Source organism: Exiguobacterium sp. UBA6309 (genome assembly GCF_002439205.1).
Lineage (GTDB): Bacteria > Bacillota > Bacilli > Exiguobacteriales > Exiguobacteriaceae > Exiguobacterium_A.
Genome location: NZ_DJTL01000031.1, coordinates 1 through 57,285 on the forward strand (window position 1 = coordinate 1; position 57,285 = coordinate 57,285).

General features: G+C 49.7%; 60 protein-coding genes, 1 pseudogene and 1 riboswitch (1 of these 62 only partly in view). Of the genes and pseudogenes, 48 read left to right on the forward strand and 13 right to left on the reverse strand.

Annotated elements, in window-relative coordinates:
* The 9 genes and pseudogenes from B3M90_RS10600 to B3M90_RS10640 form a co-directional block, all read left to right on the forward strand.
* A pseudogene (locus tag B3M90_RS10600) lies at positions 1–198 on the forward strand (methionine ABC transporter permease); the annotation flags it as partial.
* 19 nt (positions 199–217) lie between these two features.
* Positions 218–1,036 carry a MetQ/NlpA family ABC transporter substrate-binding protein gene (locus B3M90_RS10605; RefSeq protein WP_029342773.1) on the forward strand — a complete coding sequence of 273 codons (819 nt, stop codon included), beginning with the start codon at positions 218–220 and terminating at the stop codon, positions 1,034–1,036.
* 22 nt (positions 1,037–1,058) lie between these two features.
* A complete protein-coding gene (locus tag B3M90_RS10610) occupies positions 1,059–2,264 on the forward strand; it encodes a M20 family metallopeptidase (RefSeq protein ID WP_290784020.1) in 1,206 nt (401 codons plus the stop codon).
* A gap of 183 nt (positions 2,265–2,447) precedes the next feature.
* A riboswitch (FMN riboswitch) is annotated at positions 2,448–2,592 on the forward strand.
* A 158-nt stretch (positions 2,593–2,750) separates the two neighbouring features.
* The gene (gene ribD / locus B3M90_RS10615; protein ID WP_290784022.1) at positions 2,751–3,791 is read left to right on the forward strand and encodes a bifunctional diaminohydroxyphosphoribosylaminopyrimidine deaminase/5-amino-6-(5-phosphoribosylamino)uracil reductase RibD; all 1,041 of its coding nucleotides are present in this window, start codon (positions 2,751–2,753) and stop codon (positions 3,789–3,791) included.
* Positions 3,776–4,402 (forward strand): riboflavin synthase, encoded by a 627-nt coding sequence (ribE, locus tag B3M90_RS10620; protein WP_290784024.1) that lies wholly within the window; start codon positions 3,776–3,778, stop codon positions 4,400–4,402. Before ribD ends, ribE (B3M90_RS10620) begins: the two co-directional genes overlap by 16 nt.
* Complete coding sequence (gene ribA, locus B3M90_RS10625) at positions 4,402–5,592, forward strand: GTP cyclohydrolase II (RefSeq protein ID WP_290784026.1); 1,191 nt, start codon at positions 4,402–4,404, stop codon at positions 5,590–5,592. Before ribE (B3M90_RS10620) ends, ribA begins: the two co-directional genes overlap by 1 nt.
* Positions 5,589–6,047 (forward strand): 6,7-dimethyl-8-ribityllumazine synthase, encoded by a 459-nt coding sequence (gene ribE / locus B3M90_RS10630; RefSeq protein WP_035395821.1) that lies wholly within the window; start codon positions 5,589–5,591, stop codon positions 6,045–6,047. The genes ribA and ribE (B3M90_RS10630) overlap by 4 nt, the downstream gene beginning before the upstream one ends.
* A 212-nt stretch (positions 6,048–6,259) precedes the next feature.
* On the forward strand, positions 6,260–7,081 hold the full coding sequence (locus B3M90_RS10635) for a DUF6612 family protein (RefSeq protein WP_290784028.1): 822 nt from the start codon (positions 6,260–6,262) through the stop codon (positions 7,079–7,081).
* A gap of 497 nt (positions 7,082–7,578) precedes the next feature.
* Positions 7,579–8,937 (forward strand): alanine/glycine:cation symporter family protein, encoded by a 1,359-nt coding sequence (locus tag B3M90_RS10640; protein WP_290784030.1) that lies wholly within the window; start codon positions 7,579–7,581, stop codon positions 8,935–8,937.
* A 299-nt stretch (positions 8,938–9,236) separates the two neighbouring features.
* Here the strand turns inward: B3M90_RS10640 and B3M90_RS10645 are convergent, their stop codons facing one another.
* The 7 genes from B3M90_RS10645 to B3M90_RS10675 form a co-directional block, all read right to left on the reverse strand.
* The gene (locus B3M90_RS10645) at positions 9,237–10,340 is read right to left on the reverse strand and encodes an alpha-amylase family glycosyl hydrolase (RefSeq protein WP_349679698.1); all 1,104 of its coding nucleotides are present in this window, start codon (positions 10,338–10,340) and stop codon (positions 9,237–9,239) included.
* Positions 10,255–10,860: a trehalose operon repressor gene (gene treR, locus B3M90_RS10650; protein ID WP_290784032.1), complete on the reverse strand. Its 606-nt coding sequence runs from the start codon at positions 10,858–10,860 to the stop codon at positions 10,255–10,257. The genes B3M90_RS10645 and treR overlap by 86 nt, the downstream gene beginning before the upstream one ends.
* A 128-nt stretch (positions 10,861–10,988) precedes the next feature.
* On the reverse strand, positions 10,989–11,636 hold the full coding sequence (locus B3M90_RS10655) for a DUF4352 domain-containing protein (protein ID WP_214728385.1): 648 nt from the start codon (positions 11,634–11,636) through the stop codon (positions 10,989–10,991).
* Positions 11,637–11,647: 11 nt separating this feature from the next.
* Complete coding sequence (locus tag B3M90_RS10660; RefSeq protein ID WP_290784034.1) at positions 11,648–13,006, reverse strand: alkaline phosphatase; 1,359 nt, start codon at positions 13,004–13,006, stop codon at positions 11,648–11,650.
* A gap of 169 nt (positions 13,007–13,175) precedes the next feature.
* Positions 13,176–14,153: a hypothetical protein gene (locus B3M90_RS10665; protein WP_290784036.1), complete on the reverse strand. Its 978-nt coding sequence runs from the start codon at positions 14,151–14,153 to the stop codon at positions 13,176–13,178.
* Complete coding sequence (locus B3M90_RS10670) at positions 14,146–15,012, reverse strand: ATP-binding cassette domain-containing protein (protein ID WP_035410673.1); 867 nt, start codon at positions 15,010–15,012, stop codon at positions 14,146–14,148. The genes B3M90_RS10665 and B3M90_RS10670 overlap by 8 nt, the downstream gene beginning before the upstream one ends.
* Positions 15,006–15,374 (reverse strand): GntR family transcriptional regulator, encoded by a 369-nt coding sequence (locus tag B3M90_RS10675; RefSeq protein ID WP_035410669.1) that lies wholly within the window; start codon positions 15,372–15,374, stop codon positions 15,006–15,008. The genes B3M90_RS10670 and B3M90_RS10675 overlap by 7 nt, the downstream gene beginning before the upstream one ends.
* A gap of 156 nt (positions 15,375–15,530) precedes the next feature.
* On the opposite strand from B3M90_RS10675, the gene prfA reads away from it, so the two are divergent.
* From prfA to mreB, 27 genes are all read left to right on the forward strand, one after another.
* A complete protein-coding gene (gene prfA, locus B3M90_RS10680; RefSeq protein ID WP_056064179.1) occupies positions 15,531–16,589 on the forward strand; it encodes a peptide chain release factor 1 in 1,059 nt (352 codons plus the stop codon).
* Positions 16,589–17,437, forward strand: coding sequence for a peptide chain release factor N(5)-glutamine methyltransferase (gene prmC, locus B3M90_RS10685; protein ID WP_214852094.1), 849 nt, complete (start codon positions 16,589–16,591; stop codon positions 17,435–17,437). The genes prfA and prmC overlap by 1 nt, the downstream gene beginning before the upstream one ends.
* Positions 17,434–18,432: an L-threonylcarbamoyladenylate synthase gene (locus tag B3M90_RS10690; protein WP_035410658.1), complete on the forward strand. Its 999-nt coding sequence runs from the start codon at positions 17,434–17,436 to the stop codon at positions 18,430–18,432. Before prmC ends, B3M90_RS10690 begins: the two co-directional genes overlap by 4 nt.
* 17 nt (positions 18,433–18,449) lie before the next feature.
* Entirely contained in the window at positions 18,450–18,965 is a 516-nt protein-coding gene (locus B3M90_RS10695; RefSeq protein ID WP_023469513.1) for a low molecular weight protein arginine phosphatase, read from the forward strand.
* Between the two features lie 5 nt (positions 18,966–18,970).
* Positions 18,971–19,411 (forward strand): ribose 5-phosphate isomerase B, encoded by a 441-nt coding sequence (gene rpiB / locus B3M90_RS10700; RefSeq protein ID WP_214728375.1) that lies wholly within the window; start codon positions 18,971–18,973, stop codon positions 19,409–19,411.
* Positions 19,411–19,950, forward strand: coding sequence for a TIGR01440 family protein (locus B3M90_RS10705; RefSeq protein ID WP_023469511.1), 540 nt, complete (start codon positions 19,411–19,413; stop codon positions 19,948–19,950). The genes rpiB and B3M90_RS10705 overlap by 1 nt, the downstream gene beginning before the upstream one ends.
* 111 nt (positions 19,951–20,061) lie before the next feature.
* Positions 20,062–21,321: a serine hydroxymethyltransferase gene (gene glyA / locus B3M90_RS10710; RefSeq protein WP_023469510.1), complete on the forward strand. Its 1,260-nt coding sequence runs from the start codon at positions 20,062–20,064 to the stop codon at positions 21,319–21,321.
* Positions 21,322–21,398: 77 nt separating this feature from the next.
* Complete coding sequence (locus tag B3M90_RS10715) at positions 21,399–22,067, forward strand: response regulator transcription factor (RefSeq protein WP_035410642.1); 669 nt, start codon at positions 21,399–21,401, stop codon at positions 22,065–22,067.
* On the forward strand, positions 22,064–23,419 hold the full coding sequence (locus B3M90_RS10720) for a HAMP domain-containing sensor histidine kinase (RefSeq protein ID WP_290784040.1): 1,356 nt from the start codon (positions 22,064–22,066) through the stop codon (positions 23,417–23,419). Before B3M90_RS10715 ends, B3M90_RS10720 begins: the two co-directional genes overlap by 4 nt.
* A gap of 75 nt (positions 23,420–23,494) precedes the next feature.
* Positions 23,495–24,523 (forward strand): ABC transporter permease, encoded by a 1,029-nt coding sequence (locus tag B3M90_RS10725; protein ID WP_290784042.1) that lies wholly within the window; start codon positions 23,495–23,497, stop codon positions 24,521–24,523.
* Complete coding sequence (locus B3M90_RS10730) at positions 24,520–25,188, forward strand: ABC transporter ATP-binding protein (RefSeq protein ID WP_290784044.1); 669 nt, start codon at positions 24,520–24,522, stop codon at positions 25,186–25,188. The genes B3M90_RS10725 and B3M90_RS10730 overlap by 4 nt, the downstream gene beginning before the upstream one ends.
* A 153-nt stretch (positions 25,189–25,341) precedes the next feature.
* Entirely contained in the window at positions 25,342–26,298 is a 957-nt protein-coding gene (locus B3M90_RS10735) for a hypothetical protein (protein ID WP_290784046.1), read from the forward strand.
* Positions 26,299–26,370: 72 nt separating this feature from the next.
* The gene (upp, locus tag B3M90_RS10740) at positions 26,371–27,000 is read left to right on the forward strand and encodes a uracil phosphoribosyltransferase (protein WP_023469504.1); all 630 of its coding nucleotides are present in this window, start codon (positions 26,371–26,373) and stop codon (positions 26,998–27,000) included.
* Positions 27,001–27,126: 126 nt separating this feature from the next.
* Positions 27,127–28,260, forward strand: coding sequence for a non-hydrolyzing UDP-N-acetylglucosamine 2-epimerase (gene wecB, locus B3M90_RS10745; RefSeq protein ID WP_290784048.1), 1,134 nt, complete (start codon positions 27,127–27,129; stop codon positions 28,258–28,260).
* 765 nt (positions 28,261–29,025) lie between these two features.
* The gene (locus B3M90_RS10750) at positions 29,026–29,244 is read left to right on the forward strand and encodes an AtpZ/AtpI family protein (RefSeq protein WP_023469502.1); all 219 of its coding nucleotides are present in this window, start codon (positions 29,026–29,028) and stop codon (positions 29,242–29,244) included.
* Positions 29,241–29,627 (forward strand): ATP synthase subunit I, encoded by a 387-nt coding sequence (locus B3M90_RS10755; RefSeq protein ID WP_290752966.1) that lies wholly within the window; start codon positions 29,241–29,243, stop codon positions 29,625–29,627. Before B3M90_RS10750 ends, B3M90_RS10755 begins: the two co-directional genes overlap by 4 nt.
* Positions 29,628–29,635: 8 nt before the next feature.
* Entirely contained in the window at positions 29,636–30,379 is a 744-nt protein-coding gene (atpB, locus tag B3M90_RS10760) for a F0F1 ATP synthase subunit A (RefSeq protein ID WP_290784050.1), read from the forward strand.
* A gap of 76 nt (positions 30,380–30,455) precedes the next feature.
* Positions 30,456–30,668 carry a F0F1 ATP synthase subunit C gene (gene atpE / locus B3M90_RS10765; RefSeq protein ID WP_023469499.1) on the forward strand — a complete coding sequence of 71 codons (213 nt, stop codon included), beginning with the start codon at positions 30,456–30,458 and terminating at the stop codon, positions 30,666–30,668.
* 127 nt (positions 30,669–30,795) lie between these two features.
* Positions 30,796–31,335 (forward strand): F0F1 ATP synthase subunit B, encoded by a 540-nt coding sequence (gene atpF, locus B3M90_RS10770; protein ID WP_290784052.1) that lies wholly within the window; start codon positions 30,796–30,798, stop codon positions 31,333–31,335.
* Positions 31,335–31,868, forward strand: coding sequence for a F0F1 ATP synthase subunit delta (locus tag B3M90_RS10775; protein WP_023469497.1), 534 nt, complete (start codon positions 31,335–31,337; stop codon positions 31,866–31,868). Before atpF ends, B3M90_RS10775 begins: the two co-directional genes overlap by 1 nt.
* 19 nt (positions 31,869–31,887) lie before the next feature.
* Positions 31,888–33,396 carry a F0F1 ATP synthase subunit alpha gene (gene atpA, locus B3M90_RS10780; RefSeq protein ID WP_035395863.1) on the forward strand — a complete coding sequence of 503 codons (1,509 nt, stop codon included), beginning with the start codon at positions 31,888–31,890 and terminating at the stop codon, positions 33,394–33,396.
* Positions 33,397–33,438: 42 nt separating this feature from the next.
* Positions 33,439–34,290, forward strand: a complete 852-nt coding sequence (gene atpG, locus B3M90_RS10785; RefSeq protein ID WP_058704130.1) for an ATP synthase F1 subunit gamma — start codon at positions 33,439–33,441, stop codon at positions 34,288–34,290.
* Between the two features lie 36 nt (positions 34,291–34,326).
* Entirely contained in the window at positions 34,327–35,745 is a 1,419-nt protein-coding gene (gene atpD, locus B3M90_RS10790) for a F0F1 ATP synthase subunit beta (protein WP_058704129.1), read from the forward strand.
* Between the two features lie 26 nt (positions 35,746–35,771).
* Positions 35,772–36,185: a F0F1 ATP synthase subunit epsilon gene (locus tag B3M90_RS10795; RefSeq protein WP_023469493.1), complete on the forward strand. Its 414-nt coding sequence runs from the start codon at positions 35,772–35,774 to the stop codon at positions 36,183–36,185.
* Between the two features lie 332 nt (positions 36,186–36,517).
* Positions 36,518–36,736, forward strand: coding sequence for a DUF1146 family protein (locus B3M90_RS10800; protein WP_231925663.1), 219 nt, complete (start codon positions 36,518–36,520; stop codon positions 36,734–36,736).
* A 251-nt stretch (positions 36,737–36,987) separates the two neighbouring features.
* On the forward strand, positions 36,988–38,292 hold the full coding sequence (gene murA / locus B3M90_RS10805; RefSeq protein ID WP_214852114.1) for a UDP-N-acetylglucosamine 1-carboxyvinyltransferase: 1,305 nt from the start codon (positions 36,988–36,990) through the stop codon (positions 38,290–38,292).
* A gap of 217 nt (positions 38,293–38,509) precedes the next feature.
* On the forward strand, positions 38,510–39,490 hold the full coding sequence (mreB, locus tag B3M90_RS10810; RefSeq protein ID WP_035410615.1) for a rod shape-determining protein MreB: 981 nt from the start codon (positions 38,510–38,512) through the stop codon (positions 39,488–39,490).
* 475 nt (positions 39,491–39,965) lie between these two features.
* Here mreB and B3M90_RS10815 read toward each other — a convergent pair whose 3' ends face one another.
* Complete coding sequence (locus B3M90_RS10815; protein WP_290756423.1) at positions 39,966–40,835, reverse strand: hypothetical protein; 870 nt, start codon at positions 40,833–40,835, stop codon at positions 39,966–39,968.
* 180 nt (positions 40,836–41,015) lie between these two features.
* On the opposite strand from B3M90_RS10815, the gene B3M90_RS10820 reads away from it, so the two are divergent.
* The 3 genes from B3M90_RS10820 (at position 41,016) to B3M90_RS10830 (ending at position 44,078) form a co-directional block, all read left to right on the forward strand.
* Positions 41,016–42,215, forward strand: coding sequence for a multidrug efflux MFS transporter (locus tag B3M90_RS10820; RefSeq protein WP_290784055.1), 1,200 nt, complete (start codon positions 41,016–41,018; stop codon positions 42,213–42,215).
* Between the two features lie 278 nt (positions 42,216–42,493).
* Positions 42,494–43,282 (forward strand): flagellar hook-basal body protein, encoded by a 789-nt coding sequence (locus B3M90_RS10825; protein WP_290756429.1) that lies wholly within the window; start codon positions 42,494–42,496, stop codon positions 43,280–43,282.
* Between the two features lie 13 nt (positions 43,283–43,295).
* The gene (locus tag B3M90_RS10830; protein WP_290784057.1) at positions 43,296–44,078 is read left to right on the forward strand and encodes a flagellar hook-basal body protein; all 783 of its coding nucleotides are present in this window, start codon (positions 43,296–43,298) and stop codon (positions 44,076–44,078) included.
* A 50-nt stretch (positions 44,079–44,128) separates the two neighbouring features.
* On the opposite strand, the gene B3M90_RS10835 is transcribed toward B3M90_RS10830, so the two are convergent.
* Both B3M90_RS10835 and B3M90_RS10840 read right to left on the reverse strand, forming a co-directional pair.
* Positions 44,129–44,977: an NAD(P)-dependent oxidoreductase gene (locus B3M90_RS10835; protein WP_290784059.1), complete on the reverse strand. Its 849-nt coding sequence runs from the start codon at positions 44,975–44,977 to the stop codon at positions 44,129–44,131.
* Positions 44,978–45,077: 100 nt separating this feature from the next.
* Complete coding sequence (locus B3M90_RS10840; protein WP_290784061.1) at positions 45,078–47,618, reverse strand: ATP-binding protein; 2,541 nt, start codon at positions 47,616–47,618, stop codon at positions 45,078–45,080.
* A gap of 250 nt (positions 47,619–47,868) precedes the next feature.
* Here B3M90_RS10840 and B3M90_RS10845 point away from each other — a divergent pair, with 250 nt between their 5' ends.
* Together B3M90_RS10845 and B3M90_RS10850 are read left to right on the forward strand one after the other, a co-directional pair.
* A complete protein-coding gene (locus B3M90_RS10845) occupies positions 47,869–49,026 on the forward strand; it encodes an AI-2E family transporter (RefSeq protein ID WP_290756442.1) in 1,158 nt (385 codons plus the stop codon).
* Between the two features lie 65 nt (positions 49,027–49,091).
* Positions 49,092–49,415 (forward strand): winged helix-turn-helix transcriptional regulator, encoded by a 324-nt coding sequence (locus B3M90_RS10850; RefSeq protein WP_035410591.1) that lies wholly within the window; start codon positions 49,092–49,094, stop codon positions 49,413–49,415.
* 206 nt (positions 49,416–49,621) lie between these two features.
* Here the strand turns inward: B3M90_RS10850 and B3M90_RS10855 are convergent, their stop codons facing one another.
* Positions 49,622–50,554, reverse strand: a complete 933-nt coding sequence (locus B3M90_RS10855; protein ID WP_290784063.1) for a class F sortase — start codon at positions 50,552–50,554, stop codon at positions 49,622–49,624.
* Between the two features lie 94 nt (positions 50,555–50,648).
* Complete coding sequence (locus tag B3M90_RS10860) at positions 50,649–52,019, reverse strand: copper amine oxidase (RefSeq protein WP_290784065.1); 1,371 nt, start codon at positions 52,017–52,019, stop codon at positions 50,649–50,651.
* A 402-nt stretch (positions 52,020–52,421) separates the two neighbouring features.
* Between B3M90_RS10860 and B3M90_RS10865 the strand changes: the two genes are divergently transcribed.
* From B3M90_RS10865 to B3M90_RS10890, 6 genes are all read left to right on the forward strand, one after another.
* Positions 52,422–52,718 (forward strand): DNA-directed RNA polymerase subunit beta, encoded by a 297-nt coding sequence (locus tag B3M90_RS10865; protein WP_214852135.1) that lies wholly within the window; start codon positions 52,422–52,424, stop codon positions 52,716–52,718.
* A 28-nt stretch (positions 52,719–52,746) separates the two neighbouring features.
* On the forward strand, positions 52,747–53,169 hold the full coding sequence (gene fabZ / locus B3M90_RS10870; RefSeq protein ID WP_029342716.1) for a 3-hydroxyacyl-ACP dehydratase FabZ: 423 nt from the start codon (positions 52,747–52,749) through the stop codon (positions 53,167–53,169).
* Between the two features lie 7 nt (positions 53,170–53,176).
* Positions 53,177–53,599 (forward strand): hypothetical protein, encoded by a 423-nt coding sequence (locus tag B3M90_RS10875; RefSeq protein WP_035410579.1) that lies wholly within the window; start codon positions 53,177–53,179, stop codon positions 53,597–53,599.
* A gap of 96 nt (positions 53,600–53,695) precedes the next feature.
* Complete coding sequence (locus B3M90_RS10880; protein WP_290784067.1) at positions 53,696–54,010, forward strand: four-helix bundle copper-binding protein; 315 nt, start codon at positions 53,696–53,698, stop codon at positions 54,008–54,010.
* Between the two features lie 355 nt (positions 54,011–54,365).
* Complete coding sequence (locus tag B3M90_RS10885; protein WP_290784069.1) at positions 54,366–55,946, forward strand: SdrD B-like domain-containing protein; 1,581 nt, start codon at positions 54,366–54,368, stop codon at positions 55,944–55,946.
* Between the two features lie 115 nt (positions 55,947–56,061).
* Positions 56,062–56,487: a helix-turn-helix domain-containing protein gene (locus B3M90_RS10890; RefSeq protein ID WP_214852147.1), complete on the forward strand. Its 426-nt coding sequence runs from the start codon at positions 56,062–56,064 to the stop codon at positions 56,485–56,487.
* Positions 56,488–56,554: 67 nt separating this feature from the next.
* Here B3M90_RS10890 and B3M90_RS10895 read toward each other — a convergent pair whose 3' ends face one another.
* Complete coding sequence (locus B3M90_RS10895) at positions 56,555–56,806, reverse strand: hypothetical protein (protein WP_251137776.1); 252 nt, start codon at positions 56,804–56,806, stop codon at positions 56,555–56,557.
* A gap of 111 nt (positions 56,807–56,917) precedes the next feature.
* On the opposite strand from B3M90_RS10895, the gene B3M90_RS10900 reads away from it, so the two are divergent.
* Positions 56,918–57,285: the beginning of a UDP-glucose dehydrogenase family protein gene (locus B3M90_RS10900; protein ID WP_290784072.1), read on the forward strand. 874 nt of this gene lie beyond the right edge of the window; the window shows 368 of its 1,242 coding nt (coding positions 1–368); it begins with the start codon at positions 56,918–56,920; the stop codon falls past the right edge of the window.

The window sequence follows — 57,285 nt, forward strand, 5'->3', positions numbered from 1 at the left end:
GCAACAGTCGGCTTGATCGGGGCGTCGGCGATGGCAGGTGCCATCGGTGGTGGTGGTTTGGGTGACTTAGCAATTACTTACGGCTATCAACGGTTTGATACGAAAGTCATGATCATCACGGTCGGGATTCTCGTTATCTTAGTCCAAGGCTTACAGACGACAGGCAACATCGTCGCACGAAAAATCAGAAGACATTAATCAAGGGAGCGATTCAGCCATGAAAAAAGCAGTAGCAATTGGAGCAACACTCACGACGATTTTATTTGCCGGGTGCGCAGCATCAGGAGAAGACGAAAAGACGATCAAGCTCGGTGTCAGCGGTTCAGACACACAAGTTTGGGATTATGTCGCGAAAAAAGCAGAGAAGGAAGGCATCAAAATCGAACTCGTCAAGTTCTCCGATTATGTCCAGCCGAACATGGCACTGGCTGAGGGTGAGATCGACGCCAATGCCTTCCAGACGATTTCCTACTTCAACGCTTTCAAGAAAGAACATAACTTGAAGCTATCGCCGATTGCGACGACTGTCATCGCACCGATGGGGATCTACTCGGATAAATACAAGGATGTCAAAGACATTCCAACTGGCGGAAAAATCGCTGTTCCGAACGAAGCGACGAACATGGGACGCGCCCTCTTGTTACTGCAAGAAGCAGGTCTGATCAAGCTACCGGACGACTTCGATGGCAACGGTTCGGTCGATAAGATCGTCGAGAATCCGAAAAAGCTGAAAATCGTTCCGATCGTCGCTGGACAAACGCCACGCGTCTTACCGGACGTCGCGGCATCAATCATCAACAATGGCATCGCCGTTGACGCTGGCTTCAACCCGATCAAGGACTCAATCGTCCATGAGAACGAGACAGCAAAACCATACATCAACATCATCGCAACACGAACAGAAGACAAGAACAAAAAAGAACTGAAAAAAATCGCATCGCTGTATCAACAAAAAGATGTCGCGGCCTTCATCAAAAAAGAATACAAAGGCAGTACGATCCCGACGTTCGTTCCACTGAGCGATATCGGCGAATAATTTCAAAAGGAGAGTGGACAGTATGACGACACCAGTACGCACGACATGGGTAGAGACGATTGAACAGGACATCGAACAAAAACGAGAATCGTATCTTGAGACAAGTCACCGAATTCATGCAACGCCGGAAATCGGTAACGAGGAATTCTTTGCTTCGCGACTCCATGCGGAGCGTCTAACGGCGGAAGGTTTTACGGTAGAACTCGGTGTCGCGGGGCACGATACCGCGTTCTTCGCGAAGAAGTCGAGCGACCGACCAGGCGCGACGATTGCCTTTCTTGCTGAGTATGATGCGTTGCCAGGCATCGGTCACGCGTGCGGACATAACATCATCGGCACGACGAGTGTTGCGGCAGCAATCGCGCTCAGCAAAGTGCTTGATGAAGTCGGCGGGAGTGTCGTCGTGCTTGGAACGCCAGCCGAAGAAGGTGGGCCGAACGGAAGTGCGAAAGGCAGTTTCGTCAAACACCAGTTGCTTGAAGGAATCGATGCGGCCTTAATGGTCCATCCGTCGGGACAAACGCGGATCACGGGTTCTTCGCTTGCGGTCGATCCGCTCGACTTTGCCTTTACGGGTCGTCCCGCGCACGCAGCGGCGACACCGGAAGAAGGCATCAACGCTCTCGACGCTGTCATTCAGCTCTTCAATGGGATCAACGCCTTACGTCAGCAGTTACCGGACGATGTCCGGATCCACGGGATCATCACGCATGGTGGTGATGCGCCGAACATCATTCCGGAATACGCAAAAGCACGTTTCTTCATCCGGGCGACGACACGGGAACGACTGAATGCCGTCACGGAGAAAGTCAAAGCGGTCGCGCAAGGTGCGGCACTTGCGACCGGGGCGACGCTTGACGTCATCGCTTTCCAAAATGAAGTCGACAATCTCGTCTTCAACCGGACGTTTGATCGTCTCTTCCAAGAAGAAGCAGAGGCGCTTGGGCAAATCGTGCACCTCGACGAACGACCGAGGCTTGGATCGACGGACGCGGGTAACATCAGTCAAGTCATCCCGACAATCCATCCGTATATCAAGATTGGTCCGGACGATCTCGTCGCCCATACAGAAGCATTCAAAGAAGCAGCCCGTTCGGAAGCGGGGGATGAAGCGTTGATCGCAGGCGCTAAAATCCTCGCACGGACAGCACTTCGCGTCCTCGCTGATGAACGGACACGCGGAGCGATTGCCCAAGAATTCCACGACCGGAAGAACGGGTATTTGTAACCGGAACACAATGACTGGACGCACTGATATCAGGTGCTCCAGTCGTTTTTAGTATCCAGTCGATCACGAATTGGGGAGGGGTAACAAAAGTGGGACGAAATCATAAAAGAGCCAAGACCGAAACATTTGCGCTTTGTTTTCTTGAAAAAGATATGCTAGGCTAAAGTTGTATAACTCAATAATCCAGTTCTTCGGGGTAGGGTGAAAATCCCAACCGGCGGTGATGCGATCGATCGATCGACGAGCCCGCGACCCGTGATGTACGCATCATGGCTGACTTGGTGAGATTCCAGGGCCGACGGTAAAGTCCGGATGGGAGAAGAACGAAACGACGCGATTCAAGCTGTTTTCTGAAAAAATGTTTTCAGGAGATGGTCTCTTTCTGCATGCAAAAAAGCAGAAGGCGAACCGTGTATTTCGTGAACCCTTCTATACAGACGCCCCTTTTTCAAGGGGCGTCTTTTTTATTTGAAAGGAGCGAACGCGATGTCACAGATGATGAGTTATGCCATGCAATTAGCACATATGTTAAACGGACAAACAAGTCCGAATCCAAGTGTCGGCTGTGTCATCGTCAAACAAGGACGCATCATCGGTTTTGGTGCGCACCGGTTTGCCGGTGGTCCGCACGCGGAAGTCGAAGCCTTGCGAATGGCAGGAGAGGCCGCCCGTGGTGCTGATCTCTACGTGACGCTCGAGCCATGCAACCATCATGGTAAGACACCACCATGTACGGAAGCGATTCTACAAGCCGGGATCAAACGGGTTTTCGTCGCAACGGAAGACAAACATGCGATTGTCGCTGGTTCAGGGATCAAACGGCTTCAAGACGCGGGAATCGAAGTCGAAGTCGGCTTGTTACGGCATGAAGCGGAAGTCCTCTACGAGACATTTTGGAAAACGATCGAACGGAAACGTCCGACCGTGACCGTCAAAATCGCTCAGACGATGAACGGGATCGCGGCAACGGGGGAACAGCGCTGGATCACGTCAGAAGAAGCACGCGCGAATGGTCGCGCCCTGCGTGGTCGCCATGATGCGATCCTCGTCGGAAGTGAAACGGTGCTCGTCGATGATCCAGCACTGACTTTACGCGCAGTGTCAGGCATCGAGCCGATTCGAGTAATCGTCGATCGCCGTGGTCGGGTGCCAGAGACCGCGCAAGTCTTTTGCGATGGAAAAAATCCAACGTACTGGCTGACGAGTGTTCCTCGGATAAGTCATGATCAAGTGACGGTGCTCGTCGGTGAATATGAGACGCCGGAAGCGATTCTTAAACGCTTATACGAACAAGACATCCGCAGCGTTTTGATTGAAGGTGGACCGACGATTCAATCCGCATTCTTTGAAGCAGATCTCGTCGATCGGATTGAAGTCTACCAAGCCCCGTCGATTTTTGAAGGGACTGCCTGGAACGGACGACATGATATCGAAGAACGTTTTCAAATCGATCAGATTGAAATGGTCGGACCGGATCTCCATCTGACGTACATCCGAAAGGAGGAGACGATATGTTCACCGGATTGATTGAAGAAGTCGGGACCTTAAAACGAAAGATTCCGCGACCGAATGGATTAGCACTTGAAATCGAAGCGCACCGGGTGCTCGAAGGAACGAAGATTGGTGACAGCATCGCCGTCGACGGGATTTGTTTGACGGTCACGTCAATGAGCCCAACCGGTTTTACGGCGGATGCTGTCCATGACACGATCCGTTCGACAGCACTCGGCACGTACCGGGTCGGAAACCCGCTGCAACTAGAACGGGCGATGCCGGCAGACGGTCGGTTCGGCGGACATTTCGTCAGTGGGCACATCGACGGGACGGCACGACTAATCAGTCGGCGACCGGACGGAGAAGCGATGGTGTACACGTTTGATGTCGGATCGTGGCAAAAGTATTGCATTCCAAAAGGATCAATCGCGATCAACGGCACGAGCCTGACCTTGCAACGCGTCACGCCGGAAACGATCTCGATTTCATTGATTCCGCACTCCCGTCAAGTGACGACGTTTGATCGATTGGCAAGTGGTGCAGTCGTCAATATCGAGTGTGACATGATGGCGAAACATCTCTATCATTTCACGCAGCATGAGAAGCAGACGGACTGGGCAGCATTCTTAGGAGGCGACATGTAATGAACGGATTCGACTTGATTGAAGACGCAATAGAAGATTTGAAAAACGGACGACCGATCATCGTCTGTGATGACGAGGATCGTGAGAATGAAGGCGATCTCGTCATGCTCGCAGAACACGCGACAGCAGAAAACATCAACTTCATGATCACATACGGAAAAGGACTCGTCTGTGTACCAGTCAGTCCGCGGATCGCACAGCGACTCGAACTTGCTCCGATGACAGCGAATAATACGGATCCGCATGGAACGGCATTCACACTCAGCATCGATCATGAAGAGGCGAAGACCGGTATCAGTGCAGAGGAACGGTCGCTAACGATTCAGCGGATGCTGACGGATGGACCGGAGCGCTTCAAACGACCGGGTCACATCTTCCCGTTGATCGCAAAAGAGGGCGGTGTTCGGGAACGACGCGGACATACGGAAGCAGGTGTTGACCTTGCCCGTCTTGCCGGTAGCGATGAGATTGCCGTCATTTGTGAAATCATCAAGGAAGATGGCACGATGGCACGGGTGGATGATTTGCTTCTCTATAAGGAAGAACACGACTTAAAACTGATCACGATCGAGGCACTCGTCGCGTATCTCGAGCGTCCATTGACGCGGGAAGCGGACGTGTTGCTTCCGACGACATTCGGAGCTTTCCGGATGGTCGGCTATACGACGCAAGATAAGAAAGAACATGTCGCCGTCTTATCCGGTGAAGCGCACGATGGGATGCTCGTCCGTCTGCACTCGGAATGTCTGACAGGGGATGTCTTCGGTTCGAAACGTTGCGATTGTGGTCCACAACTCGATTCGGCACTTGAGCGAATCGAACGAGAAGGTGGAGCCGTCTTGTATCTGCGTCAGGAAGGACGCGGCATCGGTCTGATGGCGAAGTTGAAAGCGTACGAGTTGCAGGAACAAGGACTTGATACAGTCGAAGCGAACCATGCACTCGGTTATCCGACGGACATGCGTGATTATACGGTCGCGGCCAACATGTTGCGTGATCTTGGCGTGACGAAGATTCGCTTGATGACGAACAATCCAGACAAACAACGGGTGCTCGAGCAAGAGGGGATTGAAGTCATCGAACGTGTTCCCCATCAAGTACCCGTTGAACCGGAAAATCAACGTTATCTGAAAACAAAACAAACGAAACTCGGGCACTGGCTCGATATCCAAGGAGGACACACATCATGATTTACGAAGGTTTCTTAACAGGAGAAGGACTACGCGTCGCAATCGTCGCAGCACGTTTTAATGAATTGATCACATCAAAACTCGTCGGAGGAGCAAACGACGCGTTCCGTCGTCACGGTGTTGCGGCGGATGCTGTGGATACAGCATGGGTTCCTGGAGCATTTGAAATTCCACTCGTTGCGGAAAAGTTAGCGAAAAGCGGTAAGTATGATGCGGTCATCACACTCGGAGCCGTCATCCGCGGAGCAACATCACATTATGACTATGTCTGTAACGAAGTCGCGAAAGGTGTCGCGAGTGCGTCGCGTGATACAGGCGTACCCATCATCTTCGGTGTCCTGACGACGGATTCGATCGAGCAAGCGGTCGAACGTGCCGGTACGAAAGCTGGAAATAAAGGCTACGAAGCTGCCGTTTCCGCGATTGAGATGGCGAATCTTTTACGCACGATCTAACGAAATAAGGATAGGGTGACGGAAGTTTCCGTCATCCTATTTTTTTGTGGACATTTTGCAGGTGATAAATCAAATTTCAAAAAAAGAATAGTAGATTTGAAATATGAGGATTTGTTTTGAAGAAGAACGGTAATGAGGTAATAAAGAAACTTTGAAACATTTTCCAATGTTTTTCGTAAATCAGGGTAACGCGTATAAAGGAGGAAATGAATATGAAGAAAACAAGGTGGGTAGCAGCTGGGATCGTCGCAGCATCGATTGGATTAGCTGGATGTCAAGATGGGCAGACAGATTCGGGTAGTGGCAGTGGGTCTGGTTCGACGAAGTCGGGGGAACTCTCGAATACGGAATTACTGAATAAAGCGACAGCCGCTCAAAAAGATATTAAATCGTTCCACATGGAAGGGACAGTCAATTCAAAAGCAGGTGAGATGGCAGTAGATCAGAAGGTATCAGCCGATATCATCCAGAAGCCGCTTACGATGCACCAGACGATGACGATGAAAAATCCACAAAACGGTAAGGACATGTCGATCGAGAGCTATATCGTCGACGATAAGATGTATCTATCGCAAAACGGACAATGGCTCGTTCAAGATGTCTCGGAGCTAGGTGATATGGTCGAGGCGATGGAGTCATCGGCATCGACGGATCAAAATCTCAAGCTATTGAAAAAGTACAAAGACAACTGGACCGCCAAAAAAGAGGGTGACGTTTATCAAATCGACGTCAAACTAAAAGGGGACGACCTCAAAGCATTCATGAAGGATTCGCTCGAGCAGACAGGACAGATGGCACAGATGAAAGATGCGATGGACAGCATCGATTACAAGAAAATGAATTACACGATGACGTATGATGCCAAAACATTCTATCCGAAATCACTCGATATGGACATGGTGTTTGCGATTGAAAAAGATACCGAGTTCAATATGAAGAACGAGTCGACGTTCTCGAAATTCAATGAGATCAACGAAATCAAATTACCTGCGGAAGCAAAAGATGCACAACCGCTCACAGGTGCAGCACAATAAACATCGAAGTCCCCTCTCTTCCATGAAGATGAGGGGACTTTTTTGAGACTTGGAACTGACGAAGAACTTCTTTTAGTGCTTCCGTCTGTTTTTGACTGACGGAAATCTGTTCGTGCATATCGCGGAATGCTTGAGCGTCATCCTAGTATTGAATCGAGATAGCTTTGAATAAATCATTGTCATTGACGACTTTCGTATCGATGAAGGACAGTACCTCACCGGACGCGGCATTCAAATGTTCGATCGTAGTGAACAGGAGGATGTGTGCTGTGTTAACGGTATCCGTGATCGTTGCTCCGTTATTCTTAGCCTATTGATTATTAAATGTCACGATTTCGTCAGTTGTTCCGAGACGGTGAAGTATGAATCACAACTATTTGCATATTATTGAAATGAAGAAGTATCAAAATAGTTTCATAAAAAATAGTTTGACAATTATCAGTAAATTCTGAAAAAATGGTAAAGAACTACATATTTCATAAAGGGAGGTAACACGAATGGGGAATTCATTTAGTGACTGGATCAGTATGGTGTCCAATCTTGTTTGGGGACCACCGTTACTTATTCTGTTGGTCGGTACGGGGATTTATTTGACGATTCGCTTAGGATTCATTCAAATTATCAAACTACCGTATGCGCTGAAGCTCGCGTTTTCAAAGCATCAGGACGATAAGTCGGAAGGCGACATCAGTCACTTTCAAGCATTGATGACGGCACTGGCTGCGACCGTCGGTACGGGGAATATCGTTGGTGTCGCAACCGCCGTCGTCCTCGGCGGACCGGGTGCGATCGTTTGGATGTGGTTGTCCGGTCTATTCGGGATGGCGACGAAGTATGCGGAAGCAATCCTTGCCGTCAAGTACCGTGTCGTTGATGAAAATGGACAGATGGCAGGGGGGCCAATGTATTATCTCGAGCGTGGGCTGAAGCAGAAATGGCTGGGTGTCTTGTTTGCCGCATTCGCTTCAATCGCTGCGTTCGGGATCGGGAACGGGGTCCAGACGAACTCGGTCGCCCTCGCAATGAAATCAACGTTCGATGTGCCACTTTATGTGACGGGGATCGTATTGATGGTACTGACAGGCGTCGTCATTCTTGGTGGGGTCAAATCAATCGGAAAAGTTGTCAGTTTGTTTGTTCCGTTTATGATTTTCTTCTATGTTGGAAGTGGATTACTGATTCTCGTCATGAACTATGACTTGATTCCAGGTGCGATTTCGACGATCTTCAGCAGCACGTTCTCAAGCGAAGCAATTACGGGTGGCGCGATCGGGGCGGCGATTCGTTATGGTGTCGCGCGTGGTGTCTTCTCAAATGAAGCGGGTCTTGGTTCAGCACCGATTGCAGCCGCTGCAGCGAAAACGGACTTCCCAGGACGTCAAGCGCTCGTTTCGATGACGCAGGTGTTTTTAGATACATTGGTCGTCTGTTCGATCACAGGTTTGACGCTCGTCATGGGAGGACAACTTGATACGAAGTTACAAGGCGTTGAATTGACGACAGCAAGCTTCGAGGTCTTCCTCGGTCCTGCCGGAAAATACATCGTCACGATTGGACTCGTCATGTTTGCTTATTCGACTGTTCTTGGCTGGTCGTATTATGGCGAAAAATCAATCTATTATCTATTCGGTCAAAAATCGATTCTCCCATACCGTATCCTGTTCGTCTTAGTCGCCGGAGCGGGTGCGATGACGACGAACTTGAACATGGTCTGGGCGATTTCCGATGTCTTCAATGGATTGATGGCGATTCCGAACTTAATCGGTTTGATTGGATTGTCCGGCGTCGTCATTGCTGAGACACGACTGTTCCGCGAACAGTTGAGACGAGAAGAAGCGAATCGGAAAGTTTCGTAGAACATGCGAAAATGAAAGACTCGAAAGGAACTAGTTCTTAAAAATCATTTTTGAAAACGAATGATTCTGCCATCCTCGCTTTCCACAGGCGGGAGGTAAGCCACAGCAATCTGCATTCCATGCGGTTCGCCGGGTCTTTCCTTTCCCTGACGAAAGCATGTACCCTGCTTTCTTTTCCTGTAGGAGTCGAGGGATAGGCATTCACATTCTATATCTATTCAGCAAAAGAGAAGGTTGGTTTCTAGGGTATCCCTTGGAAACCAACCTTCTCTTTTTTGCATGTGCTCCGTCTCATTCAATCACTTTTTACGATAAAGCATCAGTGATTCATAAGGTCGTAACGTTAAAGTGTACCCTTCTGTCTGCATCTGCTGATAATTATGAAGCAACACCGTATAGTCCGATCCGTCATGAGGTAACGTGAACGTCGTGTCCGTTCCGTAGAAATTCGAGACGACGAGTAATTCTTCTTCACTCGTTGCGCGTTCGTACGCCCAGAGTGATGGATCGTCCGGTGTCAACAGCCGGTATGAACCGTCCGTGAGCACGTCATACTGTTTGCGGAGTTGAATCAACCGCTTGTAATGATGATAGACTGAATCAGGTTCTGCGACAGCAGCCTCGACATTGATTTGATCATACGTCGGCGAGACCGGAATCCATGGCTCACTTGTACTAAAGCCACCGTTGACGGCGTCCGACCAAGGCATCGGTGTCCGCGCGTTATCGCGCGATTTTTGACGGATCGCAGCGAGAATTGCTTCTTCCGATACGCCGTTGGTCCGTGCTTCTTGATAGGCATTCAATGTCTCGACATCACGGTAGTCGGACAGATTCGTGAAGTCCGGATTCGGCATTCCGATCTCTTCTCCTTGGTAAATATACGGTGTACCTTGCAAGCCATGAAGCGTTGTCGCGAGCATCTTTGCACTCTCGACACGATACGCGACGTCGTCACCAAATCGGCTGACGACGCGGGGTTGGTCATGGTTACACCAAAAAATCGCGTTCCATGCTTGTCCGTTCATGCCAGTTTGCCAGTCGGAGAAAATTTGTTTCAACTGCTTGAAGTCAAACGGTGCAGCCGTCCATTTCTCACCGTTCGGGTAATCGACCTTCAAGTGATGGAAGTTGAACGTCATCTTCAGTTCTTGATTTTCGAGCGAAGAATATTGAAGACAATGTTCAAGCGATGTCGACGACATCTCACCGACCGTCAAGAGATCGTGTCCGGCAAAAACGGCTGCGTTCATCTCTTGCAAGTAGTCATGAACGTTTGGTCCGTCCGTATAGTACGCACGTCCGTCTCCCTCGGGATCATTGGGAAGCCCTGGCGTCTTCGAGATCAAGTCGTTCTTGGTCTTCCCGTGTCGCAGGGCGCGCTTCAATCTTTCGTTTCGCATAGCTGATCTGCCGGCCGAGTGTCTCTTCGATGTAATGATAGATGGACCCTTTAGCAATGTCAGCGGTTAGGCCGGGCACAAGTGCGGTTACGAAATGATTAATGTCACGGATGACGCGTTCGCCATCAATCTGACGAATCCGCTCAATACGGGTTACGTCTGTTCCTTGTGCCACATGCAATAACGAAGCGAGCTCAGGAGAGGCGGAGAGCACTTCGCACGATAGCACATCCGTCTCGACAGCATGTCGACCCATCCGGCGATGCGCTTCCGAAAAGCTGACGATTCCGTTGAATTGGAACTCGATCGCTTCTTGCGACAGGACGAAGACACCTTTCCCCTGGTGTTTACGGACGAAGCCTTTTTCTTGCAGGGCATCAATCGCTTTTCGAACCGTTCCGCGGCTCGCCTCGAATTCATGCATCAATTCCGTTTCAGAAGGTAATTTCGTTTCGGCCGGGAGCGTTCCTTCCTGAATCCGCTGTGCGAGCTCGTGATAGATGTTTAAATACTTCGGCATATGATCCGTCCTTTACACTCAAATAATGTCTTTAGTGTAGCATGGAACGATTACAGGCATCAAAATAGCTCCACCTATGATCCGGATATGACCGGAAAATAGATAGAGCGTAGAAGTGTGAATGTCAGTCAACGAAGAGACGTCGAAAACGTCGTTCCTTTTTTGAGGACATCTTGTTTTTCATCGAGAACATCACTCGTCAAGAGTTCAATCGAGTCAACCGGATGTTCCAAGATGAAGCCGAAGTTACCACTCCGTGACTCGGACGGGGCATAAGTCTTCGCAAGCGACTCCAAATAGACGTCGTCCTCGAGCGTCTTTTCTGCCGCAGCATCGAGTTTGAAGTGGGCGACAGGATTGAACGTGACCGGTTCATTACTTGTGTTCTTGATCGTGACCCGTGTCTTGATCAAATCAAAGGATTCATCGTGCGTAAAGCCATGGAAGAAATCAATCATGCCATAGCTTGGACGAGCATGGAATACTTTGATCTCTTCGATCGTCATCTCGATCGGACCAATCTTCCGTGTTTCGTTCACTCGTTTGAATTGTTTAAGCGTCAGGTCGCCCTTATCATCCGTCACGGTCTGATCGATTTTTGTCAAATCGCGATCGTCTGGAATTTGCGGGTTTGGAACGTAGGCGCTTGTTTTTTCAAGCGATACCGGCTGCTCCTGTTTCGCAGACGCTGGTTCTTTTGGTGTGTCTTGTGATGCTGAAGTGCCACAACCAGCGAGCACCGTCCCGAGCATCAAAGTAGCAAGTATCTGTCTCATGAACATTCTCCTTATTTCTTCGATTTCAAGAGATCGAAGATGATTTTCGCGTGATCCGTGTTGTCGACTTGTCCCGCGAAACGTTCTTTAGCAGGACCGAACGCATAGACCGGTACGTCTTCACCTGTATGTCCACCTGTAGTCCAGCCTGTATGCGAGCGTTCGTTGAAGATTTCTTCAATCGCATTATCGATCTCGAGTAATTTCTTCGATTCAGCAGCGCGAGAGACGCTGTCGATTTCTTGATCCGTCAAGGCGAGTTTGTCTTGGTCGATGTACTTCATTAACGTTTTCCGTACGTCCGCGCCTTCGACGATTTGCTGCGCCATGAAGTCAGGTGTCTTCTTCGCTGCTTTGATTGGCTCAGCGAACCAGTTGTAAATGCCATCCGCACCAATCGAGTAACCGCCAGTCGAGTGGTCGGCTGTTGCGACGACGAGTGTATGCTTATCCTTCTTCGCGAAAGCGATCGCGGCTTTAAAAGCACGTTCGAAATCTTCCATCTCACTCATCGCACCGACGATATCATTGTCGTGTCCAGCCCAGTCAATTTGACTGCCTTCGACCATCAGGAAGAATCCTTTTTTATTCGAATCAAGTCGCTTGATTGCGGCGTTCGTCATTTGAGCAAGTGACGGGACTGAGTTTTCGCGATCGATTCGTTTAGGTAATCCACCGTCTGCGAACAATCCGAGCACTTGTTTATTTTTATCCGCTTGCAGCTGATTGAGGTCAGTGACATAGCTATAGCCATCTTTCTTGAACGCTTTCGTCAAATCGACGTCTGGACGGACAAAATTCGATTTCCCACCCCCGAGCATGACATCAATCTTATGTTTGCCGTTCACACGTTCTTTGAAATAGTCATCTGCAATCGCATTCATGTTTTTACGACTTTCGTCATGCGCACCGAATGAGGCAGGTGTTGCATGCGTGATTTCCGATGTCGCGACGAGTCCCGTTGACTTGCCACGTTCTTTGGCTGCTTCAAGGACGGTCTTGACTTCCGATTTATCATTATCGACCGCAATCGCTGCATTGTACGTCTTCACACCAGAGGACATCGCTGTCGCGGCAGAGGCGGAATCGGTGATATTCTCCTTCGCATCTTCCGGATATGTCATCTGTTGACCGACGAGATAGGGATCAAAGGCTGTTTTTTCAGCCGTCGTCGTCGAAGGATCGTTCTTTAAGTAACGGTGTGCAGACGTGTATGAGACACCCATGCCGTCACCAATCAGGAAGATGACGTTCCGGATTTCGGGTGAGTGAGTATGTTTGGCTTTCGCTTCGGCTTCCGGCATCGAAATCATCGTACTCAGGGAAAGGGTCGATAAGGCAAAAATCGGGATCAGACGTTTTAGTTTCATAGGGATTCCTCCTCGAAAGGTAATGGGTTATGGCGCTACGACCTACAAACACAACTTTACGCAGAAAATATGAAATCCATATGGACCGTCTGTAAAGGTTTGTGAAGAAACGATGACAAACGAATAGCCCTTCTGAAAAATCATCTCAGAAGGGCTACTTGTGTATAGATTAGCGACTCCATCCGATCATCCGACGGTAGGAACTGAACGTCGGCCATGCGAGAATGACGATCGCGAGCCAATACAGGAACTGGTTCTCGGACGAAATCAGACCAATGATTCCTGCGAGCAGAATCGTCGTGTAGATCGAGAACGTGATGATCAGTGCTGGATGTAGTTTCGGGAAAATAGTGAACCGACCGAGTCGTTCGTTCGCTCCGCGGATATATAGGCGGCTACCAAAGAAGAGTAAGGCAATCGTCAAAGCGAAAAAGAACAAGACGGGATACGTTAGATTCAGATCGACATTACTTTCAAAAAAGAGTGCGAAGGGTGTCGTGATCGTCATCAGGAAATTTGTTGGCTTGTCTAACTCCTCGTAGGTCACACCAAAACCGAGCAGGGCGACGGCGTAGATGCTGAAATACGTGAAGTAGTTCAAGAACAAGAAGAACGTACCAAGCAACAGTTGTCCGATGATATCACCAGCGATTGTTCCGGCGAATAAGAAGATCGTCAAAATCGTCACATCAAATAGAAGGAAAAGACCAAAATCTTGGAAGAGTGACGACCACGTGACGTAATCAAACGGATTGATACCGCCGAACGCCTGTAGCAACAACCAGCTGACGAAGAAGCCGATGATCGGAAACACGATCAGTGTTACGACGCCAATCGACCATTTGATCCAGAACAACCAGACCTTCGGAAACGGTAACGCGTGCAAAATCAGGCTGCGACCACTCCCGCGCTCGGAACCGAGCATCAGGATCGCGAAGACAGCAATGAGAATCGCTGCGAATCCGGCGAAAAAGGGACTGACGAGTACGGTGTTGAGTAGAGCAGGTTGCTGAGAGGCCTCGTAATTCTCGAACTCATTGATGACGGTATAACTGCCGAACCCATAGCTGAAGATCGCAAGCAGAATGAAACAAGCGAGCGGCCAGATGCCTTGTTTGATATGATAACGGATCAATTGCTTAACCATGTCGTTTCCCTCCAAATGTCCCTAAGAAGTAATCTTCCATCTGCACTGGCAAAGCATCTTTTAACAAGGGGTTCGTCGTTTCAAGATACTGCGCGCCTGCATCGGATAAGACGAGCAATGTCACGACCCGACCTGTTTGGGATAAGACGTGAAGATCAGCGTGTGACAATTCCGGAACGTCCTCATAGACGACTTGCCATTTCTGCATGCTGGCTTTGGCGTCGTCGAGTGCCTTTGGTTCGCGGACGAGATGTTTTTCAATCGTCATGACACGGTCAGCGAGTGAATCGAGCTCTTCGAGTTGGTGTGAGGCGATCAAGACGGCAGTTTGGCGCTCTGCAAGCAATGAGACGAGCTGTTTCAGATAATCTCGTTTGTTGATTCGATCGAGTCCGTCTGTTGGTTCATCCAGTAAGAGGACCGGAGCATTCGTCGCGAACGCAAGTTGAAGAAGGAACAACTGAGCTTGTCCTTTGGATAATGACGTCACGCGACGTCCGCGATCGAGGTTTGACGAACGACAATAGTTTTCGATGTATGTTTTCTCGAAGTTCGGATAGAACGCATTGTAGAAGTTGATCAGTTCGCCGAGTGTCATTTGGCGATAGACGGAAACAGAATCCGGAACGAGGAAAAGGTGCTCGCGTGTCTTCGGGACGTGGTGGATCGACTCGCCATTCCATTCAACTTTTCCGCGCGTTGGCTCAAGAGCACCGACAAGCGTTTTCAGTAATGTCGTTTTTCCGGCACCATTACGCCCGATCAACGCAGTAATCGTTCCTGCTGGTAGAGTAAAGGATGCATTTTCATAAATCATGGTACGGTCAATTTGTTTCGTTAGATGAGAAACGGTCAACATGAGGAATCCTCCCTAATGTGTAAGATGAGTTGATAGAGTTCTTCGTTTGAAATGGAGAGTTCGTCGGCGACGGAACAAAGACGAATGAGTGGATCTTGAATGGCGGCTTTCTTGACTTCATGAAGTGGAATATCTGAGATGAAGGATCCTTTGCCGCGCATCGTGACGATGAAGTTGCGGCTCTCGAGTTCCTGATAGGCGCGGGAGACAGTGTTCGGATTGACAAGGAGTGTACCAGCAAGTTCACGGACGGATGGCATCTGTTCGCCAGAGCGGAGTAGACCACGGGCAATCGAGCGGATGATTTGAGCAACCAGTTGCTCATAGATCGGTAACGGACTTTTCGGATCGACGGTGAACATTTCTCCACCTCCTTAAGTGTACTAATTCAATTAATACACCAATTATAGGAATTCAAAACCTGTCTGTCAATGTCTCTTTTCAAGAAGACGATGACGCCATCGATCGCAATATTTGCTATACTGACGACAGAAGAATCGCAGGAAGGATGACCCGAGATGTTGGATCGATTGAGTGCCTTAGAGGACCGTTATGAAAAACTGAATGATATGTTGGCTGATCCAGCCATCATTAATGATACGAATCAATTGCGCGAGGTCTCAAAAGAGCAGTCGCAACTTGCACCGACCGTCGAGACCTATCGCGTCTATCGCGAGAAGATGGAAGCCTATCAAGAGGCACGCCAAATGTTGACGGATCCGGAGATGCGCGACCTTGCGAAGGAAGAAGTCGCGATGCTTGAGCCGGAGATCAAAGAGCTCGAAGCGAAACTGAAAGCCTTACTGCTACCGAAGGACCCGAATGACGACAAGAACGTCATCGTCGAGATTCGCGGCGCAGCGGGAGGAGACGAGGCAGCGTTATTTGCTGGTGATCTCTTTAAGATGTACTCGAAGTTCGCTGAGAAACAGAACTGGAAGATCGAAATCATCGACGCGAGCTATACGGAGCTTGGCGGTTATAAGGAAATTATCTTCATCGTTAAAGGAACAGGTGCCTACTCGAAACTGAAATATGAGAATGGGGCACACCGTGTCCAACGCGTTCCGTCAACGGAATCCGGTGGACGGATCCACACATCGACGGCAACCGTCGCCGTGTTGCCGGAAGCAGAAGACGTTGAAGTCGAAATCCACGATAAGGATGTCCGGGTTGATACGTTCACATCGAGTGGACCGGGCGGACAGTCCGTCAATACGACACAGTCGGCTGTCCGTGTGACGCACGTGCCGACCGGAATCGTCGCCAGCTGTCAGGATGAGAAATCGCAGATCAAGAACAAGGAAAAAGCGATGAAGGTCTTGCGCGCACGTGTCTACGATAAGATTCAACGCGAGCAGCAGGCGGAGTATGATGAAAAACGGAAGTCGGCTGTCGGTACAGGTGACCGTTCAGAACGGATCCGGACATATAATTTCGCACAAAACCGAGTGACGGACCACCGAATCGGTTTGACGATCCAGAAGCTCGACCGGATCCTCCAAGGAGAGATGGATGAGGTCATCGATACGCTCGTCATGGAGTATCAAGCACGGGCATCGGAGGCGGCAAACTGATGCGGATCGCAAAACGTCTAAATGAAGCAAAAACGATGATGGAACAAGCAGGACGCGAGGGTTCGAGTGCCGAATGGTTACTCATGCACGTCTTAGATGTCGACCGGACAGGACTTCTCGTTCGCTTGTCCGATGAATTGACGCCGGAGCAGGATTTACGATTCAGTGAATACTTGCTCGCCCATGTTCACGGCGTACCCGTGCAACATTTAATCGGCTATCAGCCGTTTTACGGACGGGACTTCAGCGTCACACCGGATGTCTTGATTCCACGACCGGAAACGGAAGAGCTGATCGTCTTCGTGACGGAGCGCCTCGAACGTGAGTCGTTCACCGCGGGACAGATCGTCGACATCGGAACTGGTAGTGGGGCGATCGGAATCACACTCGCGCTCGAACTCGAGCAACCGGTCACGACCGTCGATATTTCACCAGCCGCGATCGCGGTCGCGAAGCGAAATCAAGCGACGCTTGGTGGAGACGTGACGTTCCTCGAAGGAGATTTACTGGCACCACTCGCGGACGATTCCGTGCGGGTGCTCGTCTCGAACCCGCCTTATATCGAGGAAGAAGAATTACTCAGTGAGGTCGTATTCGACCATGAACCGCATCTCGCCCTGTTTGGTGGAAAAGACGGTCTCGTCTTTTACCGACGACTCGTCGAGGAGAGCGGACGGGTCCTACGCGACGATTTCCGACTGATTGCGTTTGAAATTGGACACAATCAAGGACCGGAAGTGCAAATGATGTTAAAAGAACGTTATCCAAATGCGGAAACGGGTATTTTAAAAGATATAAACGGTAAAGACCGTATCGTGTATGCGGAACGAAAGGATTGTACAGCGTGAAGACGGAAATGATTGACTTACAGACGATGGATGAAGCAGTTCGGTTATTGCAGGAAGGAGAGGTCGTGGCGATGCCGACCGAGACCGTCTATGGTCTCGCGGGGGACGCGACGAACGAAGCGGCTGTTCGGCGAATTTTCGCCGCGAAGGGTCGACCTTCCGACAATCCACTGATTGTCCATGTCGCATCCGTAGAACAGGCACATCAGTTCGTCACGCACATTCCAGATGTTGCAACACGTTTGATGGAGGCGTTTTGGCCAGGAGCCTTGACGATCATCCTCGAATCGAACGGCACCGCATCCACACTCGTCACAGCAGGACTAGATACGATCGGATTACGGATGCCAGATCATCCGCTCGCGCTTCAATTGATTGAAGCGACAGGGCTGGGTCTCGCAGCACCGAGTGCCAACCGTTCCGGAAAACCTTCACCGACGTCATCTGCGCACGTCGCACATGACCTCTCGGGACGCATCGCTGCGATCGTCGATGGAGGGGAGACGGGCATCGGGGTCGAATCGACTGTCATCGATTGTACGATGACGCCACCGGCGATTTTACGACCGGGCGGCGTGACACGCGAACAAGTCGAGGCAATCATCGGTCCTGTCACACTCGATCCTGCCTTATCGATGAAAGATGTTACACCGAAGGCACCCGGAATGAAATATACCCATTATGCGCCGGAAGCAACACTGTCCGTAGTCGAAGGGGATCTTTCATTCTTACAGCAACTCATCGATGATGCACGACAAACCGGACACAAGACGGGCGTTCTCCTGTTCGACGGGGAGGATGTCGACGCAGATGTTCGCTGCTCCCTTGGTAATTCGATGGAGACAGCGGCACAACGTCTTTACGATTGTTTACGGCGATTTGATCAGACGACGGTGGATCAGATTTTTGTACGAGACCTATCAGAAGAAGGGGTGGGGCTTGCGGTCCGCAACCGCCTCCATAAAGCAGCAGGTGGTCGGGTCATTCGCCCTTGAAGAAGGAGGATACGGAGATGAGCACACGTCGCGTTTTATTCATCTGTACAGGAAATACATGCCGTAGCCCGATGGCGATGGCGTTACTACGCTCGAAAGTCGCTGATCAGGAATTTGACGTCCGTTCAGCAGGACTACGTTCGATGCAAGGATTCGATGCGTCAGAGAACGCACTGCAAGTGTTACGCGAACGCGGCATCGAACTCGAGCACTATACGCAAGTCTTCGATGATGTACTCGGACGCTGGTCTGACATCATCTTGACGATGACGCGTCAGCACAAGCAGGAAGTCGGTGAACGGTACCCGGAACTGAAGGAACGGACGTTCACTCTATATGAATACGTGACAGGGCTTGAACGGGACATCAACGATCCGTACGGCGGATCGATGAACGTCTATCGCCAAGTACGCAATGAACTCGAACCCCTCGTCAATCGTCTTGTGTTAAAATTGACGCAGAACGGAAACGGAAGAAAAGCTCCGGATACACGGAAACTTCCGAAAAAACAACCTAAACAAACGGGGGAATAGTAAAGATGAAAGTAGCAATCGGCGCGGATCATGGCGGTTTTAAGTTAAAGGCAGAAATCAACGATCTCTTACAAGAGCTCGGCATCGACTATACGGACTTCGGTACGCATTCGTCCGACTCGATCGATTATCCGGATGTCGCGATTCCGGTCGCGGAGGCCGTAGCGAACGGAGAATTTGACCGTGGCATCTTGATTTGTGGCACAGGCATTGGGATCGGTATCGCAGCGAACAAGGTCAAGGGCATCCGAGCAGCGCTCGTCCATGATACGTTCAGCGCGAAAGCGACGCGGCAGCACAACGACTCGAACATCTTGACGATGGGCGAACGCGTCATCGGTCCAGGACTGGCTCGTGAGATCGCGCAGCTTTGGCTTGAGACGGAATTCGAAGGCGGCCGTCATGAGAACCGCGTTTGTAAAATCTCGGATTATGAGGTGAAGTAATGGATTTGACACGCATCCAGCACGATTTAGAAGAAGCGCTGAACGCTCTGGATGAACGATTTTCCTTAAAAGGAAAATTGCTCGTGATCGGCTGTTCGACGAGTGAAGTCATCGGTAAACAAATCGGCAAGGCAGGTTCACCGGAAGTGGCGGACGCCTTGTTCGATGTCTTCGATGCCTTTCGCCGATCGCATCAAGTCGATCTCGCCTTCCAAGGCTGTGAGCATATCAACCGAGCGCTGACACTTGAGCGGCAAACGGCCGAACGTCTCGGGCTTGATCCGGTGACGGTCGTTCCCGTTCCAGAAGCGGGTGGATCGATGGCGAGTGCTGCGTACCAGCGCTTCTCGGCACCTGTCGTCGTCGAAGCGATTCAGGCTGATGCCGGAATCGATATCGGTGATACATTCATCGGGATGCACTTGAAAGCTGTCGCGATTCCAGTGCGCTTGCCGCATAAGGAAATTGGTGAGGCACATGTGACGGCAGCCGTGACACGACCGAAATTAATCGGTGGAGCACGTGCTAAATACGAATGATTGATGCAAGGGGTTGCGCACCCCTTGCTTTTTTGATGTTGTTTTTAGGGATGCCGGGAACGAAACATTCGTGTTAAGATAGGTCTATCGAAATGAAATGGGGGAATTCAGATGGAACAAACACCGCTTACGTATCTGAAACAACAAGATGAGGCACTCTTTTCGGCAATGCGCCAGGAACTAGGTCGTCAACGCGATAACATCGAATTGATCGCATCCGAGAACTTCGTCTCGCAAGCTGTCATGGAAGCACAAGGCAGCGTCTTGACGAACAAGTACGCAGAAGGTTATCCAGGTCGTCGTTATTATGGTGGCTGTGAGTATGTCGATCTCGCTGAGAACTTAGCACGCGACCGCGCGAAGGAAATCTTCGGGGCGGAGCATGCGAACGTGCAACCACACTCGGGTGCACAAGCGAACATGGCGGTCTACTTCACGATTCTCGAACAGGGCGATACGGTCCTCGGGATGAATCTGTCACACGGTGGCCATCTGACGCACGGTAGCCCCGTCAATTTCTCCGGTGTCCAGTACAACTTCGTGGAATACGGTGTCGATCAAGAGACAGAGATGATTGATTACGACGTCGTCGCACAATTAGCTGAAGAGCACAAACCAAAATTGATCGTAGCGGGCGCATCGGCGTATCCGCGCGTCATCGACTTCAAACGTTTCCGTGAAATCGCAGACAGCGTCGGTGCTTACTTGATGGTCGACATGGCGCACATCGCTGGACTCGTCGCAGCAGGTCAACATCCGAACCCAGTCGAGCATGCACACTTCGTCACGACGACGACGCATAAGACGTTGCGTGGTCCACGTGGTGGGATGATCCTCTGTAAAGAAGAGCATGCGAAAGCGATCGATAAAGCCATCTTCCCAGGGATCCAAGGTGGTCCACTCATGCACGTCATCGCCGCGAAAGCTGTCGCGTTCGGTGAAGCCCTTGCACCAGAGTTCAAGGACTACATCGGTCAAGTCGTCACGAATGCCAAAGTCCTCGGTGAGGAATTGACGAATCGTGGACTCCGGATCGTTTCAGGCGGAACAGACAATCACTTGCTCCTCGTTGACTTGCAACCACTCGGTATCACAGGTAAACTCGCCGAGCATGCGCTTGACGAAGCTGGCATTACGGTCAACAAGAACACGATTCCGTTCGACCCAGCGAGCCCGTTCGTCACGAGCGGTATCCGGATCGGAACGGCAGCGATGACATCTCGCGGATTCAAGGAAGCTGAGATGAAAGAAATCGCCGAGTTGATCGAACTCGTCTTGAACCACCCGGAAGAAGCAGACGTTCTCGCACAAGCACGTGAGCGTGTCGTTGCGTTGACAGGTCGTTTCCCACTCTACCCAGAGCGCGGATGACTGTCATCCCCTTCATCCTTTTCATTTTGAGAAGGGGGAAGGGGATTTTTTTGTTTGTCTAAAAAAGGAGGCGTACGATGTATATTCTAGTCGCAGAAGATGATCCCCATATCCAAGCCCTTGTCGTGTCAACGTTACAAGCCGACGGGCATTCCATCCGAGCGACAGCAGACGGAAACGAAGCGCTTGCTTGGATCGAGAAGATGACGTTCGAAGCAGCCGTACTTGATGTCCTGCTCCCCGGACAGACCGGTCTCGTCTTATGCGAGCGATTACGGCAACATGGGGACATCCCGATCTTGATGCTGACGGCACTCGGGGAGCTGACAGATAAACGGGACGGTTTCGCAGCAGGTGCCGATGATTACATCACAAAACCGTTTGATCCGGAAGAATTAGTATTTCGCCTCCACGCTGTGGCTCGGCGCTATCAAAAAGCGGCGCAACCTGTTTTGCATCTTGGAGATGTCACGATCGATAAACGTAGTCAGCTCGTGACGATTCAGTCGACCGAGTGGACACTCCCGCGACGTGAATTCGAATTGTTGCATCAGTTGGCGAGTTTCCCGGGACGGGTCTTCAGCCGCGAGGAATTGATCGAACACGTCTGGGGACTCGATTTCATGGGGGATGACCGGACGATTGATGTTCACATTAAACGCCTCCGTGGACGCTTAAAGGAAACGAATCAGGTGAAGATTGAGACGGTCCGCGGACTCGGATACCGGTTGGAGGTCGACGCATGAGATCCCTCTATACGAAAATCGTCGGACTCGTCTGCGTTGTCTTACTCGTGTCGGCACTACTGGCGCTCCTGATTAGTAATATTGCCTATTATTCCTTTTGGCAGGACAGCTACAGCCAAAAAGTCGAGGAAGCGGTCGAGACAGCGATCGATTATTATGAAACGCACGGGGACGGCAAGACGGAGTCGTTTTACCGGATGTTACAAGCGACCGGCTTTCAACTGTATGTGCGCACGGACGACGCAATCGAGCGTTACGGAAACCCGTTTCGTGATGAAGCGCTCTCGAATCGGGTCGTCGAGCAAGTGAAGAGTGGTCAACCGTATTACGGAATGCGTGAATATCCGTTCCATCTCTTCTTGCTCGGTCTGTTCGATAACGAAGTCATCAATACGTACGGCACGTCGGTCAAGACGGCGCAAGGCACGGACGCGATCTTCGTCCGACCGGACTTGAGTCGTCAGATCCGTGAGTTGCATCTGTTCGTCGGTCTGTTCCTTGGACTGCTTGTCGTGATCAGTTTCCTTTTGCTTGTCTTTTCAATCCGCTATCTCGTTCGTCCGATCCGGCGCCTGACAAAAGCGACGGAACAGATGGCAGACGGTGACTACGGAATCCGCGTCGGAACGAAGGCACGCGATGAAATTGGTGAGCTGTCCCGGCGGTTTGACGAAATGGCAACGGCAGTCGAAGCGTCTGATACGGAACGGCGCCGATTCGTTGCGAACGTCTCGCATGAATTCCAGTCGCCGCTGACGACGATTGCTGGTTACGCGGGACAACTCGATGTGACGGGAGAAGACGTCAGGAAACGGACGGTCATCCGTCAAGAGGCGGAGCGAATGTCGGAGCTGACCCGTCAACTGTTGATCTTAGCGAAGCTCGATGAAGGACGACGCTTCAAACGACAAGCACTTAATCTGCGGACGACTCTTGAGACGACACTCACGACACTTGCCTTCCAGCTGGATGAGCAAGGGATTGCGGTTGCACTCGACGTCTCGACAGCACTACAGATTCAAGCAGATGCCAGTGCGTTGGAACATGTCTTCCAAAATGTCATCCGAAACGCTGTCTCGGTCTCAAAAGATGGAGCGACGATCCAGATTCAAGCGCAGGAACAAGCGGATCAGATCATCGTCCGAATCAAGGATGAAGGACCAGGTATGACTGATGAACAGAAGAAACATGCCTTTGAACGCTTTTATCAAGGCGATGCATCCCGGACGACGCGCGGAACGGGTCTTGGTCTAGCGATTGTCAAAGAGACGATGCGTCAACTCGGTGGGGATGCGAGTTTGTCGTCCGCTTCATCGGGTTTAACCGTAATGTTAACTTTTTTACGCGCGTGACACCTGCGTTCATGTTCCGTTCATATTGTGGCTGTATCATCAATCCTGTAGCGAACATACAGGAGGGATCACACAATGAAACTAGGATGGAAAGAACTCGTCCGGATGAAAGGGCGATTCAGTTGGATGACGATTGTGACGATGTTGATCGTCTTATTGATCTTGATGATCACCGGTCTTGCAGATGGACTAGCTTATGACAATGGGGCAGCCGTCCGTAATCTGCCGGTCGAACAGTTTGCGCTAAGTAAAGATGCAGAAGGGCAGCTGACCCGTTCATTCTTACAGGCGGATGAGACACCAAAGGGCGCGGAAGCACTCGGTGTCCAGAACATGGTGCTTGAGAAGAAGAATAAAACGAAGGACGACGTGACGGTCTTTGCGTTACCACAGACTACGAAATATGGTCCAAAACAATTACGATCGTTGCAAAAAGGGGAGGTACTTGTTGATGCTGCGTATGCGGAGCAACGCGGAACGCGCGTCGGCGATACGATCACGGATTTTCGAACGAAGGAGACGTTCCAGATTGCCGGTACAGTGACGGACGGTCGTTATAGTCATGCACCCGTTCTCTGGATGACGGATGAATCGTGGCAAGCGTGGCAATCGAAAATGGGCACGTCATACGTATCAGCGTACATCGGTCAGTCGTTGCAAACGGATCAAGCGCTCTTTTCGAAACAAGCGGTGGTCGAGAACGTTCCGGGTTATGCGGCAGAACAAAACTCCTTTCAGATGATGCGGGTCGCGCTCGTCGTCATCGGAGCATTGATCCTGACAGCCTTCTTCTATATTTTAACGATGCAGAAGATGAAACAGCTTGGTGTCTTAAAGGCAATCGGTATCCGGACACGGACGATGGGTGCGAGTCTGCTCGTTCAAGTCGTCATACTGACGAGTCTTGCCTTTGGTGTCAGCGTCGCCATCACCTATCTGACGAGTCGTTTCCTGCCGCCGGATCTTCCCTTCCGATTTGAATGGTCGACGAGTCTGATGTACGGCGGCATTCTACTCGCAACGGCGATCCTCGGTGCGCTTGTTCCGCTACGGATGGTCAAGAAACTTGAGGCGGCAGATGCGATGGGAGGAATGAACGGATGATTCGATTAGAACAGATTGAACAAAGTTATGGTGAGATGACGGTGCTGCATGACATTAACTTACAGGCAGAAGCGGGTGAGTTGATTGCTCTCGTCGGACCGAGCGGTAGTGGGAAAAGTACACTGCTCCAGTTGCTTGGATTGTTACAGACCCCAACGAATGGTGCCGTCTACTTTGATCATACGTGCGTCAGTGAAGCAGCGGACGAAGAACGTCGTCGTTTGCGTCTCGAGGAAGTCGGGTTCATCTTTCAAGAATCGCATCTCGTACCGTTTTTGACAGCAGGAGAGCAACTCGAGCTAGTTGCAAAAGAAGCGGGGCGAACCGTTGACGTGACATCGGCTCTCGCCGTGTTCGGACTCGAGCACCGGAAAGACCATTTGCCGCACGCCTTATCAGGTGGCGAACGACAACGTGTCGCGATTGCCCGGGCTTTCGTTAATGAACCACGACTTGTACTTGCGGATGAACCGACGGCAAGTCTCGATTACCCAAATGGACGCCGAGTGATGGAGTTGTTACAACAACAAGCGCATGGTGCGAACAAGACCGTCATCGTCATCACCCATGACGAACGGATGCTAGATGTCTGTGACCGGATTTGGCGAATCGAAGACGGACGGATTACGGAAGCGACAGCATCCCGGTCCTATTCTCATAGTTGAACGAGTTTCCCTTTTGTTTTCGTGCCTCAGTGCATGTGAAACAAAAGGTTTTTTTGCTGATTCATCACGAAGATAGGGGAAACGGACCATTTGCGGAAGCGTTATCTTTGTTATACTTAACCGTAGTAAAAAAAGATAAGGGTGGAAATAAATGTGAATTTAACAACCTTGATTCAAAGCGAATTACAAGCCATTCAGACCGAACGACTAACGGAATGGTTTACACATAAAAGCCACGAACGCCGGGAATATCAACGGATGCTCGAAGATTTCAAAGCAATCGTCATCATGCAACAGGCAGGATTTTATGAGCAAGCGGATGCTCGTTTCGAGCAGTGGAAGACATTACCGATGCCGGCGGAGGTCTATCGGTATCGTTTGGCGATTGCTGCAAAATCAGGCGGAAAACGTCTTGCTCAAAAGCGATTCGCATCCTTTCCCGTCACGGTCCAGAATCATCCGCAATTGAAAGACTGGAAGCGACTCGGAAAACTGAATCCATGGTGGATTGGTGGAGCCGTTGCTGTCGTCTCTCTCGTTCTCGTCTGGACACAGTTGGATAGCGAACCCGCAACACCAGTCACAACGAAACAGACAGAGGTCGAGCAACAACTCGCAGCGCTACAAACAGAAGTCGAACAGTTAAAAGAAAAAAACGAACAATTGGCAAGGGAGCAAGAGAGGGCGAAAGCGATCAAGCCAGAGAAGAAGGAAACAAAAACGGAAACACAGGAGCCGAAAGTGTCTGCGAAAGAAGCGCTCGAGCAAGGGGTCGCTGCCGTTCAGGCGAAGGACTACAAACGAGCAGACAGTGTCTTGAACGGATCCGTCTTGACGAACAAAGAGACAGCAGGCATGGCACGCTTTTATAAGTTGATTGCGGCCGGAAAGTTGAAGAACACGACACAAGCGGATTACATCGCCTATCGGGAAGATTTTCCGAAGTCCGGTTACATAAGTGATGTCCTCTGGATGCAAGCCGTTTATGAACAAAAATATAAAAAAGGCGACTATCGAGCGACCTTACAAGAACTCGCGAAACAACCGGAAAATGAATGGTCTTATGCGGCAAAAGCGATTCTATCGGGTAAGAGTACGCTCGGGAACTGACGAAAAAACAGTTCCCAAGCAGTACGCTTATAGAGTACAATGCGAAAAGAGAATGGAGAGGAGATGCAAACAATGAGTAAAGTACATGTATTTGATCACCCATTGATTCAGCACAAGATGACGATCATGCGTAAAGTCGAAACAGGAACGAAACAATTCCGGGAACTTGTCGACGAGGTGGCTTCATTGATGGCATATGAAATCACACGTGACCTTCCACTCACAGATGTCGCGATCGAGACACCGGTCACGAAGACGACGCAGAAGATGATCGAAGGCAAGAAACTCGGGATCGTCCCGATTCTCCGCGCCGGTCTCGGTATGGTCGACGGCATGCTCCGCATGATGCCGAACGTCAAAGTCGGTCACATCGGTTTGTACCGTGATCCGGAGACACTCGAGCCAACGGAATACTACCTCAAGCTCCCAACAGACGTCGCAGAACGTGATTTCGTCGTCGTTGACCCGATGCTTGCGACAGGTGGTTCGGCGGCAGACGCCATCTCCTCCTTAAAGAAACAAGGGGCGAAGAGCATCAAGCTCGCATGTCTCTGTGCAGCACCTGAAGGCGTTAAACGCGTTCAAGAAGAACACCCAGACGTCGACATCTATCTCGCGGCACTCGACGAGAAGTTGAACGACCACGGATACATCGTCCCAGGACTCGGTGATGCAGGAGACCGTCTCTTCGGAACGAAGTAAAAAAACAGCAAGATATACGAAAAGACCGCAGACGATGATCTGCGGTCTTTTCGTTGCTATTTCGTAAACTGCGCAAGATTGCTGAAATATGCTTTAATGAAAAAAGGAAAAAAGGAGGAAGTCACCATGCCGATTACAGTCATGCCGATTTTCGGGACACGACCGGAAGCCATCAAGATGGCACCGCTCGTCAACGCCCTAAAGCAACACCCTGCTTTTGATGTTCATGTTACGATCACTGCCCAGCACCGGGAGATGCTTGATCAAGTGCTCGATCTGTTTGAGATCGAACCGGATCATGATTTAAATATCATGAAACAACGTCAAACACTCGTCGACATCACGACGCGTGGTCTTGAAGGACTTGATGCCATCATGAAGGACATCAAACCGGATCTCGTCCTCGTCCATGGGGATACGACGACGACGTTCGTCGGAAGCCTAGCTGCCTATTACAATCAGATCGCGGTCGGTCACGTCGAGGCGGGACTGCGGACCTATAATAAGTACTCTCCGTTCCCGGAAGAGGTCAATCGTCAGTTGACGTCGACGCTCGCGGACTTACATTTCGCTCCGACAGCGCAAGCGGCAGCGAATCTCGCATCCGAAAATCGTCACGCCGGTGTTTACATCACAGGAAACACGGCGATCGATGCTCTGCAAACGACCGTCCAATCGGATTACGTCCATCCGATGCTCGAGACGGTCGGGGACCGGAAGTTGATCTTGATGACAGCGCACCGCCGTGAGAACCAAGGCGAGAAGATGCACCAAATGTTCCGGGCGATTCGTCGCCTCGTCGATGCGTTCCCGGAGACACACGTCGTCTATCCGGTCCACCTCAATCCAGTCGTTCAAGAAGCGGCGAAGACGGTTTTTAAAGGGCATGATCGGATTTCGTTGATCGCCCCACTCGACGTCTTCGATTTCCATAACTTTGCGAGCCGTGCCCATTTGATCTTAACTGACTCGGGTGGCGTACAAGAAGAAGCACCATCACTCGGTGTTCCTGTTCTTGTCTTACGCGATACGACGGAACGTCCGGAAGGGATTACTGCCGGAACGTTGAAGCTTGCCGGAACGGAAGAAGAGACGATCTATCAGATGGCAACAGAACTCTTGACGAACAAAACACTTTATCAAGAGATGGCGCATGCCTCGAACCCGTACGGAGATGGTCATGCCTCAGAACGCATCGTCCAAGCGATCTTGCATCACTTCGGTCAAGGGGAAGCTCCGACACCGTTACTCACGCAATGAAGTAGGACAGCATGCGTCATCACCCGACTCCTACAGGAGAAAGCGCGACAAGTCGCGCTGTCAGAGACGAACAAGACCCGAATTCACGGACCACAAGGAACGTGAATCCTGGCTTGTGTCTCGCCTGAGGAAAGCGGGTGAAGGAAGCGTGGAAAATTCAAAGCAAGATAAAATACTAGTATATGTAGCTTCTTACACGAAGGAGCTATATTATTTTTGTCATTTCCGCTAAAATCAGCCCATTTGTTTAGAAAATGTAAAACCAGATGACCTTGAAACTGGAAAGGAAACGATGACGATTCAAGCTGTGACGTACCGCACGATTGAAAAAATGGAAATCGCTGAAATGTATTGTTACAAACAGATGTCAGAGCTGTTTTTATGTCCTGATTAGGAAGCGTTTTCAATTGTGAACAAAAAATGTTTTTTCACAAAATCGACACAAATCAATTTTAGAGGTCTTGTTTCGGTTTAACGGGCACGATATAACGTTACTGTTCAACGGTTTTGTTCACCATATGAACAATCTCTTTAACCGTTGATAGCACTACATATTTTCTTCACATCTTCGTGAAATGACTTGCATGTAAGACATCTGTGAAAACCTTATCAATCGTTGATATGTATAGGTTTTTCGGCTCTGTTTTTATTGTGAATTCATTTGACTATGAAAGCTGCTTCATTGTATTCTTGACTAGTATGAAAATCCGCAAATTGTGGGAAAGAAAAAGAACTCTCAATTGGGAAAAAAGGGGGTCGTCTCTAGTGCGCCAAAGTGGGCTCGCGAAGAGTATGGTCATGGCCTCGCAAATTTCGACGGCACTGGCTGCACCGATCGTCATTGGCTTTTTGGTTGGGAACTATGGGGAACAACAACAATGGTGGGAAAAAATGGGTGCGACGTTCGCCGTGTTCATCGGGATTTTCATCGGCATTCTTTGCATGATCGCCATGATCAGGCACTTGTTAGGGGAGAAGACATGAACATCATCCTTCAAGATGCGTTGTATCGTGCGTACTTACGATGGTTTGGACTCTTTTACGGGATCCTGGCTGTCCTGCTGCTCATCGGACGCCCGAGTGAACCGGTCATTTATGGACTGGCGCTTGGTGGAACTGGCAGCTTTCTGATCTTGACGCTTCAACGACTCAGCGTCGATCGGATGTATCGTGTAATCGAGACGGGGCGTAAGCCGATGTCTCGTGGGACCGTTTCACGCATGGCGGTCGCGGTACTTTGTGTGATGATCGGTTTGAAATATCAAACTGAATTGTCATTAACTGCGGTGGTAATAGGCCTTCTCGCCGGCCACGTCATACAATTTTGTGAGTTCTTGACTCACGAACTCAAGCGGGAAAAGAGGTGAATAGTCAAATGAACCACGAAATGCCACTTTACGAAATCCCACTCTGGGGTGACTTCGTTCTGTACGGTAGCTGGACGAACTTGATCACAGTATTGATTGCTGCTGCTCTCGTCTTCTTGATTGCCGTGGCCGGTACGCGACGTCTTGTGATGAAGCCAACCGGTGCTCAAAACGTGATGGAGATGTTCCTCGAATTCGTTCGCGGTATCATCAGCAGCACGATGGACTGGAAAACAGGGGGTCGCTTCCTTACGTTCGGAATGACATTATTCCTGTTCATCCTTGTATCCAACATCATGGGTCTTCCATTCAACGTCGTGACGGGACACTACATTTGGTTCAACTCACCAACTGCAGATCCTTACGTGACACTGGCACTTTCATCTATGGTAGTGGTCATGAGCCATTACTACGGTGTGAAGATGCGAGGCTTCGGCTCTTATGCGAAAACATTCATGACGCCGATGTTTATCATTACCATCATCGAGGAGTTTGCAAACACGTTGACACTCGGTCTTCGTCTTTACGGAAACATCTTCGCTGGTGAAATCATGATCGGAATCATTCTTTCGATCGGTATCGTCTCTGGTACGAACGATTTCCAATTCGCCGGACCACTAGGCGCGATCATCTCGGGTATCCCGATGTTGATCTGGCAAGGATTCTCACTCTTCATCGGTGGTATCCAAGCGTACATCTTCCTTATCCTGACGATGGTTTACATCGGACATAAGGCAGCGCACGACCATTAATTCGAAGGTAAAGCATCCGCTTTTCCGATAACAGCACGACCAAATCAATGAACACACTCTAGGGAGGCAATTTATCATGAATCTTATTGCAACAGCGATCATCATCGGACTCGGCGCACTCGGCGCAGGTATCGGTAACGGTCTTATCGTAAACGGTACAGTATTAGGTCAAGCACGTCAGCCAGAACTCAAAAACGAACTTCGTCAAACAATGTTCATCGGTATCGGTCTCGTCGAGGCACTTCCAATCATCGGTGTAGCGGTCGGTTTCCTTCTTCTCAACTCTTAATCCACGATTAACGAGAACGGACTACATAGGGCGCTATTCGTTCAACGTTTGAGTGAACCGTCACGGGAGCTTAGGCTCCCTTATGTAGATATTGAAGTTGAACCAACCACGAGGGGAGTGTAATCGAATGAATCTAGCGTATCTTGCTGCTGAAAAAACAGAGACTGCAAACACGCATGAACTCTTGATCGGCAATATGATCGTCACGATCGTCGTTTTCCTCTTGCTCCTCATCCTCTTGAAGAAATTCGCATGGGGCCCGCTCGTCAACATGATGAAAGCGCGGGAAGAGCATGTGGCTAGCGAGATCAACTCGGCTGAAAAGAGCCGTAAAGACGCTGAAGTCTACGTAGAACAACAACGCGAAGAATTAAACAAGGCGCGTACGGAAGCACGCGACCTTTTAGAAGCATCACGCCGTCAGGCAGAAGCAGAGCAAGCACGTGCGATGGAGCAGGCACGTCTTGAATCCGAAATGAGTAAGGAAGAAGCTCGCCGTGCGATCGAACGTGAACGCGCTGAAGCACAAGTTGCTTTGAAGAACGATGTCGCTCTTCAAGCAATCGCTGCAGCACGCCACGTCATGAAAACACAGCTTGCGACGGACGAAGCCGCTCAAAAGGCACTCGTCGATCAATTCCTTGCTGATACTAAGGGCACGAACTAATGCGTGATCACGTAGCGGGACGCTACGCAAAAGCGCTCTTCGATCTTGCGCTTGAGCACCATGTGCTCGAGCAAGCAGAAGCTGATGTGCGGACGCTCGGCGAAGTGCTCCACGCAACACCAGAGCTCGCTTCGGTTTTAGATAACCCATCGATTTCTGCTGAAGAGCTCAAGCAAGTTCTTCAAACAAGCTTCACTGGCTTCAACTCGATCGTCTTGAACACGTTGCTCGTCATGGTCGAAAACGACCGGGCAGCAGAAATCGTCACGTTACCGGAACACTTCATTGCATTGTTGAATGAACACCGCAATGTCGCGACGGCAATCGTCACGAGTGCATACAAATTGTCAGACGAGGAACTCACGAAAGTGAAAGAGACGTTTGGCCAAAAATCAGGTAAAACGCTTGAAGTCGAGAACGTCGTCGACACGAGTGTCATCGGAGGACTTCGCGTTCAAATCGGTTACACGACATATGACGGTACGATCGAAACTAAACTAACGCGCCTTGAGCGTGAGCTGTTAAAAGCGTAAGAAAATAGGGGTGAAACGCATGAGCATTAGAGCTGAAGAAATCAGCGCCCTGCTTAAAGCGCGTATCGCGCAGTACGGTTCTACGATGGAAGTGAACGAGACAGGTACGGTCATCCAAATCGGTGATGGTATCGCTCGTGCACACGGACTCGACAACGTCATGTCGGGAGAGCTCGTAGAATTCGCTAACGGCACAATGGGCTTGGCGCAAAACTTAGAAGAAGGCAACGTCGGTATCATCATCCTCGGTGACTACCTTGAAATCAAAGAAGGCGACTCTGTTCGCCGTACGGGCCGCATCATGGAAGTACCAACTGGAGACGCACTCCTCGGACGTGTCGTCAACCCACTCGGTATGCCAATCGATGGTCTTGGTCCAATCGAAACAGAACACTACAACCCGATCGAGCGTAAGGCGTCTGGCGTCATGGCGCGTAAATCGGTACACGAACCACTTCAGACAGGAATCAAGGCGATCGATGCCCTCGTTCCAATCGGTCGTGGACAGCGTGAGTTGATCATCGGTGACCGTCAGACGGGTAAGACGTCGATCGCGATCGATACGATCATCAATCAAAAAGAAGAAAACATGATCTGTATCTACGTCGCAATCGGACAAAAAGAATCAACAGTCCGTGGCGTCGTCGAGACGCTCCGTAAAAACGGTGCCCTCGATTACACGATCGTCGTTTCGGCAGCGGCTTCACAGCCGGCTCCACTTCTTTACCTCGCACCATTCGCAGGTGTCGCGATGGGTGAACACTTCATGGACCAAGGCAAACACGTTCTTGTCATCTATGATGATCTTTCAAAACAAGCAGCTGCTTATCGTGAGCTTTCACTTCTCTTGAAACGCCCACCAGGCCGCGAAGCTTACCCAGGGGATGTCTTCTACCTCCACTCACGCCTTCTTGAGCGTGCGGCGAAGTTGAACGACGAGCTTGGCGCAGGTAGCTTGACTGCCCTTCCGTTCATCGAGACGCAAGCGTCGGATATCTCAGCTTATATCCCGACGAACGTTATCTCGATCACGGATGGTCAAATCTTCCTTCAATCGGATCTCTTCTTCTCAGGTGTCCGTCCCGCGATCAACCCGGGTCTCTCGGTATCGCGTGTAGGTGGTTCGGCTCAAGTAAAAGCGATGAAGAAGGTAGCGGGTACGCTCCGTCTTGACCTCGCATCTTACCGTGAGCTTGAAGCATTCGCTCAGTTCGGATCTGACCTTGATAAAGCGACTCAGTCGAAGCTTAACCGTGGTGAGCGGACAGTTGAAGTCTTGAAACAAGACTTGAACCAACCCCTTACTGTCGATAAGCAAGTCATCATCATCTATGCCTTGACTCGTGGTCACCTTGATGATGTTGCTGTAACGGATATTCGTCGTTTTGAAAAGGAACTCAACCTCTGGCTCGATCAAAACCGCAAACAACTTTGCGATGAGATCCGTAAGACAGGTAACCTTCCAGCAGACGAAGAGCTCGTAGCAGCAATCTCAGAATTTAAGAAAACGTTCCAAGCGACGGTCTAATCCGGCGGAACGCTCTTGATACTAACAAGGTGGTGAATCGAAATGGCATCGTTGCGCGAGATACAAACGCGGATCAACTCGACGAAAAGTACGAAACAGATCACGAAAGCGATGAACATGGTTTCGGCGTCGAAACTGAACCGCGCTCAAGCACATAGCGCGAAGTTCCAACCTTACATGCTGAAAATGCAAGAGGTACTCGGAACCATTGCGAATGGCACGACAGGTGCGAGCCATCCGATGCTCGAGAAACGTCCCGTCAAAAAGACAGGATATATCGTCATCACATCGGATCGCGGCTTAGCTGGTGCATATAACGCCAACGTGCTGCGTGAAGTCTACCGGGAAATCAAAGAAAAGCATACTACGGACAGTTACGTTCTCTTCGTGGTCGGTAAAGTCGGTGTCCAGTTCTTCCGTTCGCGCGGAATCACGGTCACGGATGCGATCACAGGCTTGAACGATTCTCCTTCGTATGTCGACGTCGCTGAGATCGTGAAGCGCACAGTGAGTGCGTTCACGATCGGCGAAATCGACGAGCTCAAGCTGTGCTACAACCACTTCTTATCTGTCATCAGCCAGGAAGTGAAAGTCGAAACCCTTCTCCCACTCGGAGAAATCGAAGCTTCATCTTCGACGACTTATGAGTACGAGCCAAGCGAGGAACAAATCCTTGCAGAACTCCTCCCGCGTTATGCGGAGAGCTTGATCTTCGGTGCGCTTCTTGACGCGAAAGTAGCAGAACATGCGTCACGTATGACAGCAATGCAAAGTGCGACAGATAACGCAGATGACTTGATCGGTCGATTGACTCTCGTCTACAACCGAGCTCGACAAGCTGCGATCACGCAAGAAATCACAGAGATCGTCAGTGGGGCTGCTGCGCAGCAGTAATCCCGACTGGCGTAACGATAGGTAGGAGGAAACACGATGAACGAACTCGGTTTAAAAGGCCGCGTCGTCGCGGTCATGGGACCTGTCATCGACGTTAAGTTCGAAGGACACTTACCGAACATCTACAACGCGCTCCGTATTCAATATACGCCGCAAACTGTAGAAGAAGTGGCTATCGACTTGACGCTTGAGGTCGCCCTGCACCTTGGTGACGACGTCGTCCGTACCATTGCGATGGACTCTACGGATGGAGTACGCCGTGGAATGGAAGTACTCGATACGAATGCTCCAATCTCGGTACCCGTTGGAGAAGCGACACTTGGTCGCGTCTTCAACGTACTCGGTAACCCAATTGATGAAAAAGAAATCGCTGCTGACGTGGAACGTCTTCCAATCCACAAAAAAGCACCGACTTTCGATAACCTTTCAACGAAAGTTGAAATCCTCGAGACTGGAATTAAAGTCGTCGACTTGCTCGCTCCTTACATCAAGGGTGGTAAGATCGGTCTCTTCGGTGGTGCCGGTGTAGGTAAGACCGTCCTCATCCAGGAATTGATCAACAACATCGCCCAAGAGCACAGCGGTATCTCGGTATTCGCAGGTGTTGGTGAGCGGACGCGTGAAGGAAATGACTTGTTCCACGAGATGACGGATTCAGGCGTTATCAAACAAACAGCGATGGTCTTCGGTCAGATGAACGAACCACCGGGTGCACGTCTTCGTGTTGCCTTGACTGGTTTGACGATGGCGGAATACTTCCGTGATGAGCAAGGACAAGACGTTCTTCTCTTCGTTGATAACATCTTCCGTTACACACAAGCGGGTTCTGAGGTATCGGCCCTTCTCGGTCGTATGCCATCTGCCGTTGGTTACCAACCGACACTCGCAACAGAGATGGGTATGCTCCAAGAGCGAATCACATCAACAAACAAAGGTTCGGTTACATCGATCCAAGCGGTTTATGTACCAGCCGATGACTATACTGACCCGGCTCCTGCAACGACGTTTGCTCACTTAGATGCAACGACGAACCTTGAGCGCCGTCTCTCTGAGATGGGGATCTATCCTGCCGTGGATCCACTTGCTTCGACATCACGTGCCCTTTCACCGGAAATCGTCGGCGAAGAGCACTACAGTGTCGCTCGTCAAGTTCAGGAAACACTTCAGCGTTATAAAGAACTTCAAGATATCATCGCGATCCTCGGTATGGACGAGTTGTCAGAAGACGACAAATTGACTGTACACCGTGCGCGTCGTATCCAGTTCTTCTTGTCGCAGAACTTCCACGTAGCTGAGCAGTTCACAGGACAAAAAGGATCGTACGTCCCAGTTAAGGATACGATCCGCGGCTTCAAAGAAATCCTCGAAGGTAAACACGATGACTTAACGGAAGAAGCATTCCGTCTCGTCGGTCCGATCGAAGATGCGATTGAAAAAGCGAAGGCGCTTGTCTAAGTGACAAAGCATAAGGGGGACTTGAGATGAACACACTTCATGTCAATATCGTCACCCCGGATGGCGAAGTGTATGATGGCGATATCCGTATGGTCGTTGCGAAGACGATTTCTGGTGAGATCGGGGTTCTCCCGCACCACGTCCCACTCGTGACACCACTCGATATCAGCATCTTGAAGTTGCGCCACGAAGATGGCGGACGCACGTTGATCGCTATCAGCGGTGGCTTTATGGAAGTGCGCCAGGATACTGTAACGGTTCTTGCGGAAACTGCGGAGCAAGCAGACAAGGTCGATTACGACCGGGCTGCAGCTGCGAAGGTTCGCGCAGAACGTCGTCTCCAGGACACGAAACTATCAGAACTCGAATTCAAACGCGCTGAACTTTCACTGAAACGAGCAGTTAACCGTCTCAGCTTGAAAGACTACGGTCGCGATTGATTCGACCAAAGACCCGAATTCCTTTGCGGAATCGGGTCTTTTTTTGTACGATACGCCAATGATTTTTCTAAAAGCAAACGTTTTCGCAAGAGGGAGGACGATACAGGTTTAAAACACCGTAAAAATGTAAAAGTACATTATATGCCTCGTCTTCACAATTTCTTCAACATTTTTTCTTTAGAAGACTAAATTTATCTTCAATAAATATATTTTATACGCTAAAATTAATTCAGCGTGTTCTTTTTTGTTTGCGCAATCATTCATTTTATGAAATCATAGTAAAGTTGGAGAAACTATGAAAAAGAGGTGCAACGAAAGTGACATCTATTGGTGTGAGTGCGTTAGTTAGTATGCTGGTCTACATCGTAGCGATTCTACTCGCTTGGTGGTCCTTATTACCAGTCAAATGGGAGAAAATCCTGCAACATCCTAAAGGACCGCATGCGGTAGCCCTGCGAACGATTCTAGCCATTGCACTTGGATCGATCGTCGCTCGCTTTTTATTGGATTATGCCGGTTTTGCACAGCGTCTTCAGTTTTTAATTGGGTGAACTTGTAACTGCATTGTAAACCCTGAAATGGTAATTTGTTTTAACATGGAACAGGACACTGCTCTTTCAATGAAGGAACACAGTCATTTAGCAATCATCTAACACTATAATCGAAACGTCGTATTGGCTTTGGAGTAAGAGATCAACTATAGGGAAGTTTCTTTTCTAACATTCGTTGAATTCCAACTATGATCCTCACCAATCACGAATTGAACATACTAGAACAGAAACGAAGCAGAGGAGTAGGGAGAATGGAAAAAATCGTTGTCCGTGGCGGACGTAAATTAGCTGGAACAGTCAAAGTAGAAGGTGCAAAGAACGCGGTCTTAAAAACACTCGTCGCGACATTGCTTGCATCAGAGGGCCAATCGGTTCTTCAAAACGTACCACGTCTAGCAGACGTCTATACAATCAATAACGTCTTACGCAACTTGAATGCGGAAGTCGAGTTCGACGCTGAAGCAAACACGGTGACAGTCAATGCCGAACCGAATCTTAAAGATGAAGCGCCACTCGAATACGTCCGTAAGATGCGGGCTTCGATCCTCGTCATGGGTCCATTACTTGCACGTCTCGGTCGCGCACGTGTCGCGATGCCAGGTGGCTGTGCGATTGGTTCACGTCCAATCGATCTTCACCTAAAAGGCTTCGAAGCGATGGGCGCGAAGACGATCATCGGAAACGGATTCGTCGAAGCACATGTCGACGGTCGTCTCAAAGGTGCGAAAATTTACCTCGACTTCCCATCAGTCGGTGCGACAGAAAACATCATGATGGCTGCGACACTCGCAGAAGGAACGACAATCATTGAAAACGTCGCAAAAGAACCAGAAATCGTTGATCTTGCGAACTTCTTGAACGCAATGGGCGCAAAAGTCCGCGGTGCAGGTACAGAAACGATCCGCATCGAAGGCGTCGAGAAATTACATGGTGCGACACACTACGTCATTCCGGACCGGATCGAAGCAGGTACGTTCATGATCGCAGCAGCAATCACAGAAGGTGACGTCGAAGTCATCGGTGCAGAGCGTGAACACCTTCGTCCACTCATCTCGAAGATGGAAGAGATGGGCGTTAAGATCACGGATACAGAAGAAGGTCTCCGTGTCGTCGGTCCAGAAAAACTCGAAGCAGTCGACGTCAAGACGATGCCACACCCAGGCTTCCCGACAGACGTTCAGGCACAAATGATGGCACTTGTTCTCAAGGCAGGCGGCACATCGGTCATCACGGAAACAGTCTTCGAGAACCGCTTCATGCACGTCGAAGAATTCCGTCGCATGAACGCGGATATCAAAATCGAAGGTCGTTCATCGATCATCAATGGCGGCGTGCAATTACAAGGCGCAGAAGTGCTTTCAACAGACCTTCGCTCAGGTGCGGCACTCGTCACAGCAGGATTGATTGCTGAAGGCGAAACGCGCGTTGGCGCACTTCACCACATCGACCGTGGATACGTCGACTTCCACTTGAAGTTACAAGCACTTGGTGCAGACGTAGAACGTGTGACAGAAGAAGCGGCAGTCGTTGAAGAAACAGCTGCAACAAAACTTTAAGCACTCATTCAAGAGCATTCTCTCGTTTCCGGGAGGATGCTTTTTTTGTCGTCTTTTCAAAAAGATGACAATGAAATCAGAAAAGCCGAAAAAGAAAGTCGTTTCACGATGGGGCATATGCTAGAATTGAAAGGTATGTATACATAAATGGGTTAGACGTCCAAACGACGTTCTATATTTTGGAAGAATAGCCAGTGGGTAAAGGAGAGCACACGAGATGTTTTCAAGAGATATCGGAATCGACTTAGGGACGGCGAATGTCGTCATTCATGTAAAAGGTAGAGGTATTGTCCTCGATGAGCCATCGGTCGTCGCGATCGATAAGGCGACAGGCAAGATTCACGCGGTAGGGACAGAAGCACACTTGATGGTGGGCCGGACACCGGGAAACATCGTGGCCATTCGACCGCTTCAAGACGGCGTCATTGCTGATTTCGAAATGACAGAAGCGATGCTACGCCATTTCATCGATAAGATTGAGGTCCGTAAGATGTTCGGTGGAGTCCGCATGTTGATTTGTACACCAGCAAGCATCACGACGGTCGAAGCAAAAGCGATTCGCCAAGCTGGTGAAAAATCAGGTGCGAAGACGGTCTTCCTTGAAGTCGAGCCGAAGGTCGCAGCAGTTGGTGCCGGTATGGACATTTGGATGCCAGCAGGGCACATGGTCATTGATATCGGTGGTGGAACGACGGATGTTGCCGTCCTTTCAATGGGTGATATCGTTTGCGGTGAAACGATCAAAGTCGCAGGCGACCGGTTTGATCACGACATCATCCGCTCGATCAAGGATACGCATAAGTTGATCATCGGGGAGCGAACAGCGCAAGCCGTCAAGACGACGGTCGCGACGGTCTCAGAAGACGGACGTCGTGAACAGATGGATATTCGCGGACGTAATCTCGTGACGGGTTTACCGCATAACATCACGGTGACATCAGAAGAGATGCATGAGGCACTCGCAGAGGCAGCGATGGAGATCGTCGAAGCAACGAAGCGCGTGCTCGAGAAGACACCACCAGAGCTTGCAGCGGACATCATCGATCGTGGCATCATCCTGACGGGTGGGGGCGCACTTCTTGACGGAATCGACCAGTTGCTTGCAAAAGAACTCGGTCTACCGGTTCTGATCGCAGAAGATCCGATGTTATGTGTCGCACGCGGTACAGGGATCATGCTCGACAATCTTGGGAAGTAAGAGCGTGTCAGCGTAAAGGATATGATTTTTCGTAAAAATTCATTCCTATAACGACCGTCTTGTCCTTCTCGCTTTCCACAGGCGGGAGGTAAGCCGCGACAGCGCGCATTTCATGCGAGTTGTCGGGTCTTACCTATCCCTGACGAAAGTGCTGCTTGCACTTTCTTTTCCTGCAGGAGTCGAGAATAGACAAGTTCGTTCGATACGAATCAAACCAATAGGGAGTCCGGTTTCCAAAGTACGTATCGGAAACTGGACTCCCCTTGTTTTAAACATAATGCTTAGTCCATAATGTCATGGTACTAAATGATTATGTGCCTCCTTGTGCTTCATCCGACTCCTACAGGAAAAAGCGCAAATTTTTGCGCTGTCAGAGACAAACAAGACCTGGGTTCACTGTTATACGAACAGTGAACCCAGGTCTTGTGTCTCGCCTGGGGAAAGCGGATGAAAAGTAAAGGGGCATAAAGATGACTTACTGCGTACTACGCATGAAAGCCTGGTACGCTTCAAAATCATGATAGACGATGGCACTTGGTGGCAACGAACTTGCCATCGTCTGATTAACGAGCTGATTCAGCTGCGTCCGTGTTTTGCCGTAGAACGTAATGTCTGGTGTTTCCGGAAGCTCCGTGAATTCGATCGCATACGATAAACGATATCCGTTACTCGCCGCATACAGTGCATCCGACATCGTGATGGCGCCAAGTCCGTTACCACCACCATAAACGGTCCGGTAACTCATCAACGTGACTTCGTCAGCGAGGTCCATCGCCCACTCGCTAAGGGAACGCCCGCTTGCATCCTGTATGGTATGGAACCAGAACGGGAGGAACAGTTGCAGCGGTAATCCTTCAGCAGATGATTTCTCACGGAAGGCGAGTAAGATCCGTTCATAAGAGGCGATGACTCCTGGCTGGTCCGTCTCCCATTCCGGTAAGGCGTACGGTTCGAGATCGACACTGATACCGTCCGGATGACTGATCGTCTCCTGCTGATAGGTCGAGATCCAGGCTAGCGGATCCTCGACGTTCGGTCGAGCTGTCGTTCCTTCGTTTGTAATCCAGCGTGGCTGTCCGAACAGAAAGTAGACTTCGATTCCGACAGCATGCGCTTTTTCAACGAACGTTCGGTAGAGAGTACGGTCACCCTCGACAGCGACATGCAGATAGACACGTTTCATCTGTCTGTTTGCCAGCTGATTGATCTTCGTTGAAATGGATTTGGCCTCTGGGATGGACCAGATGACCGTGTGACGAGTGACGGAAACGGCAGCTGAACTCTTGAGTGGTAGTCCGAATTGAAGCAACGACAGGCAGACTACGCCAATCAAAAAGCGTTTCATTTCAATTTCACTCCTTCGTGTGGATTACCTTACTATCGGTCGTTACGCATTGACTTATATGCATCAAAGGTCCTGTTCTACACTTTGACAGTTCAAATCCTAGACATTTCATAATGTGAAGTGTATATTAAAAGTTGTTGTTTTGAAATGAATTGTCAAATAAAAGGAAGTGATGCCACAATGCCATTGTGGAAAAGAAATTTAGTAGTCGTCTGGTTCGGTAGTTTTTTAACTTCCGCCGCCCTTAGTCTCGTTTTACCGTTTTTGCCCTTATTCATTGAAGAGCTCGGTGTCGACCGCCGACAAGATATTACGACGTGGTCCGGGATTGCCTTTGGTGCCACCTTCCTCATCGCTGCGATCGTCTCACCGATTTGGGGACGTCTTGCCGATCGAAAAGGGCGTAAGCTCATGCTACTCCGAGCAAGTCTTGGTATGTCGATCGTCATGTTCTTGATCAGTTTCGTTCAAGACGTGTATCAACTCGTATTCTTACGTCTTGTCATGGGAGCCGTATCCGGATTCATCTCAGCCGGGATTACAATGGTTGCTTCCCAAACCCCAAAAGAGAAAAGTGGCTGGGCGCTCGGCACCCTGTCGACCGGTGGGATTGCCGGTGGATTGCTAGGACCTCTTATTGGAGGATTCCTCGCCGACGTTGTTGGGCTTCGACCCGTTTTTCTCTTTACGAGCGTTCCGCTCTTCATTACCTTCCTCGTGACCTACTTCTTCGTCAAAGAAGAATTCGTCCCACTGGAAGTCAAAAAGATGGCGTCTGGGAAAGAAATCATCCAGTCACTTCGCCATCCGGAACTCATTTTAAGCCTTTTCTTGACGACGTTCCTGATTCAGTTCGCGGCACAATCGATTAGTCCAATTCTGTCGCTGTATGTCCGGGAACTCAGTCCAGGTACCGAACGACTCGCCTTGTTATCTGGGATTGTTGCCTCGGCACCAGGGATTGCGGCACTGATCGCTGCACAACGGCTGGGTCGTCTATCTGATAAGATTGGCGCTGAGCGTGTCTTATTCTTTGCATTACTCGTCTTTGCAGCTTTCTTGATTCCGCAAGCATTCGTCACGGATACAAGTCAATTGATCGTCTTACGGATGGGAATCGGTTTTGCGACAGCAGCACTGCTGCCATCTGTTCAAACCTTGTTACGGAAGAATACGCCAGCGCATGCATCGGGACGGATCTTTGGATACAACCAGTCTGCGCAGTTCATGGGGAACTTCATGGGACCACTCGCAGGTGGACAGATTGCCGGTCACTTTGGTTTTGAAGCGCTGTTCCTCTTTACTGGCTTGATCGTCATCACGAATGCGGTGCTAGAACGATCACAAACGGCTGTCTTAAAGAAAAATCCGAATAACTAATGAGAAGCTTCCATTTCCTAGACTGTGTTTGGGGAACGGAAGCTTTTTTTCATAGGATTCACCTTAAGTATCTTTAAATTAGTATCTAAAGTATAACAATATTTGTCAATTTTTAATATACAAGCTATGGAAAAGCGGATTATGGAATTGAGGTAGGTCTTTCGATGCATCTCTAATGGATATTACCGTTTTGTTCAAAAAAGCTCATAATTCCTCTTCGGTCGACCGATATACTGAAAGGAAAGAATTGAACATGAAGTCAATGAGGAGATGAATGCATGCTACGAGGAATGTATACGGCGTCGAATGCGATGCAGGCATTACAACGTCAACAGGAAATGCTCAGTAACAACTTGGCGAATGCGCGGACGCCGGGCTTCCGCGCTGATCAAGCGTCACTCCGGACGTTTCCGGAGATGCTGATCCAGCAGACAGCAAACAATGAACGGACCGGGGTGCGGGGAGTCGCGACGGTCGGGAAACTCGCGACCGGTGTCTTCATGCAGGCAGCGACCCCGAACTTCACGCAAGGTTCGATCACGGAGACAGGCAATGCGACCGATCTGCAAATCAGTTCACTTGAAGGAGCGCCGCTTTTCACGATTCGTCACCGGGATCCGTTGACAGGAGAGGAAGAGACGCTTTACACGACGAACGGACAGTTTGCCGTCGGACAAGACGGCCTACTCCGGACGACAGAAAATGATCTCGTTCTTGATACGAATGGGCAACCACTCGATGTCGTCAATGAGGACTTCAAAGTCGACGCGGACGGAACCGTCACGGATGGAAATGGTCAAGCGATCGGAAACCTTGGTCTCGTCGTAACGGATCAACCGGAGACGCTCGAACGGACCGGAAATGGTCTATTCCGGTCAGCCAATCCATTGAATGCCGGAAACGTCCGAGTCGATCAAGGTGTACTCGAACTCGGAAATGTCGAGATCGAACAGACGATGGCGGAGATGAATGCTGGTCTGCGTCAGTTCGAAGCCAATCAAAAAGTCATTCAAGCGTACGACCGGACAGCAGAAAAAGCTGTTTCCGAAATCGGACGCGTTCGCTAAATAGGAGGATACGATGCAATCAATCTATACATCCGCAAGTACGATGGGACAACTGCAAAAACAGCTTGATACGACCGGGCAAAACCTTGCCAATGTGGATACGAACGGCTATAAACGGCGGGATGCTCAGTTCAATGAACTACTCGTCCGTAACATTAATAACCAAGCGACAGGCTTCACGCCAGGTCCCTTGACGACGCCAGAGGGTCTTCGACTCGGCGTCGGTGGTTATGTCGCGAACGAAGCGACACGTTTTGGCGTCGGAACATTCCGGACGACGGATCGAAAACTCGATGCGGCACTCGGAAACCCGCACCATTTCTTCGGTGTCATCGATACGGATGGCGTGACGAAGTTTACGCGGGACGGAAACTTCCAGTTGTCGCCGCAAGCGAACGGACAAGTCCTGTTGACGGACGATGCCGGGCGCTCCGTCATCAACCAGGCGAATGATCCAATCGTCTTACCGGCGAACGCGACCGAGATTGAACTGAACAAGGACGGCAACATCACCGGCATCCTAAACGGGGATCGTCGAGTCCTCGCTCGAGTGGGTGTCACGAACATCCCGAACTACGGAGAGCTGACGGAAGTCGGGAGTGGCTTGTTCACAGCAACCGGACAATACCAGAATGCGACGGGGAATCCGTTGACGGTCGGTCGGCTTGAGACCTCGAACGTCGATATGGCGCTTGAGATGACGAACTTGACGCAGCTCCAGCGAGCGTATCAGTTTAACTCGAAAGCGTTGATGACGAGTGATCAGATGATGGGGATCGTCACGTCACTGAAATAAAACATCACAAAAGGGTGATGCTTCTCACAAGAGAGGTATCACCCTTTTCATTATTTTTCCTGTAACGCGAGATAGATCGCGGCCATGTCCGCGTCGCCGTAAGCGGGTTTCGCATCAGTGTAGCTAGCGTCTGTTGCTTGCGCAAGGGGCAGCTCAAGCTGTTGTCGTCTCGCTTCTGCCATGATCAGTCCGAGATCCTTTGCCATCAGACGGAGCGGGAAAGCAGACGGGAAGTCGTTCTTCCGGTACATGTCACGTTTACCGCTGAAGAGGGGAGTGTTCATCCCGGAAGCACTGATCATCTGGATCAGCTTCTCTTTCTCGAGCCCGGCACCTTCTCCAAGTAGTAATGTTTCCGCGACCCCTTGACCGACGACTGCGAGCAATAAATTGATGGCGAGCTTCGCCGCACTGCCTGAGCCATGTGGTCCAAAATGAATCGTTTCCTTGCCAAGTAGATCAAAATACGGCTGACAAGTCGCGACGACGTTCGCGTCACCACCGGCAAGCAGGACGAGCTGACCGTTTTCTGCGACCGGAACGGAGCCTGAGACAGGCGATTCCAGATACGTTCCGCCATTCTTTTCGACGAGACGAGCCATCTCCTTCGTTTCTTCTGGTGAGATTGTACTTAAGTTAACGATCGTCTTACCGGTGAGGTTCTCTTGGATACTTTCGAGAACGGATGCGACGGCAGGTCCGTCCGCTAACATGACGAAGAGAATGTCGCTCTGACGTACTACGTCCTGTACTTCTTTGACAGCTGTTGCTCCTAATTCTGTCAACGGAGCAGTCTTTTCATACGTCCGGTTATAGACGATCAGATCATGACCGCCGTCGAGTAGCCGTTTTGCCATCGGTACACCCATATGTCCTAAACCGATCCATCCGAGTTTCATGTCGATTCCTCCTTAAAATAATGCGCTTTTGACTATACCCCGCGCTTCGCCGAATCTAACGACAAAACAGACCGTCCACATGATGTGAACGGTCGTGTGATTAATCTTCATAGGTGAGGATGGTCGAAATAACGGCGATGGGGAAACGAATCGTAAAGGTCGATCCGACACCGACGACGGATTCGACATCAATCGTTCCGTTGTGGTGCTTGACGATCTCCTTACAAATCGACAGACCAAGACCGGTTCCGCCAATTTTGCGTGTCTCGGAGTTATCGACACGATAGAACTTATCGAACAATTTCGGAAGGGCGTCTTGCGGAATCCCGATGCCTTCATCTTGGATACGGATTTGAGCGAAACCAAGTTCATTTGTAATCCGTATCAAGACTGTACCACCGTTTGGCGAATACTTGACTGCGTTGCTGAGCAGGTTGTTCAGCAACTGTTTCATCTTTTCCGCATCCCCGTCGATCATGATTGGTCCACGAGCCTCGAAATCAATTATATGCGTCTCATGGGAGACATCATAAAACTCAATCAAGTCCTGGGCAAGTTCAACGACATCAAACGTCGTCATCTCATAACGGTGTTCACTCGACTCCATACGCTGGACATCGAGGAAGTCGTTGACGAGTGTCGTCAGGCGACCGGTCTCGGAGTGGATCGTCTGGAGGTACTTCCGTTGCCGTTCCTCCTTGAACCGTTTGTTGAGCATCAGCTCCGTGAAGCCGTAGATGGAAGAGAGTGGTGTCCGTAACTCATGCGAGACGGTCGAGACGAACTCTTCCTTCATCCGCTCGGCTTCCGTTTCTTTCGTCACGTCGCGGAGAACGAGCATCGTACCGACCCACAGGCCATCGACCTCGATCTTCTCAGCGTAGATCTGGATGTAAGTACTATGCTTGCGGATCGAGACGATCAAGCTGTCTTTCGGTAAATCGAGTTCGACGATCTGTTCGATGTAACGTTCGAATGCTGCCGGTTCGTCAATGATGTCAGCGAGTGCCTGCATCGCTTGCTCGAAGGCAGAACGTTCTTCGTCTTCGAACGTTGTCGGGACTTCCGGAAACAACGTCATGAGGGGTTCGTTGACGAGCAACTCATCCGTCTCATGTTCGATGTAGACGACAGCTTCGCGAATCGAGTTCAACAGTTGCGTCGTCTTGTTCTTCTCGCGGATCATTTCCTCATAGATCCCCATCCGTAGGAGAGAGAGCGACAATTGATGCGAGAACGACAAGATGTCGCTCATCTGCTCCGTCGTGAAGGCATCACGATAACGAACGAGATAGATGCAGGCGATCATATGCTCTTTTGACGGATCAAGGACCGGAACCGCGACTTCATACATATAGTACGGGTACGGAAGCGGGCTTTCGTGCGCTACCTGTTTCGATGAGTGCACAGGACGCTTCAAGAGACGTGCCCGGTGCAGGAGCGACTGATCGTCAGAGGCGAGACGACCGACCATCTCTTCTGTCATTCCGTAATCGATCGTCGAGCGGACTTCCTGTTGATCGAGGAACAAGAGGGCACCGATTTCAGAATGCGTGATCGAGACGAGTTTCTCGATGATTTCCGGATAAGCCGTCAACGTCTCACGAGAAGCAAGCGTCTCAGTCAGTTCATTGCGATACTTGAGGTGTTGTTCACTCCGAAGTGTGATATCGAGCGCTTCCTCGAGTTCTTCCTGCTGCGCTTGCAATTCTTCTTGCTGCGCGACGAGTTCTTCCTGTTGCGCTTGGAGTTCTTCGTTCTTCGCGAGCATATGGACTTTATTGTCCGCGATCGAAGCCGCCATCTGATTGAACGATGCCGTTAGCGTATGCAGTTCATCCTTACGTTTCGGTAACGGAATCGCTTGGATGTCTTCCCCTGATGCAAGTAGAGCACTGTCGTGGGATAGCGTATTGATCTGTTTCGTGACGCGGCTGATGAATGGGCGAACGAGAGATAAGAGGACGAGAATCAAGACGACGAGATTCGACAGCCAGATGAACTGCGCGACACGCATCTCACTTAAAAGATCGTTTTTCGCGTCCATTTCCTTCTTTTCGATCAACGTCAGATAATCTGAAAGCAACGTATCAATCCGTGTCATGTCGACGTCTGCTTCTGATAAGCTGACCGACCCGCGTAACGTTCCATTTTTGGTGAACAAGTCTTTCCCGTTGGAAAGAGCAGCGAGCGTGTCAGGAGTCACAAAGTCTTCATTGATCTTCCCGTCCTTTTTTCCTTCGACGTATTCGTTGAGAAGTGGAAGAGATGTACCGAAATAATCGTTATAAATGCGACGAGTCGCTGTCGCATATTCTTTCCCTTGCTCATAAATTGCATACTTTTCGAACCACGTCGTCAGACGATTGATTTCCTGCTGATTCGTCTTCACCTGATCAAGTGTTTCCTGTGAACCAGTCAATAAGTAAGATTTGACGTTACTTTGCGCGACGGTCCATTCGTTAGCGAGTGCATTCGCATTCGTCCGCCGTTCACGTAAATCATCAAATGTTGCATTGGCTTGATCGATCTTCTGTTCCGTATAGAAATAGACGATCGCAGACGTGATGCTAAGCGCGACGAACACCATATAGAAGGCGAACATCAATTGACGACCGATGGTACGATTAATCCATTTCACTGGGGTATCCTCCGTATTCTGTTTTACATGTATGAAAAAGATTGCTTAAATGCCGAATATATTCATCTTACGTAGTTTTAAAGGTCTCGGCAAATTTGAATCTGCAAAAACCACTAAAACAAATATATCATATATTTGTTAATTGATATTAAATGATACATTTTTTAAGAATAAGGATTAAGAAGCAATGTTTTAAGGAAAAACCATAGAAGATATTGAACTTCATCATTTTAAGTAGGGAAGTGGTCAGATGCAAAAAATGTTCGAAAACAAATGGTACCGATTCGCATGGTGGGTCATGACATTGCTCATCATCGTCTGGATTGGCGATCATGTTACGTTCTTGTTCCGACCGATCGCAATTCTGCTTCAAATGGTCGTACCACCCCTTGCAATCGCTGGGATTCTCTACTATGTCCTGTTGCCAATCGTCGAGTTGCTCGAGAAAAAGATGAAGCGGCGACCTGCTGTCTTAATCGTGCTCGTCGGTTTAATCGGTATTTTAACGACACTCGGCTTCATCTTTGGTCCGATGTTGTCGGAGCAGATCACACAGTTCGTCAATTCGATACCGACGCTTGCGACACAGTTCCAGCGCCAATTGATTGACGTTCGAGACCAACTCGAAAACAGTGCAGCTTTTTCACGTTTCCTATCAGGACCGGATAACTTGTTCAATAAGTTCTCAGGGAATATCTCGGAATACGCATCGACGTTCCTGAAGAACATCGGTACGGGTGTCGGTGGATTCGTCAGCGTCCTGACGACAGCGGTCGTGACGATCATCATCATTCCGATCATGTTGATCTATATGTTACTTGACGGCGATAAGCTTAAAGGTAATCTCGTTAAGCTGATGCCGTATGAGTACCATAAGGAAACGCAAAAAATCCTCGGGGACGTCCACGTGACGATCATGAGCTACATCCGCGGGCAAGTCATCGTCAGTATTGGTGTCGGGATCATCGCCTATATCGGATATCTCATCATCGGAATCGATTATGCGTTGTTACTCGCCTTGTTTGCGACACTGACGAACATCATTCCGTTTCTCGGTCCGGTTCTCGGTGTCATTCCGGCATTGATCGTTGGGTTCATCCAGGATCCGATCCTTGCGATTTATGCGATCATCGTCATGACGGTCGCGCAACAGATCGATTCGCACATCATGTCACCACTTGTACAAGGGAAGACACTCGATGTCCACCCGTTGACAATCATCATCGTCTTGCTTGTCGCGGGGAACATCGCCGGGTTCTTCGGAGTCTTGCTCGGTGTACCGTTCTACGCTGTCATGAAGGTCGTCATTCTAAACATCCGTCGTCTCTATCACCTCCGATCGCAGAAGAAGATGGTCATCACGGAGGAAGAAAAGACGTTCGATACGATCATCACGGAGCGCGATTGAGTTTTGAAATTCATGTAAAAGTGCGTCATACTGAAGAGGTAGCTAAGAGAAGGGGGCAGAATCAGATGGATTCACGTCATACCGAAGAACAAGCCGATCTACTGGCGTTGCAAAAATTTCAACACAACTTCGAGAACAGTCTCAAGTCGAGTATCATTTATCTCTTGCGTGATGGAGCGTTGACGATCGGGGAACTCGAGCAACGGATTGATCAGTCGCACGGGCAAATCCTCGAGCAGCTGCAGGAGCTGATTGAAGACGGACTCGTCATCCAGCAGATGTCTGAGAAAGTGCACGGACTGGCCTATTATTTGACGGCACCGGCAGAAGACCTCGTTCGACAATTCACGGAATCGATCCGGTGGAGTAAACAGCACATCCGATATTGAACAGCAGGATTCTAGACCTCCGAGCAGCTGCTCGGAGGTCTTTTTTTACGGCGATCCTCCTATAAAAATGACATACGAGGAAAGAACCAGATCAAAACAAGGCGATGCATGTCTTCTTCAATGCTTCTGAACGAGTGAACGAACTTGAAGTGTAGTAGATAAAAGTAAAGCAGGAACCAGATCATCCGTTGGTTCCTGCTCTGCTATCATTTTTGGACGGCGCTGAATGCGTCTTCGGATTCGATTCCGGCTTTACTGACTGCCGTGATGACGAAACGACCTGTTGCATCTTTAGGGAGCGGGAATGCTTTACGCTCGATCGATTCCGTTGTACCGAGTTTTTTGCGTTTTCCGTCCTTCTCTTGGTAGATGTTGTATTTGTCGACGTCCTCATCTGTTGAGGCGTACCAGTTGATGAATCCACCACTGACACGGATGTTCGTCGCTGGTTTTGGTGGTGTCTTGACGGGATCTGATGCCTTTTCGTCTAATTCCGTGAAAACGACGAGGCGGTTATCATACGTTCCTTGATTCTGATCGTACGTTCCGATACACGTGATTAAGTTCAAGTTCCGCGTATCGGCTGGACCGAAGATTTTTTTGAGTGGTGCTTTTAAGTGATCGTACTGGATGAGCTCTTTGACACGAAAGACGAGCTTACGTCCGGAAGCATCCGTCACTTCGACCGGATCGCCTTTTTTCAATTCATGCAGTTTATAGAAGATGGCGGGACCGGTCTTCGTATCGGTATGCCCGTCAATGACGGCGTTCCCGATATCACCCGGACGGGGACCGAACTTATACCAACCGGCTTGTTGTTCATTTTTAGGCGTTGCCATCGCGCCATCTTGATCGAGTCCGACTTGTTCGACCTTCGTCTTGATGTCATGTTTCGGAATGAAGAGTTGTTTTGGGAGCTCGACCTCTGTCGTCGAGAGATCCTTGAACTCCTTCTTAAAGATTTCTGACGGCTTGAGCGGATCTCCCTTCGTCTCGGAAGAGGCCGCGGATTCTGTTTTAACATCACCTTGCGTGATGTTCGACGTGTCCGGCTTTGATTGACCGAACAAGAGGAACAGCAATGTCCCGACCGATGCGACCATCAAAAGAATGCTCGCCGGTAATAACCAACGTTTCATGTGCGCGTAGCTCCTTTCCGAGAGAAGGGGTTCCCTCTATGTAAAAAAAACAGGATAGCGGATCGCTATCCTGTTTTTGAGTATACCCAATTTCTTAGGCGTTTTGACGTTTGCGTGCGAGGACAAGACCAACTGCTCCGAGTGCAAGACCGAATACTGCGATCGCACCAGTTGTTGCAGCTGTGTTGTTGCTATCGCTCATACCACCGTTACCTGTGTTCGGCATTGATCCTGGAGTACCATCCATGAACTTCTCTGGTGATTGTTTGACGATGGCATCACCGAGGTTAGCTCCTACGCCGTACATGTAAGCGTAAGACTCACGGAATGTGTCGACAGAACCTTTGTAGTCGCCTTCCACATACTGCATAAATGTGTCTTGGACGTACGTCTCGTGACCGGATACGGCTTCTTGTGCTGCTTTTGTTGGAAGGTTTTCTTCTGTAGCCGCACCAAGGAATGCACCGAAATCGTTCGAGAACATTTTGAGCATGTCTTGCGCGTCACCCATCAATTTCTTATCGTCATTGACAGCTGCTGTGACGAGGTTCGCTTGTGCTTCGATGTGGTTTTTCGTCCAAACTTGTTCGAATTGATCAGCACCGGCTTGACCGTAGATTGATTTAATGGCTGCTTTGAAGTCAGCTGTGTGCATGTCTTCAGCCCAGTTTGCCGCATCGTAGTCTTTTGCTTTATCCACACCAGCTGTCATGCTGAGGTTGGCAAGAGCAACGTGTTCAGCGGCGAGGCTGTTGAGTGTTGAACGAAGATCGGCTGCTTTTGAGTCAGCTTTCGTGTTGTCGAATTTCTCAGGCATCTGTGTTGTGATCGCGACAGAGAGTGCTTTTGAGATATCATACATGCGGCTGTATCCTTCGCGGAACGTGTTGTACGATCCTTCGTAGTCACCAGCTGCATACTGTTGGAACGTTTTGTAGACGTCTGCCTCGTGCGCACGGAGAACTTCTTCAGCTGCTGCTTTCGGGAGTTTCCCTTCCGTTGCTGTATCGAGGAAGCTTGAGAGATCTTGTACGAACTCTTCTGTTTCTTTCTTCGAAGCGTTGATACCGTCTTGGTCATCCGCTTTTACGGCTTTGACGAGGTCTGTCGTATATTTGTTGTGAGCAACGAAGATTTTTTCGAATTGTTTCGCGCCTTCGTCACCATAGACAGAAGCGATTGCTGGAGTCATGTCGAGTGCGTTTTGTTTGAGTGCTGCTTCGTAGTACTGTGCATCTTTTGAACCGTCATATTGTTTCTTCATGTCCATGACGGCAAGAACGAAGTGCTCAGAGAGTAATTGATCGAGTGTGGCACGAAGGTCAGCGGCTTTCGTTTTGACCGTGACGTTTTTCGGTGCATCTTGTTTCATGTCTTCTCCGCCACCGGAAGCGAATGCTGCCGTTCCTGGTAGTACGAGTGCTGCTGCCATTGCTGATGCTGCGAATTTTTTCGTGTGTTTCATCTGAAATCATTCCTCTCATTTTTTGGTTTATTTGGTAGGTTTTTGCCTGTTCTGAATAGCTTACGCATCACTGGTCGATTTGGATTGCATGAAGTTTTATTTTTTTGAATAGACTGTTGAAGTGATGTTTCATGCCATCCGGTGGACCGTTGCTGCGTCGTTCTGGAAAGCTTACGCCGAGCCGTTCATTTTGGATTTAAAAAAATCGCCAAAAACCGCAGATCGTGGGAAACTGTTTTTCTGCTTCCTTATATACACAAACTAAAATTTTTTAGAGAAATTGCCTGTCTGGTCGTGTTACACTAGTTGCGGAACACGTTTTGTAGCGAATTTGGAACTATTTAATACCAGGTACTAATATGCTATACTGTTCTCAGACTGAATCAATGAAAGGTGATCAAGATGGTACAAAACCAAACAGGCACGGATCAGCCAACGCGTGAACGCCTGAAGAAGAAGCAACAGCCTTCGAACCAGGAAACCGGCAATCCGGAGCACAAATCCGAGCGACGTCTTCGTGCGTACTCGACACGCCGAGTTCCGATCGTCGTACGTGTACTGATCGTTCTCGTTCTCATCGTCGTAGCACTGATCGTCGGCGCAATGGTGGGTTATGCGACGTTTGGTGGTGGCGAGGCAATGGATGTGTTAAAGCTCGACACATGGACCCGCATCACCGATTTTTGGATGAAATCTTAATTTTAATCAGTGATGGGAGCTGTCGAATATGTATACAATCGAACAAATCAAGGAAGTCATTCCGCACCGGTATCCGTTTTTACTCGTTGACCGCATTTTAGAAGTCGAAGAGGGCAAACGTGCCGTTGGAATCAAGAACGTGACGGCGAACGAAGAATTCTTCAATGGTCATTTTCCGGAATACAATGTCATGCCTGGCGTCTTGATCGTCGAAGCACTCGCACAAGTCGGTGCCTTCGCTGTGCTGAAGATGGAAGAAAACCAAGGGAAGCTCGCCTTCTTCGCAGGAATTGAAGGATGCCGCTTCAAACGTCAAGTCGTTCCCGGGGATCAGCTCCGCCTCGAAGTCGAATTGACGAAGGTCCGTGGACCAATCGGTAAAGGTCGTGCCACAGCCACAGTCGATGGGGAAGTCGCCTGTGTTGCTGAACTGACGTTTGCTATGAAGTGAAGCCAACATGAAACGCTGGCTGATCCCTCTCGCGATTTCCTTACTTGTCATTCCGGGTTGTCAGCGCGCGGAACAAGCGAAGACCGCTTCCCCGACGGTCATCGTTGATCCCGTCAAGCGTGCTGGGCAGACCGAGAACATTTCCGCACAGGTCACGCTGACGGAAAATGATCGGATGCGTCTCGTCATCCGGACAGCGAATGACATTCGGCTCGATGACCAACAGGTCGATATCCGCCTCGATGTCGCCAATCAATCAATTCCGTTTCCGTTCGTCTCCTTCCAAGCGAAGAAGATGGGGGAAATCCGGACCTATACGTCCGATACGACGATTGAAAAAGAAGTCTTCGATGACCAGCGTCTTCCGGTCCTCATCATTGATGCAGGAGCAGGGCGTGGGATCGAGATTCCGCTTGAGATCGTTAAATAAGACAGCAGGGTGAGCATTTTGCTCCAAATGCTGTCTTATTTTTGTTTTGTTTCAAGTCATCAGGGTAATCAAAACCTATACAAAGGAGGAATCAATATGGATCACGCAATACAGCAACGACTGACGGATTGTATTCTCGCCTGTAATCATTGTTTTGATGCCTGCTTGAACGAGGAACATGTCGGACATATGTCAGATTGTATTCGACTCGACCGCGATTGTGCCGATATTTGTAACTTATTACTACAAGCGATCGCTCGAAACAGCGCAAATGTCGCGGTCCTTGCGAAGGCATGCCAAGAAATCTGTGAGGCATGTGCGACTGAATGTAGCAAACACGATCATGACCATTGCCAAGCTTGTGCGAAAGTATGTACAGAATGCGCGCAAGCATGTAGTCAGCTTGTGTAAAGAGACCGACTCAAAAAAGAATGACGCGTCTTTTCACGCCCTTTCCTCAGGAGAGACACAAGCCCGTTTTCCTGCTTCATTCAAGCAGGAAAGCGGGTCTTATTTGTCTCTGACAGCGCATAATGCGCTTTTTCCTGTAGGAGTAGCGTGTGACGCGTCATTCTTTTTTTACGTGATAAGGGTGGCGGATCATCATTCTGCCACCTTTATCTTTGTAGAGGACGACATATGAGTCAGCCCCTTTTTTAATATAAAAAAATAGAATAAATTCAAGATTTTTTCTGGTTATTTTTGGCGGATTTGTTTACTATTTAGGGAGGTAATATTAAAACACGATAGGAGCATACATACCCTTATGAAAAAATTAAGCTTACTTTTGATGGCACTCGTCGTTGCGTTTGGTCTGAAGCTACCGGTCTACGCGGAAACAGTCGAGTGGGATGTCACAGGAACGGGCACGGGTCCGTATACGTTAACGTTTAAGGGCGCAGGTATCGTCGATATCACGTCGGAGACAGCACTTATCTTTGAAGAGGGCGTGACAGGAAAAGACGTCAACATCGAAGAAACACCGGTCGTGACGTTCACGGCGGAGACGGCACCTGTCGTCAAAGTCGTCTCAGCAGATGGCCAGCGAACGGTTCTCGTCCAGTTCGGTAAAGTCGTTACACCAGATGAGCCGACGACAGACGAACCGACGACAGAGACACCAAAGACGGATGAGCCAGTCACAGAAGACCCAGCGACTGACGAACCAGTCAAGGAAGAACCAACACCGGAAGAGCCTGTGAAGGAAGATCCAGTCAAAGAAGAGCCGACATCGGAAGAACCAACGACCGAAAAACCAGAGACAGGTGATGACGCGACACCGACACCAGTCGAAACACCGACGACGGCAACGATCGAAGGAACGATCTGGTTCGATGAGAACGAGGACGGGATCCGTCAAGAGAAGGAAACACGTCTCGATGATATCCTCGTCTCTTTGATGAATCGGAACGAAGATGTCATCGATGAAGCCTACACGAAGAACGGCACATACAGCTTCAAGAATTTGAAGCCAGGAACGTATGAAGTGGAAGTCGACGGATATGATATGGGTTACTACTTCTATTCCGAGCAAAACGTCGGTGACGACCGGACGATCGATTCCGATGTCGACGAAGACATGGGAACGAAGAAAGTCCGTCTCGTCGCAGGACAAACGGAAGTGATCGATGCTGGTCTCTACGGCGACGAAGAGCTCGATGGTATGTTCGAGCATTGGTTAGCTGTCGTCAACTTCTTTGATGCGAACGGCAATCAAAAGCCAGATTATGACGAAGGAACAGTTCCTGCGACATATACGGTGACGGATGCCATCACAGGAAAAGACGTCTATCAAGAGAAGATTTCGAAAGATGATCTAATGATGATCCAGCTCGATCCAGGAACATACACAGTCAAGACGGAAGTCGCAGAAGGCTACACGGTCAAAGCGATGCACCATCTTGACATGGATGACTTAATGATGGATATGGATGAAGAAATGTATGAAGATTATGAGTCATTCGCTCAGCAAGCAAAAAAGATGAAATTGATGGCGCACGATGAAGAAGCCTTGACGCCAGAAGAACAAGAAATGGTGGATGAGTTGTTGAAGTACTTTGAGCGGAAATCACCGGAAGCGGGTGTGACGATCGAAGAAGGTAGCTTCGGTACGATCTTGCTCGCAGAAATTGCGAAAGTAGAACCGGTCGCGAAGCCGACGCCAAAACCAACACCAACGTCAACAAAAACACCAGTCAAAGCAGTCGATGCTGCGGCAAAACAGTCGACGACAACAGCAACGGAGACATTACCACAAGCTGGCGAAGATAAGCCATTCCCATACGCAGCAACAGGAGCAGGTCTTGCTGTCGTAGGTCTTTGGTTACTCGTTCGTCGTGGAGCTTAATCATTACAGGGGGACCTTCTACAAGGAGGTCTCTTTTTTGATGTGTGTATTCTTTGACACACACGCACACATGTGTGTATAGTAATGGTATTACTAAAAGGAAAGAGGGATGACGATGTTAACGACAAAACAGATTAGTGAATTGTTGCGCGTCTCAGAAGAAACGGTCCGTCGCTGGATTCGAACAGGTGAATTACATGCCGAACAGGACGGAAAAGGGTATCTCGTCGATGAGTTGGCACTGAAACGTCTCGTTGATCAGAAGTCACAAATTCCGGGTACGGCGATGAATAAGATTCTCCCACTCATCCAAGACATGTTCGGACCGGAAGCAGCGCAGTTCGCAAAATCGAACCTGTTCGATCCACTCCGTCAATCGATGGAACAGGCACCATCGAAACCGGAAGCGTCGACAGAGTCACTCGCAGAAGAACTCGATCGCCTGAAACGGAAAAAACGTCGTCTTGAACTCGAGCATGAACTGAAGTTACTAGAGATTGAAGAAAAAATCGCAGCGATTGAACGGAAAGTCCAGTCGTAAAGACAAAAGTGATGTCCCCGATATAGGAGACATCGCTTTTTTCGTTTCGCTACAAGAAAAACCCACTTCACGAGGCGGAAGGGGTTTTGTCGTTTGCGTGTTTCTTTTTACGTTTCCAGTACCAGTAGGCAAGTCCCAGTCCAATCGGGATTGCGACCAGGTACGGATTGGCTTCGATGAAGCCGATCATCTCAAAGAGCGCGAACCATCCACTGAGTAAACCGAGGATGAGTAAAATCGTCCGTAGTGCTTCGGGAAGCTTGCGGATCCGATACGCAATGAGACAGACGAGGCAAAAGATAATAATAGCCACGAGCATTCCTCCCATTCCCGTAATCCAGTATAGCGTATTCGGAAAGCTTTTTCGATGCACAAATCTTCTGCTCTCCCGTATAGTGGAGACAGAGAAACTATCGAAGGACGTGATGGAATGCAACTGACAGTGATTGGAACAGGATATGTCGGTCTTGTGACGGCCATTGGACTAGCTGAAAATGGACATAACGTGACATGTGTCGACTTGAACGCTGATCGGATGGCCCAACTGACACGAGGAATCCCACCGATTAAGGAAGAGGGAATCGAAGAAGCGTTAATCGCGAATCAACAACGAATGACGTTCACGACGGAATATCCAGTCGCAAAGACATATCTTGTCGCTGTCGGAACACCAGAGAAAGCGGACGGCAGTTGCGACTTATCGGCGGTAGAAGCTGTTGTCGCCCATATTGAACGAATCGCGCCAAGTGCGGCTGTCGTCATTAAATCGACAGTGCCACCTGGTACGACGATGCAACT

Coding starts and splice junctions, on each gene's coding strand:
- B3M90_RS10605 (WP_029342773.1), top strand. CDS start 218: ATGAAAAAAGCAGTAGCAATTGGAGCAACACTCACGACGATTTTATTT.
- B3M90_RS10610 (WP_290784020.1), top strand. CDS start 1,059: ATGACGACACCAGTACGCACGACATGGGTAGAGACGATTGAACAGGAC.
- ribD (WP_290784022.1), top strand. CDS start 2,751: ATGTCACAGATGATGAGTTATGCCATGCAATTAGCACATATGTTAAAC.
- ribE (WP_290784024.1), top strand. CDS start 3,776: ATGTTCACCGGATTGATTGAAGAAGTCGGGACCTTAAAACGAAAGATT.
- ribA (WP_290784026.1), top strand. CDS start 4,402: ATGAACGGATTCGACTTGATTGAAGACGCAATAGAAGATTTGAAAAAC.
- ribE (WP_035395821.1), top strand. CDS start 5,589: ATGATTTACGAAGGTTTCTTAACAGGAGAAGGACTACGCGTCGCAATC.
- B3M90_RS10635 (WP_290784028.1), top strand. CDS start 6,260: ATGAAGAAAACAAGGTGGGTAGCAGCTGGGATCGTCGCAGCATCGATT.
- B3M90_RS10640 (WP_290784030.1), top strand. CDS start 7,579: ATGGGGAATTCATTTAGTGACTGGATCAGTATGGTGTCCAATCTTGTT.
- B3M90_RS10645 (WP_349679698.1), bottom strand. CDS start 10,340: ATGCGAAACGAAAGATTGAAGCGCGCCCTGCGACACGGGAAGACCAAG.
- treR (WP_290784032.1), bottom strand. CDS start 10,860: ATGCCGAAGTATTTAAACATCTATCACGAGCTCGCACAGCGGATTCAG.
- B3M90_RS10655 (WP_214728385.1), bottom strand. CDS start 11,636: ATGAGACAGATACTTGCTACTTTGATGCTCGGGACGGTGCTCGCTGGT.
- B3M90_RS10660 (WP_290784034.1), bottom strand. CDS start 13,006: ATGAAACTAAAACGTCTGATCCCGATTTTTGCCTTATCGACCCTTTCC.
- B3M90_RS10665 (WP_290784036.1), bottom strand. CDS start 14,153: ATGGTTAAGCAATTGATCCGTTATCATATCAAACAAGGCATCTGGCCG.
- B3M90_RS10670 (WP_035410673.1), bottom strand. CDS start 15,012: ATGTTGACCGTTTCTCATCTAACGAAACAAATTGACCGTACCATGATT.
- B3M90_RS10675 (WP_035410669.1), bottom strand. CDS start 15,374: ATGTTCACCGTCGATCCGAAAAGTCCGTTACCGATCTATGAGCAACTG.
- prfA (WP_056064179.1), top strand. CDS start 15,531: ATGTTGGATCGATTGAGTGCCTTAGAGGACCGTTATGAAAAACTGAAT.
- prmC (WP_214852094.1), top strand. CDS start 16,589: ATGCGGATCGCAAAACGTCTAAATGAAGCAAAAACGATGATGGAACAA.
- B3M90_RS10695 (WP_023469513.1), top strand. CDS start 18,450: ATGAGCACACGTCGCGTTTTATTCATCTGTACAGGAAATACATGCCGT.
- rpiB (WP_214728375.1), top strand. CDS start 18,971: ATGAAAGTAGCAATCGGCGCGGATCATGGCGGTTTTAAGTTAAAGGCA.
- B3M90_RS10705 (WP_023469511.1), top strand. CDS start 19,411: ATGGATTTGACACGCATCCAGCACGATTTAGAAGAAGCGCTGAACGCT.
- glyA (WP_023469510.1), top strand. CDS start 20,062: ATGGAACAAACACCGCTTACGTATCTGAAACAACAAGATGAGGCACTC.
- B3M90_RS10715 (WP_035410642.1), top strand. CDS start 21,399: ATGTATATTCTAGTCGCAGAAGATGATCCCCATATCCAAGCCCTTGTC.
- B3M90_RS10720 (WP_290784040.1), top strand. CDS start 22,064: ATGAGATCCCTCTATACGAAAATCGTCGGACTCGTCTGCGTTGTCTTA.
- B3M90_RS10725 (WP_290784042.1), top strand. CDS start 23,495: ATGAAACTAGGATGGAAAGAACTCGTCCGGATGAAAGGGCGATTCAGT.
- B3M90_RS10730 (WP_290784044.1), top strand. CDS start 24,520: ATGATTCGATTAGAACAGATTGAACAAAGTTATGGTGAGATGACGGTG.
- upp (WP_023469504.1), top strand. CDS start 26,371: ATGAGTAAAGTACATGTATTTGATCACCCATTGATTCAGCACAAGATG.
- wecB (WP_290784048.1), top strand. CDS start 27,127: ATGCCGATTACAGTCATGCCGATTTTCGGGACACGACCGGAAGCCATC.
- B3M90_RS10755 (WP_290752966.1), top strand. CDS start 29,241: ATGAACATCATCCTTCAAGATGCGTTGTATCGTGCGTACTTACGATGG.
- atpB (WP_290784050.1), top strand. CDS start 29,636: ATGAACCACGAAATGCCACTTTACGAAATCCCACTCTGGGGTGACTTC.
- atpE (WP_023469499.1), top strand. CDS start 30,456: ATGAATCTTATTGCAACAGCGATCATCATCGGACTCGGCGCACTCGGC.
- atpF (WP_290784052.1), top strand. CDS start 30,796: ATGAATCTAGCGTATCTTGCTGCTGAAAAAACAGAGACTGCAAACACG.
- B3M90_RS10775 (WP_023469497.1), top strand. CDS start 31,335: ATGCGTGATCACGTAGCGGGACGCTACGCAAAAGCGCTCTTCGATCTT.
- atpA (WP_035395863.1), top strand. CDS start 31,888: ATGAGCATTAGAGCTGAAGAAATCAGCGCCCTGCTTAAAGCGCGTATC.
- atpG (WP_058704130.1), top strand. CDS start 33,439: ATGGCATCGTTGCGCGAGATACAAACGCGGATCAACTCGACGAAAAGT.
- atpD (WP_058704129.1), top strand. CDS start 34,327: ATGAACGAACTCGGTTTAAAAGGCCGCGTCGTCGCGGTCATGGGACCT.
- B3M90_RS10795 (WP_023469493.1), top strand. CDS start 35,772: ATGAACACACTTCATGTCAATATCGTCACCCCGGATGGCGAAGTGTAT.
- murA (WP_214852114.1), top strand. CDS start 36,988: ATGGAAAAAATCGTTGTCCGTGGCGGACGTAAATTAGCTGGAACAGTC.
- mreB (WP_035410615.1), top strand. CDS start 38,510: ATGTTTTCAAGAGATATCGGAATCGACTTAGGGACGGCGAATGTCGTC.
- B3M90_RS10815 (WP_290756423.1), bottom strand. CDS start 40,835: ATGAAACGCTTTTTGATTGGCGTAGTCTGCCTGTCGTTGCTTCAATTC.
- B3M90_RS10820 (WP_290784055.1), top strand. CDS start 41,016: ATGCCATTGTGGAAAAGAAATTTAGTAGTCGTCTGGTTCGGTAGTTTT.
- B3M90_RS10825 (WP_290756429.1), top strand. CDS start 42,494: ATGCTACGAGGAATGTATACGGCGTCGAATGCGATGCAGGCATTACAA.
- B3M90_RS10830 (WP_290784057.1), top strand. CDS start 43,296: ATGCAATCAATCTATACATCCGCAAGTACGATGGGACAACTGCAAAAA.
- B3M90_RS10835 (WP_290784059.1), bottom strand. CDS start 44,977: ATGAAACTCGGATGGATCGGTTTAGGACATATGGGTGTACCGATGGCA.
- B3M90_RS10845 (WP_290756442.1), top strand. CDS start 47,869: ATGCAAAAAATGTTCGAAAACAAATGGTACCGATTCGCATGGTGGGTC.
- B3M90_RS10850 (WP_035410591.1), top strand. CDS start 49,092: ATGGATTCACGTCATACCGAAGAACAAGCCGATCTACTGGCGTTGCAA.
- B3M90_RS10855 (WP_290784063.1), bottom strand. CDS start 50,554: ATGAAACGTTGGTTATTACCGGCGAGCATTCTTTTGATGGTCGCATCG.
- B3M90_RS10860 (WP_290784065.1), bottom strand. CDS start 52,019: ATGAAACACACGAAAAAATTCGCAGCATCAGCAATGGCAGCAGCACTC.
- B3M90_RS10865 (WP_214852135.1), top strand. CDS start 52,422: ATGGTACAAAACCAAACAGGCACGGATCAGCCAACGCGTGAACGCCTG.
- fabZ (WP_029342716.1), top strand. CDS start 52,747: ATGTATACAATCGAACAAATCAAGGAAGTCATTCCGCACCGGTATCCG.
- B3M90_RS10875 (WP_035410579.1), top strand. CDS start 53,177: ATGAAACGCTGGCTGATCCCTCTCGCGATTTCCTTACTTGTCATTCCG.
- B3M90_RS10880 (WP_290784067.1), top strand. CDS start 53,696: ATGGATCACGCAATACAGCAACGACTGACGGATTGTATTCTCGCCTGT.
- B3M90_RS10885 (WP_290784069.1), top strand. CDS start 54,366: ATGAAAAAATTAAGCTTACTTTTGATGGCACTCGTCGTTGCGTTTGGT.
- B3M90_RS10890 (WP_214852147.1), top strand. CDS start 56,062: ATGTTAACGACAAAACAGATTAGTGAATTGTTGCGCGTCTCAGAAGAA.
- B3M90_RS10895 (WP_251137776.1), bottom strand. CDS start 56,806: ATGCTCGTGGCTATTATTATCTTTTGCCTCGTCTGTCTCATTGCGTAT.